Source organism: Klebsiella sp. A52 (assembly GCF_018388785.1).
GTDB classification, from domain to species: domain Bacteria; phylum Pseudomonadota; class Gammaproteobacteria; order Enterobacterales; family Enterobacteriaceae; genus Klebsiella; species Klebsiella aerogenes.
Genome location: NZ_CP074437.1, coordinates 3,274,153 through 3,331,823, shown reverse-complemented (window position 1 = coordinate 3,331,823; position 57,671 = coordinate 3,274,153). Strand labels below are relative to the sequence as shown.

At 54.8% G+C, this 57,671-nt stretch carries 51 protein-coding genes, 3 pseudogenes and 1 riboswitch (1 of these 55 running past the window's edge); of the genes and pseudogenes, 25 read left to right on the top strand and 29 right to left on the bottom strand.

Features of this window, described 5'->3' with window-relative positions; all coding sequences use genetic code 11:
• The 4 genes and pseudogenes from KGA69_RS15730 to KGA69_RS24345 all read right to left on the bottom strand — a co-directional run.
• Positions 1–246 carry the beginning of a FecCD family ABC transporter permease gene (locus KGA69_RS15730; protein WP_223683736.1) on the bottom strand. 750 nt of this gene lie to the left of the window's left edge, so 246 of the gene's 996 nt are visible here — the first part of the coding sequence; it begins with the start codon at positions 244–246; its stop codon lies beyond the left edge, outside the window.
• Positions 247–254: 8 nt separating this feature from the next.
• Positions 255–1,211, bottom strand: coding sequence for an ABC transporter substrate-binding protein (locus KGA69_RS15725; RefSeq protein ID WP_213292444.1), 957 nt, complete (start codon positions 1,209–1,211; stop codon positions 255–257).
• Positions 1,212–1,226: 15 nt separating this feature from the next.
• A pseudogene (locus tag KGA69_RS24350) lies at positions 1,227–1,550 on the bottom strand (ABC transporter ATP-binding protein); the annotation flags it as partial.
• A gap of 9 nt (positions 1,551–1,559) precedes the next feature.
• Positions 1,560–1,919 (bottom strand): annotated as a pseudogene (locus KGA69_RS24345) (ATP-binding cassette domain-containing protein); the annotation flags it as partial.
• Positions 1,920–2,202: 283 nt separating this feature from the next.
• Between KGA69_RS24345 and KGA69_RS15715 the strand changes: the two are divergent.
• Positions 2,203–2,889, top strand: coding sequence for an RluA family pseudouridine synthase (locus KGA69_RS15715; RefSeq protein ID WP_049060741.1), 687 nt, complete (start codon positions 2,203–2,205; stop codon positions 2,887–2,889).
• A 4-nt stretch (positions 2,890–2,893) separates the two neighbouring features.
• On the opposite strand, the gene tdcG is transcribed toward KGA69_RS15715, so the two are convergent.
• The 7 genes from tdcG to KGA69_RS15680 form a co-directional block, all read right to left on the bottom strand.
• Positions 2,894–4,258: an L-serine ammonia-lyase gene (tdcG, locus tag KGA69_RS15710; RefSeq protein ID WP_049060740.1), complete on the bottom strand. Its 1,365-nt coding sequence runs from the start codon at positions 4,256–4,258 to the stop codon at positions 2,894–2,896.
• A gap of 86 nt (positions 4,259–4,344) precedes the next feature.
• Positions 4,345–6,639 (bottom strand): formate C-acetyltransferase, encoded by a 2,295-nt coding sequence (gene pflB / locus KGA69_RS15705; protein WP_047050660.1) that lies wholly within the window; start codon positions 6,637–6,639, stop codon positions 4,345–4,347.
• 32 nt (positions 6,640–6,671) lie between these two features.
• The gene (gene tdcD / locus KGA69_RS15700; RefSeq protein ID WP_047050661.1) at positions 6,672–7,880 is read right to left on the bottom strand and encodes a propionate kinase; all 1,209 of its coding nucleotides are present in this window, start codon (positions 7,878–7,880) and stop codon (positions 6,672–6,674) included.
• A gap of 28 nt (positions 7,881–7,908) precedes the next feature.
• Entirely contained in the window at positions 7,909–9,240 is a 1,332-nt protein-coding gene (gene tdcC / locus KGA69_RS15695) for a threonine/serine transporter TdcC (protein WP_045390456.1), read from the bottom strand.
• Between the two features lie 21 nt (positions 9,241–9,261).
• Complete coding sequence (tdcB, locus tag KGA69_RS15690) at positions 9,262–10,251, bottom strand: bifunctional threonine ammonia-lyase/L-serine ammonia-lyase TdcB (protein ID WP_045376007.1); 990 nt, start codon at positions 10,249–10,251, stop codon at positions 9,262–9,264.
• Positions 10,252–10,346: 95 nt separating this feature from the next.
• Positions 10,347–11,285, bottom strand: a complete 939-nt coding sequence (gene tdcA / locus KGA69_RS15685) for a transcriptional regulator TdcA (protein ID WP_045390453.1) — start codon at positions 11,283–11,285, stop codon at positions 10,347–10,349.
• Positions 11,286–11,869: 584 nt separating this feature from the next.
• Positions 11,870–13,015, bottom strand: a complete 1,146-nt coding sequence (locus tag KGA69_RS15680; RefSeq protein ID WP_213292442.1) for an MFS transporter — start codon at positions 13,013–13,015, stop codon at positions 11,870–11,872.
• A 91-nt stretch (positions 13,016–13,106) separates the two neighbouring features.
• On the opposite strand from KGA69_RS15680, the gene KGA69_RS15675 reads away from it, so the two are divergent.
• From KGA69_RS15675 to KGA69_RS15655, 5 genes are all read left to right on the top strand, one after another.
• A complete protein-coding gene (locus KGA69_RS15675) occupies positions 13,107–13,877 on the top strand; it encodes an AraC family transcriptional regulator (protein ID WP_045390448.1) in 771 nt (256 codons plus the stop codon).
• A gap of 122 nt (positions 13,878–13,999) precedes the next feature.
• Positions 14,000–15,733 (top strand): alpha,alpha-trehalase, encoded by a 1,734-nt coding sequence (locus tag KGA69_RS15670; protein WP_213292441.1) that lies wholly within the window; start codon positions 14,000–14,002, stop codon positions 15,731–15,733.
• Positions 15,734–15,954: 221 nt separating this feature from the next.
• Positions 15,955–18,075, top strand: coding sequence for a TonB-dependent siderophore receptor (locus tag KGA69_RS15665; RefSeq protein ID WP_213292440.1), 2,121 nt, complete (start codon positions 15,955–15,957; stop codon positions 18,073–18,075).
• A 198-nt stretch (positions 18,076–18,273) separates the two neighbouring features.
• On the top strand, positions 18,274–19,125 hold the full coding sequence (locus KGA69_RS15660; protein WP_213292439.1) for a TIGR04222 domain-containing membrane protein: 852 nt from the start codon (positions 18,274–18,276) through the stop codon (positions 19,123–19,125).
• A gap of 15 nt (positions 19,126–19,140) precedes the next feature.
• Positions 19,141–19,962 carry a DUF2207 domain-containing protein gene (locus KGA69_RS15655; protein ID WP_213292438.1) on the top strand — a complete coding sequence of 274 codons (822 nt, stop codon included), beginning with the start codon at positions 19,141–19,143 and terminating at the stop codon, positions 19,960–19,962.
• Between the two features lie 57 nt (positions 19,963–20,019).
• Here KGA69_RS15655 and emtA read toward each other — a convergent pair whose 3' ends face one another.
• Positions 20,020–20,631, bottom strand: a complete 612-nt coding sequence (gene emtA / locus KGA69_RS15650) for a membrane-bound lytic murein transglycosylase EmtA (RefSeq protein WP_015366071.1) — start codon at positions 20,629–20,631, stop codon at positions 20,020–20,022.
• A gap of 95 nt (positions 20,632–20,726) precedes the next feature.
• Between emtA and ldcA the strand changes: the two genes are divergently transcribed.
• Both ldcA and KGA69_RS15640 read left to right on the top strand, forming a co-directional pair.
• Positions 20,727–21,641: a muramoyltetrapeptide carboxypeptidase gene (gene ldcA, locus KGA69_RS15645; RefSeq protein WP_045390435.1), complete on the top strand. Its 915-nt coding sequence runs from the start codon at positions 20,727–20,729 to the stop codon at positions 21,639–21,641.
• A 90-nt stretch (positions 21,642–21,731) separates the two neighbouring features.
• Positions 21,732–23,465 (top strand): potassium/proton antiporter, encoded by a 1,734-nt coding sequence (locus KGA69_RS15640; RefSeq protein ID WP_015366069.1) that lies wholly within the window; start codon positions 21,732–21,734, stop codon positions 23,463–23,465.
• Positions 23,466–23,481: 16 nt separating this feature from the next.
• On the opposite strand, the gene dadX is transcribed toward KGA69_RS15640, so the two are convergent.
• Positions 23,482–24,552: a catabolic alanine racemase DadX gene (gene dadX, locus KGA69_RS15635; RefSeq protein WP_047045256.1), complete on the bottom strand. Its 1,071-nt coding sequence runs from the start codon at positions 24,550–24,552 to the stop codon at positions 23,482–23,484.
• Between the two features lie 9 nt (positions 24,553–24,561).
• Complete coding sequence (locus KGA69_RS15630; protein WP_047050672.1) at positions 24,562–25,860, bottom strand: D-amino acid dehydrogenase; 1,299 nt, start codon at positions 25,858–25,860, stop codon at positions 24,562–24,564.
• Positions 25,861–26,181: 321 nt separating this feature from the next.
• Here KGA69_RS15630 and KGA69_RS15625 point away from each other — a divergent pair, with 321 nt between their 5' ends.
• On the top strand, positions 26,182–27,714 hold the full coding sequence (locus KGA69_RS15625) for a SpoVR family protein (RefSeq protein ID WP_015705842.1): 1,533 nt from the start codon (positions 26,182–26,184) through the stop codon (positions 27,712–27,714).
• Positions 27,715–27,781: 67 nt separating this feature from the next.
• Here the strand turns inward: KGA69_RS15625 and fadR are convergent, their stop codons facing one another.
• Entirely contained in the window at positions 27,782–28,501 is a 720-nt protein-coding gene (gene fadR, locus KGA69_RS15620; protein WP_045390428.1) for a fatty acid metabolism transcriptional regulator FadR, read from the bottom strand.
• A gap of 235 nt (positions 28,502–28,736) precedes the next feature.
• Between fadR and nhaB the strand changes: the two genes are divergently transcribed.
• The 3 genes from nhaB to KGA69_RS15605 all read left to right on the top strand — a co-directional run bounded on the left by nhaB (position 28,737) and on the right by KGA69_RS15605 (position 31,414).
• A complete protein-coding gene (gene nhaB, locus KGA69_RS15615) occupies positions 28,737–30,287 on the top strand; it encodes a sodium/proton antiporter NhaB (RefSeq protein ID WP_045390425.1) in 1,551 nt (516 codons plus the stop codon).
• A gap of 132 nt (positions 30,288–30,419) precedes the next feature.
• Positions 30,420–30,950 carry a disulfide bond formation protein DsbB gene (gene dsbB / locus KGA69_RS15610; RefSeq protein WP_015705844.1) on the top strand — a complete coding sequence of 177 codons (531 nt, stop codon included), beginning with the start codon at positions 30,420–30,422 and terminating at the stop codon, positions 30,948–30,950.
• Between the two features lie 119 nt (positions 30,951–31,069).
• Complete coding sequence (locus KGA69_RS15605; protein WP_045390422.1) at positions 31,070–31,414, top strand: TehB family protein; 345 nt, start codon at positions 31,070–31,072, stop codon at positions 31,412–31,414.
• A 521-nt stretch (positions 31,415–31,935) separates the two neighbouring features.
• On the opposite strand, the gene KGA69_RS15600 is transcribed toward KGA69_RS15605, so the two are convergent.
• The 3 genes from KGA69_RS15600 to KGA69_RS15590 form a co-directional block, all read right to left on the bottom strand.
• On the bottom strand, positions 31,936–32,382 hold the full coding sequence (locus KGA69_RS15600; RefSeq protein WP_045390420.1) for a YcgN family cysteine cluster protein: 447 nt from the start codon (positions 32,380–32,382) through the stop codon (positions 31,936–31,938).
• Between the two features lie 93 nt (positions 32,383–32,475).
• Entirely contained in the window at positions 32,476–33,135 is a 660-nt protein-coding gene (locus KGA69_RS15595; protein ID WP_045390418.1) for a fumarylacetoacetate hydrolase family protein, read from the bottom strand.
• A gap of 17 nt (positions 33,136–33,152) precedes the next feature.
• A complete protein-coding gene (locus KGA69_RS15590) occupies positions 33,153–33,434 on the bottom strand; it encodes a YcgL domain-containing protein (RefSeq protein WP_026612271.1) in 282 nt (93 codons plus the stop codon).
• A 126-nt stretch (positions 33,435–33,560) separates the two neighbouring features.
• On the opposite strand from KGA69_RS15590, the gene minC reads away from it, so the two are divergent.
• The 3 genes from minC to minE are packed head-to-tail and all read left to right on the top strand — an operon-like array spanning position 33,561 to position 35,371.
• Complete coding sequence (minC, locus tag KGA69_RS15585) at positions 33,561–34,262, top strand: septum site-determining protein MinC (protein WP_047045268.1); 702 nt, start codon at positions 33,561–33,563, stop codon at positions 34,260–34,262.
• 23 nt (positions 34,263–34,285) lie between these two features.
• Entirely contained in the window at positions 34,286–35,098 is an 813-nt protein-coding gene (gene minD, locus KGA69_RS15580; RefSeq protein ID WP_015366054.1) for a septum site-determining protein MinD, read from the top strand.
• Between the two features lie 3 nt (positions 35,099–35,101).
• Positions 35,102–35,371, top strand: a complete 270-nt coding sequence (gene minE, locus KGA69_RS15575) for a cell division topological specificity factor MinE (RefSeq protein ID WP_015366053.1) — start codon at positions 35,102–35,104, stop codon at positions 35,369–35,371.
• 96 nt (positions 35,372–35,467) lie between these two features.
• On the opposite strand, the gene rnd is transcribed toward minE, so the two are convergent.
• From rnd to KGA69_RS15550, 5 genes are all read right to left on the bottom strand, one after another.
• Positions 35,468–36,583 carry a ribonuclease D gene (gene rnd, locus KGA69_RS15570; protein WP_161801895.1) on the bottom strand — a complete coding sequence of 372 codons (1,116 nt, stop codon included), beginning with the start codon at positions 36,581–36,583 and terminating at the stop codon, positions 35,468–35,470.
• Positions 36,584–36,824: 241 nt separating this feature from the next.
• Positions 36,825–38,510: a long-chain-fatty-acid--CoA ligase FadD gene (gene fadD / locus KGA69_RS15565; RefSeq protein WP_015705923.1), complete on the bottom strand. Its 1,686-nt coding sequence runs from the start codon at positions 38,508–38,510 to the stop codon at positions 36,825–36,827.
• A 208-nt stretch (positions 38,511–38,718) separates the two neighbouring features.
• The gene (locus KGA69_RS15560) at positions 38,719–39,300 is read right to left on the bottom strand and encodes a Slp family lipoprotein (protein ID WP_045390409.1); all 582 of its coding nucleotides are present in this window, start codon (positions 39,298–39,300) and stop codon (positions 38,719–38,721) included.
• A gap of 38 nt (positions 39,301–39,338) precedes the next feature.
• Positions 39,339–40,034 carry a tRNA (adenosine(37)-N6)-threonylcarbamoyltransferase complex dimerization subunit type 1 TsaB gene (gene tsaB / locus KGA69_RS15555; protein WP_045390407.1) on the bottom strand — a complete coding sequence of 232 codons (696 nt, stop codon included), beginning with the start codon at positions 40,032–40,034 and terminating at the stop codon, positions 39,339–39,341.
• 145 nt (positions 40,035–40,179) lie between these two features.
• Entirely contained in the window at positions 40,180–42,090 is a 1,911-nt protein-coding gene (locus tag KGA69_RS15550) for an ATP-dependent DNA helicase (RefSeq protein WP_045390404.1), read from the bottom strand.
• A gap of 131 nt (positions 42,091–42,221) precedes the next feature.
• Between KGA69_RS15550 and KGA69_RS15545 the strand changes: the two genes are divergently transcribed.
• Entirely contained in the window at positions 42,222–42,566 is a 345-nt protein-coding gene (locus tag KGA69_RS15545; protein WP_015366047.1) for a RidA family protein, read from the top strand.
• Here KGA69_RS15545 and KGA69_RS15540 read toward each other — a convergent pair whose 3' ends face one another.
• Entirely contained in the window at positions 42,567–42,752 is a 186-nt protein-coding gene (locus KGA69_RS15540) for a YoaH family protein (RefSeq protein WP_015366046.1), read from the bottom strand.
• A gap of 85 nt (positions 42,753–42,837) precedes the next feature.
• Here KGA69_RS15540 and pabB point away from each other — a divergent pair, with 85 nt between their 5' ends.
• The 4 genes from pabB to KGA69_RS15520 all read left to right on the top strand — a co-directional run bounded on the left by pabB (position 42,838) and on the right by KGA69_RS15520 (position 48,029).
• A complete protein-coding gene (gene pabB / locus KGA69_RS15535; protein WP_045390401.1) occupies positions 42,838–44,193 on the top strand; it encodes an aminodeoxychorismate synthase component 1 in 1,356 nt (451 codons plus the stop codon).
• Positions 44,194–44,196: 3 nt separating this feature from the next.
• Positions 44,197–44,775, top strand: a complete 579-nt coding sequence (locus KGA69_RS15530) for a CoA pyrophosphatase (RefSeq protein WP_015705928.1) — start codon at positions 44,197–44,199, stop codon at positions 44,773–44,775.
• A 163-nt stretch (positions 44,776–44,938) separates the two neighbouring features.
• Positions 44,939–46,303, top strand: coding sequence for an L-serine ammonia-lyase (gene sdaA, locus KGA69_RS15525; protein ID WP_015705929.1), 1,365 nt, complete (start codon positions 44,939–44,941; stop codon positions 46,301–46,303).
• A 130-nt stretch (positions 46,304–46,433) separates the two neighbouring features.
• The gene (locus KGA69_RS15520) at positions 46,434–48,029 is read left to right on the top strand and encodes an EAL domain-containing protein (RefSeq protein WP_045390398.1); all 1,596 of its coding nucleotides are present in this window, start codon (positions 46,434–46,436) and stop codon (positions 48,027–48,029) included.
• A gap of 16 nt (positions 48,030–48,045) precedes the next feature.
• Here the strand turns inward: KGA69_RS15520 and yoaE are convergent, their stop codons facing one another.
• Entirely contained in the window at positions 48,046–49,605 is a 1,560-nt protein-coding gene (yoaE, locus tag KGA69_RS15515) for a CNNM family cation transport protein YoaE (RefSeq protein ID WP_045390395.1), read from the bottom strand.
• 445 nt (positions 49,606–50,050) lie between these two features.
• Between yoaE and manX the strand changes: the two genes are divergently transcribed.
• The 5 genes from manX to mntP all read left to right on the top strand — a co-directional run bounded on the left by manX (position 50,051) and on the right by mntP (position 54,267).
• Entirely contained in the window at positions 50,051–51,016 is a 966-nt protein-coding gene (manX, locus tag KGA69_RS15510) for a PTS mannose transporter subunit IIAB (protein ID WP_045390392.1), read from the top strand.
• Between the two features lie 55 nt (positions 51,017–51,071).
• The gene (locus KGA69_RS15505) at positions 51,072–51,872 is read left to right on the top strand and encodes a PTS mannose/fructose/sorbose transporter subunit IIC (protein ID WP_015366039.1); all 801 of its coding nucleotides are present in this window, start codon (positions 51,072–51,074) and stop codon (positions 51,870–51,872) included.
• 12 nt (positions 51,873–51,884) lie between these two features.
• Positions 51,885–52,736 carry a PTS mannose transporter subunit IID gene (locus KGA69_RS15500; RefSeq protein WP_015366038.1) on the top strand — a complete coding sequence of 284 codons (852 nt, stop codon included), beginning with the start codon at positions 51,885–51,887 and terminating at the stop codon, positions 52,734–52,736.
• Positions 52,737–52,831: 95 nt separating this feature from the next.
• Positions 52,832–53,290 (top strand): DUF986 family protein, encoded by a 459-nt coding sequence (locus tag KGA69_RS15495; RefSeq protein ID WP_045390389.1) that lies wholly within the window; start codon positions 52,832–52,834, stop codon positions 53,288–53,290.
• 199 nt (positions 53,291–53,489) lie between these two features.
• A riboswitch (yybP-ykoY riboswitch) is annotated at positions 53,490–53,638 on the top strand.
• Between the two features lie 62 nt (positions 53,639–53,700).
• Complete coding sequence (gene mntP, locus KGA69_RS15490) at positions 53,701–54,267, top strand: manganese efflux pump MntP (RefSeq protein ID WP_045390386.1); 567 nt, start codon at positions 53,701–53,703, stop codon at positions 54,265–54,267.
• Between the two features lie 3 nt (positions 54,268–54,270).
• Here mntP and rlmA read toward each other — a convergent pair whose 3' ends face one another.
• The 4 genes and pseudogenes from rlmA to KGA69_RS15470 all read right to left on the bottom strand — a co-directional run bounded on the left by rlmA (position 54,271) and on the right by KGA69_RS15470 (position 57,429).
• Positions 54,271–55,065 carry a 23S rRNA (guanine(745)-N(1))-methyltransferase gene (gene rlmA, locus KGA69_RS15485; RefSeq protein WP_045390384.1) on the bottom strand — a complete coding sequence of 265 codons (795 nt, stop codon included), beginning with the start codon at positions 55,063–55,065 and terminating at the stop codon, positions 54,271–54,273.
• A 61-nt stretch (positions 55,066–55,126) separates the two neighbouring features.
• On the bottom strand, positions 55,127–56,872 hold the full coding sequence (ftsI, locus tag KGA69_RS15480) for a peptidoglycan glycosyltransferase FtsI (RefSeq protein ID WP_045390382.1): 1,746 nt from the start codon (positions 56,870–56,872) through the stop codon (positions 55,127–55,129).
• Positions 56,873–57,062: 190 nt separating this feature from the next.
• Positions 57,063–57,272 (bottom strand): transcription antiterminator/RNA stability regulator CspE, encoded by a 210-nt coding sequence (gene cspE / locus KGA69_RS15475; RefSeq protein WP_001062678.1) that lies wholly within the window; start codon positions 57,270–57,272, stop codon positions 57,063–57,065.
• A 12-nt stretch (positions 57,273–57,284) separates the two neighbouring features.
• Positions 57,285–57,429: pseudogene (locus KGA69_RS15470) on the bottom strand (DUF2627 domain-containing protein).
• Positions 57,430–57,671: the final 242 nt, after the last annotated feature.

The following is a 57,671-nucleotide window of genomic DNA, read 5'->3' as shown; positions in this document are numbered from 1 at the left end:
CGTAGTCTGTAACAGCAAGCCGGCGATCGCCAGTCCTGCGCCGGTCAACGCCGCCAGCAGGCTCCGTGGTAGGCGTAAGTCAATGACGATAGTTTTCAAAATCCCGGGAATGGGAGCGGATGATAGCCCTAACGCTGATATCACCTGTCGCCATGAGAGCTCCACACTCCCCAACCGCAGGCTCGAAATCATCAAAGCGCATAAAACGACGGATGCCAGCGCCGTCCATAGAACAAAACGTTGCATTGACGGCTTCATTTCACGTCCGTGGCATATAAGAGATGCGCCAGCTTCTCAACTGCCGCAATATTCGCCGGCCCCGGAGTCAATTCAGCATACTGCAACTTTAGATAACGCTGCTGCCGGACAGCGGGGGTCTGTTTCATCAGGGGATGGGATTCCAGTACGCGCTGCAGCGCCTCGGTTCCCGTGCCGGTTTGGTAATCGAGCAGAATAATCACCTGTGGTTCGCTGGCCGCCACCGCCTCCCAGCTCGTCGTTGTCCAGTTCGCGTCCAGAGTATCCATCACGTTGCGTCCCCCGGCCGCCTCGATAATGGCCGTCGGCATCCCGTACTTGCCGCTGGTAAAAGGTTTATCTTCGCCGGAGTCATAGACAAAGACCCGCAGCGGCTGCGTATTCGCTGCCCTGGCGGGCAGATGCGCCAGGCGACGCTTCCACCCTTCCACCAGCGCTTCTGCCTGTTGTTGCTTGCCAAAAATCTTGCCCAACTTGAGTTCATCGTTGTACAGCAAACTCATATCAGCTTTCTTCCCGCGCCCGCCGGCCTGGACGCAGCTTTCACTGAGTACCAGCGTGTTAATCCCATATGGCGCCAGCGTCTGCGGCGTCACATCGCCGCCGATTTTCATGCCGTAGTTCCAGCCGGCGAAGAAAAAGTCCGGCCGAACCGCCAGCAGCGTTTCCAGCGCCGGATATTTAGGCGCCAGCTCGGGGATGACCCCCATCGCCGCTTTGAACTCCGGCGTAAGTTTGTACCAGCCGGTGATGCCGGTTAGCCCCACAATCCGCTGCTGGAGATCGAGCGCGAAGGCCATTTCCGCCATATTAAGATCGTTAATCACCGCGCGCTGTGGGGGTTGATTAAAGGTGATGGGCTTACCGCAGCTATCCACGGTGACGGGAAATTGATTAGCCAGCGCAAACGGGCTACTTAACAGCAGCAATAAAGTAGTTAAAAGTTTGTTCATATTTACTCGAGTTCATTAAGCGCGATGAGGAACTTCAAAAATGCGCAGCGCTTTACCGCTAACGGGATGCGCCACGCGAAAACTGGTCATGCCAAAAACCGGATAGCTCACGCTGGGGTGCAGCGCAGCTTCGGGTACGTCGCAAATCACCTGCTTGCCATGGTGGAGAACCAGCATCCGGTCGGCAAAGGCTTCAGCCGCGGCAAGGTCGTGTAACACCGCAATCACCGCAACCTCTGCGCGTTTTACCAGGGCAAGTAACTCGGTTCTCGCCAGCGGATCGAGGTGATTAGTCGGCTCATCCAGCAGTAATAATGTGGGCGATTGCGCCAGCGCGCGGGCGAGCGCGGCGCGCTGGCGCTGACCGCCGGAGAGGTCGCCCAACTGGCGATGGCGTAAAGGTTTCAGATCCGTATCACTAATAACGCTCTCCACGATGCGACGTCCCTGCGCCGAGGACGGTGATTCGCGATACGGTAAACGCCCCAATTGAACATACTCTTCCACCGTCAGACGCAAATCGGGGATATCGTTTTGCGACAGGAAGGCAATATTCCGCGCGCGCGCTTCCGGCGACAGTTGCCGTAGTGGACGCCCCTGCCAGTACAGCGTCCCTTTATCCGGACAGAGTTCGCCAATAATGGCTCTTAATAGGCTCGACTTACCGCTGCCGTTAGGTCCAATAACCGCCAGCTTTTCCCCGGCTCGGAGCGAGAAATGAATACCGTCAAGTATTACAGTCCCCTTTTTGACATTTAGACTCAGCCCCTTGATGCTAAGTATTTCAGGATCACTCTTAAGCATATTTACCGATATTTATATGTTATAACATAACATATACCTACCATACCCAGCTCGTCTCTGCAAAGGGGTTGCATACTTTGTTATCGTTATTCGCTAAAAAGTCTTCCGTTCCGGAGCGTAGATTCCGGGTCGCCTTCCAGACAGAGATTCGCTATCATCCGCCCTCACCCTTAAGCAGCGCCTGCCCATGTCTACCGTAATTGATACCTTCATCGCCCCACCTTGTTCCGCGCAGATTAAGATCCTCTACGAGGACGAACATTTGTTATTGATCGACAAACCCAGCGGTCTGCTCAGCCTATCGGGTAAGAACCCGCAGAACCTGGATTCGGTCCATCACCGCCTGGTGCAGAATTTTCCTGGGTGCTCGCTGGTTCATCGGCTCGATTTCGGGACTTCCGGCCTTATGGTGGTGGCGCGTAACAAAACGATCAACGCCGCGCTGTGTCAGCAGTTCAGCCAGCGGGCGGTAAGCAAGGTTTATCACGCCCTGTTGTGTGGGCATCCAGAGGAAGATGAAGGGGTGATAGACGCGCCGATTGCCAAAGATCCGGCGCTGTTTCCACGGATGGCGATTAGCGAGCGTAACGGTAAACCGGCGCGCTCGCGCTATCAGGTGCTATCACGGGAATGGTTGCCAACAGCCAGCGGTTCGCTGGCGGTAACTCGCGTACGATTGCTACCGGAAACCGGACGCACCCATCAGCTACGCATCCACTGCCAGCATCTCGGCTATCCGATTCTCGGCTGCGATCTCTACGGAGGGCTGGCGTCACATCAGGCCTCACGCCTGATGCTCCACGCCAGCGAACTGCATTTTCACCATCCGGTCAGCGGTGAAGCGATAGCGGCGCGCCAGCCCAGTCCTTTCTGATTCGTCAGTCGCAAATCACTTTTATCGCCAGCCCGCCGCGTGAGGTTTCGCGATATTTATCGTTCATGTCTTTACCGGTTTCATACATTGTCTCAATGACCTTGTCGAGACAAACCCGCGGCTCGCTGGTTCGGCGGAGCGCCATCCGCGCGGCGTTAACCGCCTTCACCGCATTGATGGCATTGCGTTCGATGCAGGGGATTTGCACCTGCCCGGCCACCGGATCGCAGGTCAGACCGAGGTTATGTTCCATGGCGATTTCCGCGGCGTTGCATACCTGCGCCGGGCTGCCGCCAAGGAGTTCCGTCAGCCCAGCCGCCGCCATAGAGCAGGCCACGCCAATTTCGCCCTGACAGCCAACTTCTGCGCCAGATATAGAGGCATTCATCTTATACAGTGAACCGATAGCCGCCGCAGCCAGCAGATAGCGGGCAATCGAGTTGGCATTGACCGGGCGGCGAAACTTGTCGTAATAGGCCAGAACCGCGGGAATAATCCCGCATGCGCCATTGGTAGGCGCGGTGACGACCCGACCACCGGCGGCATTTTCTTCGCTCACCGCCAGCGCAAACATATTGATCCAGTCGATGACGTTCATCGGATCGCGGGACAGACTATCGCTGGCCACCAGCTGTCGGCGCAGCGCCGCCGCCCGCCGCGGCACGTTGAGCGGCCCCGGCAGCACGCCCTCGGTATTCATTCCCCGCTCAATACCGTTACGCATCACCGCGTAAATGGCGGCGAAGCCAGCATCGATTTGCCCCTTATCGCGCAGCGCCAGCTCGTTTTGCATCATCAGGCCAGAGATGGAAAGGCCATTGTGTTCGCACAGCTGAAGCAGTTGATGGGCGGAACGGAAATCAAAGGGGACGGGCGTTGCGATATCGTGAGTCTGGCCAAAACGCGATTCCTCAACGATAAATCCGCCGCCAATTGAGTAATAGGTTTTGCTGAGTAGCGGCTGCTGATGATCCCAGGCGCTGATGCGCATACCGTTCTCATGGCGGGCCAGCGCGCTATCATGAAATACGATGCTCTCCGGCAACGGGAAATCAACCTGCCGACTCCCCTTCGCCACCGGCAGACGGCCGCTCGCGGTCACCTGCTGAATGAAAGCCGGGATGGCGTCAATATCGACATCCTGCGGACTATTTCCCGCCAGCCCCATGATAATGGCGACATCGGTCGCATGCCCTTTGCCGGTCAGCGATAGCGAACCGTACAGATCGACGACAATGCGCGTAGTCTGCGTCAGGTCGCCGCGGGTCGCCAGCTCGGTGATAAAACTTTTTCCTGCATTCATCGGCCCCACCGTATGAGAGCTCGAAGGACCAATACCAATTTTGAAAATATCGAAAGCGCTAATCATATCTACACCTCGGTTTACCGTGCAGTGAAGACCAGGTTTCACACCCATGATAAAAATGGGGCGACCATTATCGTCGCCCCGTTGCGTTACAGCGCCTGGGTGAAGGTTCGCGAAATGACATCCTGCTGCTGTTCGTGGGTTAGCGCATTAAAGCGCACCGCATAGCCAGAGACGCGGATGGTCAGGTTCGGATAATTTTCCGGATGAGCTATGGCGTCCAGCAGCATCTCGCGGTTCATCACGTTGACGTTCAGATGCTGGCCGCCCTCGATCCGTTCTTCGTGGTGGAAGTAGCCATCGAGCAGACCGACGAGGTTGGTTTGCCGGACGCTCGCCTCTTTACCTAACGCCGCCGGGACGATCGAGAAGGTATAAGAGATTCCATCCTTCGCGTAGGTGAACGGCAACTTAGCCACGGAAGTCAACGAAGCGACCGCCCCTTTGCGATCGCGGCCATGCATCGGGTTGGCCCCCGGCGCAAACGGCGTACCGGCGCGGCGGCCATCCGGGGTATTACCGGTTTTCTGGCCGTACACCACGTTTGAGGTAATCGTCAGGATCGACTGCGTGGGCACCGCGTTACGGTACGTCGGCAACACCTTAATTTTCTTCATAAAGCGTTCAACGAGATCGCAGGCAATACTATCGACGCGCTGATCGTTATTGCCGTACTGCGGATAATCGCCTTCAATCGCAAAATCGATCGCCAGGCCGCTGTCGTCGCGGATGGGTTTCACCTTCGCGTGCTTAATAGCCGAAAGCGAATCCGCCGCCACCGACAGCCCGGCAATCCCGCAGGCCATAGTGCGGTATACGTCGCGGTCGTGCAGCGCCATCAGCGAGGCTTCATAACTATATTTATCGTGCATGTAATGAATGATGTTCAGCGCGCTGATGTACTGCACCGCCAGCCAATCCATAAAATGATCGAGGCTGGCCATCACTTTGTCGTAATCCAGTACCTCATCCATCAGCGGCGCGGTTTTCGGCCCGACCTGGATTTTGAGTTTCTCATCCACCCCGCCATTGATTGCGTACAGCAGCGTTTTGGCGAGGTTGGCGCGCGCGCCGAAGAACTGCATCTGTTTGCCGATGACCATCGGGCTGACGCAGCAGGCAATAGCGTAATCATCACTGTTGAAATCGGCGCGCATCAGGTCATCGTTTTCATACTGCAGCGAGGAAGTGACGATCGAGACCTGGGCGGCATATTTCTTAAAGGCAATCGGCAGCGCTTCCGACCACAATACGGTAAGGTTGGGTTCCGGCGCTGGGCCCATGGTGTGCAGCGTATGCAGATAGCGGAAGGAGTTTTTAGTCACCAGCGTGCGGCCATCCAGCCCCATCCCGCCAATCACTTCGGTTGCCCAGATAGGATCGCCGGAGAACAGCGTGTCGAATTCCGGCGTACGCAGGAAACGCACCATGCGGATCTTCATAATGAAGTGGTCGATCAGTTCCTGGGCCTGTTGTTCATTGAGGATCCCGGCGTGGAAGTCGCGCTCGATATAGATATCGAGGAAAGAGGCGGTACGCCCCAGCGACATCGCACCGCCGTTTTGCGATTTCACCGCCGCCAGATAGGCGAAGTACAACCACTGTACCGCTTCCTGAGCGTTGCGCGCCGGGCGGGAGATATCGCAGCCGTATTTCGCCGCCATCTCCTGCATTTGCAGCAGCGCGCGGCGGTGTTCCGCCAGCTCTTCACGCAGACGAATAGTGGCTTCCAGATCCTGCCCGCGCTCCAGCGTTGCCTGCAGATCGGCAAACTGCAGTTCACGTTCACGCACCAGATAGCGGATGCCGTATAGCGCCACGCGGCGGTAGTCGCCAATGATACGCCCGCGGCCATAGCCATCCGGCAGACCGGTCAGTACGCCGGATTTACGGCAGCGCAGCATATCCGGCGAATAAGCGTCAAATACCCCCTGATTGTGGGTTTTACGCAGCTCGGTGAACAGATATTCAAACTGGCTATCCATTTCCCGGCCATAGGCATCAAACGAGCTTTTAATCATGTTAATGCCGCCAAACGGATGCAGCGCGCGCTTGAGCGGTTTATCCGTTTGCAAGCCGACTATTTTTTCCAGCGATTGCTCAATATAGCCGGCATCGTGAGCGGTAATGGTGGTGGCGATATTAGTATCAAAATCAACCGGCGCGTGGGTGGCGTTCTCTACGCGAATGCCGGCCATGACTTTTTCCCACAGCGCGGTCGTCGCCGGCGTCGCCTCAGCAAGGAATGATTCATCTCCGGTATACGGCGTATAGTTGTGCTGAATAAAATCACGGACATTAATTTCTTCTTTCCAGTCCGTACCTTTAAATCCGTGCCATGCTTCGGCGTACAGCATATCGCTGGTATCGATATTTACCTTCATGAAAATAATCTCTCTACAGGACCACAACGTAATTAAGCAAATTCCAGGGATGCATTAATTTTGCCTAAATGAATAGCATCGAGCGCAATCATCTTCTCTTCATTGGTGGGTATGACTGCAGATATCACTCGAGCCTCGCGGGAAGAAATAATGCGTTCACCGGCGGAGTTGGGTTGTTTATTTAGCGCCTCATTCAGGCTGACGCCGAATACCGCTAAATGCTCAATCACCAGTTGACGGATTAATACCGAATTTTCGCCGATACCGCCGGTAAAAATAATCGCGTCAAGGCGGCGTAGCGAGGCGGCATGGCCGGCAATGTGGCGGGCGATACGATGCACAAAGGTTTTAATCGCCAACCGCGCGCGTTCATGCCCCTCATGCCAGGCTTTTTCCAGCACCCGCAGATCGGATGACAATCCGGATATCCCCAGCAGGCCGGACTCCTTATTCACCACGCGCTCCAGATCGCTGAGCGTCTGGTTAGTTTCGCCGGCGATCCACGCCATCGCGCCAAAATCGACATCCCCGCTGCGGGTACCCATCATCAGGCCTTCCAACGGCGTCATGCCCATCGAGGTGTCCACGCTGCGGCCGTTGCGTACCGCGCAAATCGACGCGCCGTTGCCAAGATGAGCAATGACCAGCCCGCTATCCTGCTCGGGTAAATCAAGCAACGCCAGCGCGCGCTGAGAAACATAACGGTGCGAAGTACCGTGGAAACCGTAGCGACGCACGCCCAGTCGCTGGTAATAGTCCCACGGCAGACCGTAGAGAAATGCCTCTGGCGCCAGCGTCTGATGAAAGCTGGTATCAAAGACCGCTACCTGCTGTACGCCCGGGAATAACTGCTGAGCTGATTCAATACCGCTGAGATTGGCGTAATTATGCAGCGGCGCCAGCGGCGACACCTGGCGAATATTGTCGATAACTTCATCGGTAATTATCGCCGATTCGGTAAATATGCTGCCGCCGTGCGCGATACGGTGGCCAATTAACGCCACGCTATCCATTAAATCACGTTTTTCTAATTCAAATGCGATCGCCTTCAATGCGCCTTCATAGCTGCGGTGAGCCAGCTTAGCCGGCTCTCCCCCATTTATTGACAGGAACGCATCTTCAGAATTAATGCCATCTGCAATACCAGCCATTAATACTTCACAGCTGGCGGCATCAAGTACTGAAAATTTAATTGAAGACGAGCCGCAGTTAATGACCAGTACTACCGGATATTCATTCATGTCATCACTCCGCTCGTCCTGAGCTTAATTAAAACAGTTTGTAAACGATGTTCAGAATGGTCAGCAGACCGATTACCGTGACGAAGACGTTGTCCAGGCGGCCGCGATATTTCGCCAACGATGGCGCTTTACGGATGGCGTACATCGGCAGCAGGCACAGCAGCGAGGCAATAATCGGCGCGCCCATCGCTTCAATCAGGTCGAGAATGTTCGGGTTGGCGTAGGCGACAATCCACGTTGAGCCCATGATAAAAATCATGCTGATGGTGTTGAGCTTGCCGCTGGAAACGCGGGTTTTATCGCCTTTGTAACCAAACTTCAGCACCAGACCGTTCAGGCCTTCCAGCGTGCCGAGGTAGTGTCCGAAGAAGGATTTGAAAATCGCCACCAGCGCGATGATTGACGCGCCATATTCAAGCACCGTTGCAAAGGTGGATTTGGTGCCGGACAGCGAGGCGAAGTGGTTCGCCAGGTACGAGAGCACCGGGATATTCTGCGCTTTGGCATCTGCCATATTCTGCGGCGACAGCGTAAACAGGCAGCTGAAGGCGAAGAACATTACCACGGCCACCATCAGCATGCTGGCGCGAGAGATAATCTGTGAACATTTGCGCTCGGTGAACTCGCGACCAAAGTCTTTTTCATACTCTTCGCGCTTGGAAACCACGAATGAAGAGACAATAGGCGAGAAGTTAAACGAGAACACCATAATCGAAATACCCAACCAGACGGTAACCAGAATGCCATCGTGACCGGTTAGCGAAATCTCGCTTAAATTCACTTGATCGATGACCGCGGAGTTCCAGTAAGGGATCAGCGACAGCGAAATCAGCACCAGGCTGGCGATAAATGGCCATACCAGATAGCTCATCACTTTCACCATCAGGTCTTTACCGAACCAGATGACAAACGCCATTAGCAGCAGCAGGAACAGCGCGACAAAACCGCGGTTCAGCGCCGGCAACTGCAGCTGGTTTTCCCAGAAGGTCATAAAGGTATTAGTGATTGTCACGCCGTAAATCCACAGCAGCGGGCAAATCGCAAAGAAATAAAGGAAGGTAATCACCACCCCGCCGGTTTTACCAAAGTGCTCTTCTACCGTTTCGGTGATGTTGCCGGAAGGATTTGAGCCGGAAAGGCACAGCCGCGCCAGCGCCCGGTGGCAATAGAAGGCGATCGGGTAGGCCAGCACTAACATCAGTAAGATGGGGATCAGGCCGCCGAAACCGGCGCGGATCGGGAAGAATAATACCCCGGCGCCAATGGCGGTGCCGAATAAGCCCAGGGTCCAGGTGGTGTCCGATTTGCGCCAGGACGACTCTTTTGTCTGGCTGGATACAATGCTATCTGTAGTACTCATATCCTATCCTCATCAAAAAGATTAAGCGTCAACTAAACCAGTAATTTGCGATACGCGAGACAGGTCGATATTGCCGCCGGAAATAATGCTGACGGTTTTTCGGTTCTGAATATAGCTGTCCAGCTTACCGCTTAATAATGCGGCACAGGCTAACGCCCCGGCCCCTTCGGTAATCACTTTATTGCGTTGAATAAGTGCGACCATGCTGTTGCGAATTTCGTCTTCGCTGACCAGCACAATATCGTCAACTAATTCACGAACAATCTGATAAGTAATATTTCCCGGGCGAGAAACGTCGCAACCGTCGGCCAGGGTGGCATTATTGCGATGATTGGTGATTTCTCCGGCGTAATACGAGGCCGCCATGCCGTGAACGTTTTCAGACTGTACGCCAATAATCCGAATGGTCGGGTTGATCGATTTAATCGCCACCGCGATACCGGCAATTAAACCGCCGCCGCCAATCGGTACAATAACGTTATCGACATCATATAAATCCTCCATGATTTCCAGACCAATAGTCCCCTGGCCGGCTATCACTTTCGGATCGTCGTATGGTGGAATAAATATCCGCCCTTCCATTTCAACAATTTCGCTGACTTTGGCGATGGTGTCGTTAAAATTATCGCCATGTAGCACCACTTCCGCCGAATAGTCGCAGGTGGCGGCCACTTTTGATTTTGGCGCGCCTTTCGGCATCACCACTTTACCGTCGATGCCGAGCATAGCGCAGGAGAGCGAAACGCCCTGCGCATGGTTACCGGCGGAACACGCCACCACGCCTTTGCGCTTTTCCGCATCAGTCAGCGAACTGAGTTTATTAAACGCGCCGCGAATTTTAAAAGAACCGGTGCGCTGCATATTTTCAAACTTAAGGAAGATTTCGCCTTTGCATCGTTCGCTGAAATAATTCGAACGCGGCATCCCCGTTTTATATATTTTACCTGCCAATCTTTTTTTCGCTTCGAGGATATCTTCAATAGCAACTGGAAGATCGTATGTAATATGCATGAGAACCTCTTAACCTGGAATTAAACAAATAGCGTTAATGGGCAGCGACTGATAAATAAATCGCAGCTTAAGTTTCAATCAATATAAAAAGACAGTTAATCTACGGTGATTAATTGTCGTCGTCGGCAACCGCTATGGGCTGAATATTCTTTCGCTAATTCAACTAACGCCGAGGCCGCACTTTTAATGCGATAATTCTTCGACCATACCGCAGCATAATGCGCTACCGGTAATGCGTCCTCGACAGGAATAGTAATAAATTGATTAGAGCCAAATGGTGCGGTCATATCACACGGAATAACCGTCAGGAAATCAGCATTGAGAACAAGATTATAAATAGTAACGACAGAGTCTGTTTTAACGATGTTTTCATTGTTGATGCCGCTGCGTTGAAGCGTGGCGAGGAGTTCACTGTAGTAACCCATATTGGTTTGCGGCAATACCCACTGTTCGTGCTGTAACGATGCCAGCGTGGCACTGCCGCTCCGCGTTCGCGATTTGCTGGCCACCAGCACGAATTCCGATTCAAATAGCGGTTCGACATGTAGATCGTGCAGCTTCATTTCATCGCTCAGCGTGCCGATGGCGAAATCGAGACGACCATCGCGGATCGCCGGCAGGAACGAAGAAAGCTGCGCTTCATACATCGAGACCTGTGCTTTTGGATATAATTTTTTGAATTTATGGATCATATCCGACATAAAAGTGAAGCCGATTAGCGACGGGAAACCAAACGAGACGTCAACGACTGTGCTGCAGGTCATACTGTGCATTTCGTTAACCATATTTTTCATTTCACGGGTAATCGACTCCGACCAGGTCAACAGCACCTGCCCGGCTTCAGTCAAAGTTACACCGGTATTTTTACGGACGATGAGCTCGGTACCGAAATAGTCTTCAATATCATTAATTGTTTTACTGACTGCAGGTTGAGTTAATCCTAATTCTTTCGCTGCTGAACCAATCGAACCACTTCTGATCACCTCCTGGAATACAACCAGGTGCTGAGTTTTAGGGAGCGGAATAGTATTCATATTGGTTATCCACGTTAATGACTTTGTTGACGGCGGGAAGTGTATCAAATGATGATCTGGTGGTTGTGTGAGACCACTCACAAAGCCCTTTCACCTATAATCAACCTTATCCAAAAAACAAATTAAAACATTTAAAATCAATAAGTTAAAATCAAAAACATGAAATTAATCATGATTTTAGTCAAAGAAATATGAGGGGATAAAAAATATTTATGGGGATAAAAAAGGTTAATTTTTAAGCTAAAAATGAGCGAGCAAAGGGTAATTTTCAAGCAATAAAAGGAGGCATTTCACATTAATTTCTGTTTAAACCTCAGGTGTAAACAATCAAATAAAATGAGAAAACTGTATTTATTTCGATTCATTACGGGATGAGGTCACAATTTTTCACGTTATTTGTATGTAAAGATATATTTCATTAATTTAGCTGAAAACAAAAACAAACAATTGGTTATCATTATCAACATTATTTTAACCTAATTTTTAGGCTATTTTATAGCAGGTAATTCCTTGATTAAAATCAATATCGATTTTTCATCCAGTCACAAACCTGCCAAGCAGTGATTTGTGCTAATCATCACAAATCAGGAAAACTCATCATCCATGTGCCGCAGATAACGCCAACCGGTAAGCGCACTCACCGCCGCACAGATCGCTAACGTGATACCCAAGGATTCCCCCCAACCCACAATTGCCAGCCCCAAGCCGATAATCAAATAATAGGCCAGGCCAAGCAGCGCCCCGGCACTACCGCGGCAATCGCCGTAATCGCTAAGCGCCGTACCCAGCACCACGGGGATCGCCATGGCATAGGCTGTCGCTACCCCCATCATCGGCAGCAAAAAGAGCCATGAATGTGTTAACAGGCCAACGCCTGCGCTGGCGAGCAATAACAGAAGACCGGCACAAATAAATATGTGCTGCTGCCCCGCTCCACGTCGTAGCAACAGACGATTCCCCTGCGCGCCGGCTAACGCTCCCGCGGCCAGCGCCATACCGCTGTAGCCAAAAGCCCGCGCATCCAGCCCCAGGCGTGCAAAAAGGAACGGCCCCTGGCTGTAGTAGCTGAACAAACCGATATTCAATGCCGCCACCAGCGCCACCGCTAAACGGATTTTTGTATCCACCATCATGCGCAGTAATAGCGGCCAGAGCGCCTGATTTGCCGTTCGCGACGGCCGGGTTTCCGGCATTACCGCCGCGCACAGCAGCAATAGCGTCGCCGCCAGCAACGCCAGGGCGCTAAACACGCCATACATCCCCCACCACCCCGCCAACACGCCGCCAGAATAGACGCCAATTGCTGGGCTGATAGCCAGCGCCATGCCCACGAAGGAAAAAATCGCCGCCAACTGCCGACCTTCAAACGCATCGCGCAACACCGTTTGCCCAACCACCGACCCGATAGCCGCGCCGAAAGCCGCCACGATGCGAGCCGCCAGCAATACGCCAAAATTTGGCGCCGCCAGCGCCAGCATGCAGCCTGCGGTATACACCGCCAGACCGAGCAATAACGCCGGCCGCCGTCCACGCCGGTCGCTGAACCAGCCCCAGAACAGCACGCCGATGGCAAAGCCAATGAAATAGACCGCCAGCGTCTGCGCCGCATCGCCGGCGCTAACGGAAAAATGGGCGCTGATATCAATTAGCGCCGGGCTATAGATAGTTTCCGCGATTTGCGGAAACATGAGTAATGCGGTAACCAGCGCCATCGCCGAACGACTTAACATATCAATCTCCCTCATCAGAGGCGCCATTGTAGGGAGCGGCAAAATCGGCGATTATAAATATAATGACACTTAACATCGAGAATCAGACATTATGGCCTGGCTCAGCGCGGATGCATCCTTTGACCCTGATATATTCAATGCGCCGCTGATTGGCGTGCAAGCGACCCTAAACGGCGATCATGACGATGGTCTGCATCAACATCAAATGGGACAGATGCTATTTACCCGTCAGGGCTGCATCCGGCTGACGCTGAACGACGGCGCGCTATTGTGTATGTTGCCGCCGACCCGCGCGGCGTGGATCCCCGCAGGCGTCACCCACCGCGCCGAAATGCAGCACATCGTTGATTACCGTTCGGTATGGTTCGCCAATGACTCATACCCGCAGTTGCCCCGTCAGCCTGCGATCCTCAACGTTACGCCGCTGCTGCGCGAGCTACTGGAACGCATTAGCGCCAGCCCCTGGGATACCGACTGGCGACAGGGCCCGGCCCTGCACCTGGCGGCGCTTTGCGTGGCGGAAATCGGCGCGGCAAAACACGAACCGATGATGCTAACGCTGCCGCAGGATAAACGTCTACGTCATCTCAACGGCCATGAGCAACCGCCGCTACTTCAACAACTGGCGGCGCAATGCGGCGCCGGAGAAAAGACCATCAGCCGCCTGTTTCAGCGCGAAACCGGCATGTCATATCAGCAGTGGCGCCAGCAGTGGCGGCTGATGAAAGCCGTAGAATTGCTGTCCTGCGGCCAGCGCATCACGGATGTCGCCCAGGCGCTGGAGTTTGCCAGCGATAGCGCCTTCATCTACTTCTTCCGTACTCAGACCGGCAAAACGCCGGGACAATATGTCGCCAGGTAAATACTCTGTTTTCGGCCAAAATGTTAACTCCAGCACGCGAGGCGGCCGATATTCGGCTAAGGTTTTCTGATGGCCGTTCGCAGTGGCGCGAAGTCAGCAAAACGTAAAATGGAGAATTATCGATGACGAGATCGGTTCTACGTCGCCCGGAAACCCTGACCCACCTTATTCAACTGGCGCTGGGAGGCGCAATGTTAAGCCTGGCGACATTCGCCGCGCAGGCAGATGACAACACCTCCCCGGTGCCGCAATCGCCTGATGAACTTTTAGGCCCGCTATTTAACGACGTGCAAAGCGCGAAACTCTTCCCTGACCAAAAAACCTTCGCTGATGCGGTCCCGAATAGCGATCCGCTAATGATCCTTGCCGACTATCGGATGCAAAAAGGTCAGGCCAGCTTCGATCTGCGCCATTTCGTCGAGATCAACTTCACCCTGCCGCGGGATAACAATCAATACGTGCCGCCGAAAGGGCAAACCCTGCGTCAACACATTGATGGGCTATGGCCGGTGCTAACCCGCAGCACCGTCGAGGTCGAGAAGTGGGATTCGCTGCTGCCGCTACCGAAACCTTATGTGGTGCCCGGTGGACGCTTCCGCGAAGTCTATTATTGGGATAGCTATTTCACCATGCTGGGCCTCGCCGAAAGCGGGCACTGGGATAAAGTGGAAGACATGGTGGCCAATTTTGCCGCCGAGATTGACCGCTGGGGGCATATTCCAAACGGCAACCGCAGTTACTATCTGAGCCGTTCGCAACCGCCGTTCTTTTCCTTTATGGTTGAGCTGCTGGCCAGCCACGATGGCGATCGGGCGCTAAAGACCTGGCTGCCGCAGATGGAAAAAGAGTATCGCTACTGGATGGAAGGCGCCGATGCGCTGACGCCCGGCAACGCGAATAAACGCGTGGTACGTCTGGAAGATGGCGCGCTGCTTAACCGCTACTGGGATGATAACGATACGCCTCGCCCGGAGTCCTGGCTTGACGACGTGACTACCGCCAAAAACAATCCTAACCGCCCGGCCACCGAAATCTATCGTGACCTACGTTCCGCCGCGGCCTCCGGATGGGACTTCAGTTCTCGCTGGATGGATAATCCGCAGCAGCTGGGGACTATCCGCACCACCAGCATCATTCCGGTCGATCTCAATGCGCTGATGTTCCACATGGAGAAAACCATTGCCCGCGCCAGTAAAGCCGCAGGTGACAGCGCTAAAGCCGGACAGTACGACGCGCTGGCGAATGCCCGCCAGAAGGCGCTGGAAAAATATCTGTGGAACGATAAAGAGGGCTGGTATGCCGATTACGATCTGAAGAGCCATAAAGTTCGCAATCAGCTGACCGCCGCGGCGCTGTTCCCGCTGTACGTCAAAGCGGCCTCCAGCGAACGTGCCGCGAAGGTAGCCGCCGCCGCCGAAAGCCGCCTGCTGAAGCCCGGCGGGCTTACCACCACCACGGTCAATAGCGGCCAACAGTGGGATGCGCCAAACGGCTGGGCGCCGCTGCAGTGGGTGGCGGTGGAAGGTCTGCAGAACTATGGTCAGAAAAAGGTGGCCATGGACGTCACCTGGCGCTTCCTCAGCAACGTCCAGCACACCTATGACAGCAAGCAGAAGCTGGTTGAGAAATATGACGTGAGTTCGACGGGTACCGGCGGCGGCGGCGGAGAGTATCCTCTGCAGGACGGCTTTGGCTGGACCAACGGCGTGACGTTAAAGATGCTCGACCTGGTTTGCCCGCAAGATAAACCGTGCGATGCGCTGCCGGCAACCCGCCCGGCGCAGGCAGAAATCACCGCTGGCAAGCAGCCCGCCGCGAACGATGCCGTGGCGGCTGCGGAGAAAAAAGCCCAGTAATCCCCTGCGCGCGGCGATATCTTCGCCGCGCTTTTTCCATCGACGTAACCCCATCATCCGCCGACAGCCAGCAAAATGTCTTCTTGCTCTGAGGAGGACTATTTTGCTTGATCATGCAAAAGCAAACGATAATAATTCGCATTATTTTTAACGAAAAAGCATTTCGTTTATTTCCGCGGCGGCGCACAGGAGTGCCAGACCGCGCTATTCAGGATTATGGCATGATCTCCTCTGTTAATTTTAAGCGCTCCGCGCTGGTGTGCGCCCTCGCGGCCGCTTTCCCTCTCGCCGCTCAGGCGCAAGATACCCTGATCGTGACCGCGCAACCTGACGACTCCGCCAGCGCGCAAACTCAAGGCTATAGCGCCAAAACGTCAACCGGCGCCACAAAAACCGACCAGCCGTTGATTACTACCGCCCAGTCGGTATCGGTGATCACCCGCCAGCAGATCGCCGATCAGGGCGCCAATACCGTAAGCCAGGCCCTACAGTATACGCCGGGGGTTTATTCCAGTTTTGGCGGCGGCGCGACGCGCTTTGATACCATCTCGCTGCGCGGCTACCACGGCGGCGACGTTGATAACCTGTTCCTTGACGGCATGCGCCTGATGAGCGACGGCGGCAGCCATAACGTACTGCAGATCGACCCATGGTTTATTGAACGCGTCGACGTCATCCGCGGCCCCTCTTCCGCCCTTTATGGCCAAAGCGTGCCGGGCGGGGTGGTCAATTTGACCTCCAAACGGCCGCAGTTCAGCCAGCAGGGGCACTTTCGCCTGACCGGCGGCACGCAAAATACTAAGGGCGCGGCCTTCGACTATACCGATGCCATTAATGACCAATGGGCCTGGCGGCTCATCGGCATGACCCGCAGCAGCGATACGCAGTATGATCATACCCGCGAAGAGCGCTATGCGATTTCGCCTTCCTTGCTGTGGCAGCCGGATAGCGATACTTCGCTGCTGTTGCGCGCCTACCTGCAAAAAGATCCCTCCGGCGGCTACCACGGCTCTCTGCCGCTGGATGGTACCCGTTATGCGCACAACGGCCGTAAGCTCTCACCCAGCACCAATGAAGGCGATCCGGGCGATGGCTACCAGCGCCGCGAGCAAATCTACAGCTATGAATTCAACCACCAGTTCAGCGATGTCTGGTCGGCTTACTCCGCGGGCAGCTATACCCATACGAATGTCTCGCTGGATCAGGTTTATCAGGTTGGCTGGGTGGGTGACAGCGACCTGCTTTCCCGCGGCTACAGCGGTTCCCGCGGGTCGCTGGACGGCTGGTCAACCGATAACCGCCTGCGCGCCGATTTCGCGACCGGTGAAGTGGCGCATACGTTAATCCTCGGCGCTGAGTATCATCGCTTCCGCAACGATTTATGGACCGGAGCCGGCGGCGCGGCGCCGCTTAACCCCTTTACCGGCTATACGCCGCAAACCGGGCATACCATCACCTACAGCGATAAAAATAATCGCCGTTATTACCAGACCGGGCTTTATCTGCAGGATGAAATGGTGTGGAATCGTTGGCACTTTGACGTTTCCGGACGCTACGACCGCATCGTTTCACAACAGGTTAGCGACACTTCAGGCACGTCAAACCGCCGCTCCGACGATCGCATCAGCGGCCGCGCCTCGCTGCTGTACGCGCTCGATAATGGCCTTTCGCCCTACTTAAGCTACAGCCAGGCGATTACCCCGGCGATGCTGCCGGGCGCCGATGGTACGTTATTAAAACCCACCACCGCCGAACAGGTGGAGGCCGGCTTGAAATTCCAGCCGCCGGGCAGCAGCGATTTGTATAGCATCGCGATTTACGATTTGATGCAAAAAGATGTCGCCACCCGCGATCCGAACATCGCCACCGCCACCTATATTCCCGCCGGGAAAGTGCATTCACAGGGCGTAGAGCTGGAAGCGCATAACCAGATTACGCCGCAATTGAGCACGATTGCCTCTTATACCTGGAATCGCCTGCGCTTTCAGGACACGAAAGACGGCACCGATAATAATACCCCTCAGCTGACGCCAGATCAGATGGCCTCATTCTGGGCGCGCTATCAATTGCCGGCGGGTATCACCCTTGGCGCGGGTGTGCGCTATATCGGTAAGCAGTGGGCCGATGACGCCAATACCGAGCGTTTACCGTCAGTCACCCTGATAGATGCGATGGCGCGCGCCGACCTCGGGGCATGGTCAACGGCGATGAAAGGCGCCTATATTCAGGTTAATGCGAATAATATCGGCGATCGCGAGTATATTTCCGGCTGCTACGGTACCGGCAACTGTTACTGGGGGGCTGAGCGTAGCGTCACGGCAACCGTGGGCTACGATTTTTAATTTACCTCGTAAACATAAGCCTCCTGAAATAAGTCGGAGGCTTAATTTCATAAACCACACAAATATCTGATCAGTGCTTTTTAATGAAAGCCGCCAGACAAACTAAATTTATTGTTTAACCAGAACCACCCTATTAAACTAGCTACTATTCTGGTAAAAATTCACGCGCAAGGTTGCGGTTATCACAAGGAGTGTGAAGTGAACAATTTAATCAGTTTCATCTCTGATTTATCCCCATTGTCCTTTATGGGTTACCATATATTATCAACCACGGTGATATATATTCTAGTGATGATTATTATCTCAAAGACTCGTCCTTCTGAGAAAAACACGCCGATACCACCACCTTACTCCATATCTCCGTCGTTTCTTGCCTGGCTACGGGGCAGAGCCACCGTCGTTATTCAATTAGCCATTTTCAGGCTATTAAGAAAAAACTACGTAATCATTATTCATTGCGCTGAGAATATCGAACTTTGCGCCAACCAGCAGTATGCAGAGTGCAAGATGACTCGTGTAGAAAAAATACTCTTTGACCATTTTTCTACACCAAAACCCAGCGCCCAGAATTTACCCCTTTCTCTTTACGTCGCCGATAAAAACCATTGGTCAGACGATCCCCAGTGTAGGGGCCTGATGCTCAGTCCGGCGCAACATACGTGGAATATGATCCTGATCGTCGTTCCTTCATTAATTTTAATCGGTACATATCTGTGGAAAACGTTTTTCGATAGTAGCACGCTTATCCACTCCGGCGTATTAAGCTGGCTCATGATGCTTATCGTTACCGGGCTTTGGTTGTTACTTTGGCTCATCATTACCTTAAATGCCACCCGGATGGACCGTGAGGGGATCTCAATTAACATTGTTCATAATTATGTAAATAGATTAAAGGATACTCTCATGGCTGAGGCCGAAACAACAACGGATGAAACAGCTGATTATTACGTCGCCATCGGTAAAACTTCCCTGCTACCCGAGAAATATCGTGAATTTATAACGATCATCAAGCCAATAAATTATGCATTTTCTGTTGAACGGCTTGAGTAGTCTGAGGGCGACATCATGTGGACTCTTATTATGCATATGCATCCTTTACTGTTTCTCGGCTGTATTATCGTTGTCGTCCCGGCTATTTATCTTTCTATCGGAATCATTATCGCCCTGACGCGGCCTGCGGCTAAAGCCCAGCAGTTAACGACCGGGATCGACCCATGGCTTCTTGCCTGGATTGACGGCGGCGGCACGCGGGTCATTCAGTTAGCAATGTTCAGTTTGTTACATAAAGGATATCTGTGGATCCCCGAGCCCGGGCAGATGTTGGCTAACGGACGTTATGCAAGCAATGAAATGAACGTCATTGAAAGAATTTTATTTGACCATTTTGAGGTACGAAAACCATGTCATGAAGATCTGCCTACTAGCCTGCATATCACCAACCTTAACATCTGGCAGGATCAGCAAAAAAGCCCAGAGCTGGCCTTAAGTATGCTACGCCGCCGATGCAATTTTCTGTTGTTCAGTATCCCCTCACTCATCTTAGCCGTAATATTAGCTTGTCGAATATTTATCTACGTCGATGTCGCTGAAAACACTTTTTGTTGGATATTGATGGTTACAGGAAGCCTGTTGTGGTTCACTGCATGGGGTTGCAACGTATGGGATCATAATCGTCTGGATTTGAATGGGGTCTCACATAATAATTCTCAGGCGCTTATCGGATTATTACGCGAAAAATTAGCCCAGACTAGCGATGAAATGGATGAGGCCACGGCTATGCTGGTGGTGGCGGTTAATGGAATCGAGTCCCTTCCTGAAAGTTACCGGGATTACAAAGAGTTGATTGGTCCCGTCAGCTACATCAGTTCAATTAGCCACGAAAGTTAGGATTATCTGAAAGGCACCCCGCAAGGCGAATCCTGCCTGACGGGGTGAGAGATGACGCTACATCGCGTCCAGCGCTTTCTGCAGTTTCCAGATATAGCGCGGGGCCTGCGGGGCAGGATGCTTTTTCGCCACGTGTTCAAAGAACTCATCGGCATCAAGATCGTTAATCTCGTCGATGGCGTCCTGGCGATTCGACGAGAAGGTGCGCAGCAGCGCGCCTGCGCCGTTGGCATAAGAGACCACCACCGCATAGCGCATCACCTGCGGGTCCTTAATCCCCGCCAGCGGGCCGTTTTCCAGAATGCTCAGATAAGCGGCGCCCATCGAAATATTGCGTTCCGGGTTTTTCAGCTCGCTGACCGAAGGCTGGCCACGCCAGCCCATCCGTTGATAGACATCGCGCCCGGAGGTCGACGGCTTCAACTGCATCAGTCCTACCGCACCGGATTTACTGACCACCGAGGGATTACCGCCGGACTCAATCGCGATGATCGCCGTTATCAGCTGCGGGTCAACCCCCCACGCGGCACCGGCTTTTTCACTGATCGGCATCCACTGCATCGACCGCTTCACCGGGACTTCCGGGTTCCACGGCGGATTGGTGTAATCGTGCTTCGAGCTACAACCGGCCAACAATACAAATAAAAAAACAAACCATCTCAATTTCACACATCTATCCTTATTGGCTGAAGTTTGCCGCACGGAGATGACAATAAACGTTCCAGGCGGCATGATAACCCTTTCATTCTTTGCAAGGAATTGCCATGTCTCAGTTTTATCTGGTCGCCCCTTCCGGTTACTGTATCAATCAACAGGCTGCGGCCCTTGGCGTGGCCCGTCTTCAGGAGGCCGGTCATCAGGTACTGAACCAACAGGCGATCCCCCGTCGACAGCAGCGTTTCGCCGGCAGCGACAGCGAACGTCTGGCCGATATTAACCAACTTGCATCCCTTGAGGGAAAAAACCACATCGTGCTGGCGGTGCGCGGCGGCTATGGCGCCACCCGGTTACTACCGCATATCGACTGGCAGGCATTATCGAAACGCCAACAGCGGGAACCGCTGCTTATCTGCGGCCACAGCGATTTCACCGCCATCCAGATGGGACTGCTGGCTAAAGCCAACGCTATCAGCTTCAGCGGGCCGATGTTAGCGGGCAATTTCGGCGCCGAAACCCTGAATGCGTTTACTGAACATCACTTCTGGCAGGCGCTACGCGAACCAGAATTTACCCTCGAATGGCAAAGCGACGGCCCAACCTGCCGCGTCGAAGGGACCCTGTGGGGCGGCAATCTGGCGATGGTCACGTCGCTCATCGGCACGCCGTGGCTCCCGCAGATTGACGACGGTATTCTGGTGCTTGAGGATATCAACGAGCATCCGTTCCGCGTTGAACGAATGCTGCTGCAGTTACTCAACAGCGGGATCCTTGCCCGCCAGCGGGCTATCGTGCTCGGCAGTTTTACCGGCGCGCAACCCAACGACTACGACGACGGTTATGATCTTCCCACCGTCTACGCCTGGCTACGTCAGCAACTCACCATCCCGCTGCTGACCGGCCTCGAGTTCGGTCATGAACAGCGCACCGTTACCCTGCCTCTCGGCGCGCGGGCGCGGCTGGTCAACAACGCCTCAGCCGCAACCTTAACGATAAGCGGCCATCCGGTGCTGGCGGAATAAAAATTCCTCTGCGCGAGTATCCTGCAAACGCGCGGATTGTTAAAATGGTGTAATTTTCACCCCTTCACGCTGACAAGGAGTACGTGAACATTGGACGCCGCTGCGGTCATTAGTCTGTTTATCCTGGGTTCTGTTTTAGTAACCTGCAGTATTTTATTGAGTTCTTTCTCCTCACGCCTCGGCATCCCGATTCTGGTTATCTTCCTCGCCATCGGTATGCTGGCAGGCGTAGACGGTATCGGCGGCATTCCTTTCGATAACTATCCTTTCGCCTATATGGTGAGTAACCTCGCGCTGGCGGTGATCCTACTGGACGGCGGAATGCGCACCCAAGCCAGTTCGTTTCGCGTGGCGCTCTGGCCAGCGCTGTCGCTGGCGACGGTCGGCGTGCTGATAACCTCCGCCCTCACCGGGATGATGGCGGCATGGCTGTTCAAGCTCGATTTAATCGAAGGGCTACTAATTGGCGCCATCGTCGGCTCCACCGATGCGGCGGCGGTGTTCTCGCTGCTCGGCGGTAAAGGGCTTAACGAGCGCGTCGGCTCGACCCTCGAAATTGAATCCGGCAGCAACGACCCGATGGCGGTGTTCCTCACCATTACCCTGATTGAAATGATCCAGCAGCATGAAGCCGGACTGAGCTGGATGTTTGTGGTGCATATCATTCAACAGTTTGGCCTGGGCATCGCTATTGGACTCGGCGGCGGTTATCTGCTGCTGCAGATGATTAACCGCATCGTCCTGCCTACCGGGCTCTATCCGCTGCTGGCGCTAAGCGGCGGGATCATGATTTTCGCCGTCACCACCTCACTGAACGGGAGCGGTATCCTCGCGGTCTATCTCTGCGGTTTCCTGCTCGGTAATAAACCCATTCGCAACCGCCACGGCATTCTGCAAAACTTTGACGGCCTGGCGTGGCTGGCGCAAATCGCCATGTTCCTCGTCCTCGGCCTGCTGGTCACACCGTCCGACCTGTGGCCGATCGCGATTCCGGCGCTACTGCTGTCAATGTGGATGATCTTCATCGCGCGTCCGCTGTCGGTATTTGCTGGCCTGCTGCCGTTCCGCGGTTTTAATCTGCGCGAGCGGGTGTTTATCAGCTGGGTCGGTTTGCGCGGCGCGGTGCCGATTATCCTCGCCGTTTTCCCGATGATGGCCGGGCTTGAGAACGCGCGGTTGTTCTTTAACGTCGCCTTTTTCGTGGTGCTGATTTCACTGCTGCTTCAGGGCACCTCGCTCTCCTGGGCGGCGAAAAAAGCGAAGGTCGTGGTACCGCCGGTCGGCTGGCCTATCTCACGCGTCGGGCTGGATATCCATCCGGAAAATCCGTGGGAACAGTTTGTCTACCAGTTGGGTGATGATAAATGGTGCGTTGGCGCAGCGTTGCGCGACCTCCACATGCCGCCGGAGACGCGTATCGCCGCACTCTTCCGCGACAACGTACTGCTGCATCCTACCGGCAGCACGCGGCTGATGGATGGCGATATTCTTTGCGTTATCGGCCGCGAGCGCGACCTGCCGGCGCTGGGTAAAATGTTCAGCCAGTCGCCGCCGGTCTCGCTCGATCAGCGGTTCTTTGGCGACTTTATCCTCGATGCGGAAGCTAAATTCGCCGATGTGGCGCAGATTTATGGCCTCGACGGCGGTGAAGAATTTCGCGAACATCAGCAGTCGCTGGGCGATGTGATTCAGCAACTGTTGGGCGCCGCGCCGGTCGTCGGCGATCAGGTGGAGTTTGCCGGTATGGTGTGGACGGTCGCCGAAAAAGAGGACGACCACGTACTGAAGGTGGGTGTGCGGGTTGCGGAAGATGAGGCGGAGTGATCCGCCTCACACAAAGTTACACTGTCACCACCGGTACGCGCGGCGCCAGAGCGCACATTAATTCATAACCGACGGTGCCGCTGGCCGCAGCGACATCGTCAATCTTAATCTCCTGCCCCCACAACTCAACCGGCGCGCCAATACCCGCATGCGGACAAGGTGTCAGATCTACCGCCAACATATCCATCGAAATACGCCCGACGGTGGTGGTGCGTACGCCGTCGACCAGCACCGGCGTGCCGCTCGGGGCGACGCGTGGATAGCCGTCGGCATAACCGCAGGCGACAATGCCGATGCGCTGCTCGCCGGATGCCTGATACAGCCCACCATAGCCCACCCGTTCGCCGCTTTTCAGCGTCTGTACGGCAATCACTTCACTGCTGAGGGTCATCGCCGGTTTCAAGCCGCTATTGGCAATATCCCGCCACTGACCCGACGGCGATGCGCCGTACAGCACAATTCCCGGGCGCACCCAATCAAAGTGCGCTTCCGGATGCCACAACGTGGCCGCTGAGTTCGACAACGAACGCGGGCAGTCCAGCCCCTCCGCCGCCTGCTCGATACGGCGCAAGGGCTCCACGATGCCATCCGGGTTTTCCGCATCAGCGAAATGCGACATCAGCGTCATTTCACCGACGTTGGCGAGCGATCGCAGCTGTTGCCAGACGGTATGCACTCGTTCTGGCATAAAGCCCAGCCGGTTCATACCGCTATTTACTTTGAGATAGATATCCAGCGGCGCATGCAGTTTAGCCTGCTGCAGCGCTTTAATTTGCCAGTTGCTGTGTACGCTGGTGGTCAGGCGATACTTATCCAGCAGCGCCAGTTCATCGGCGTGAAAGAATCCTTCCAGCAGCAGAATCGGCCCTTTCCAGCCCTTTTCCCGCAGTAGGATCGCCTCTTCGAGATTCAGCAATGCGTAGCCATCTGCGGCGTTCAGCGCCTGCCACATCCGCGCCAGGCCATGGCCATAGGCATTGGCCTTCACCACCGCCCAAACGCGCGCCCCAGGGGCAGCGCGGCGAACAATCTGTAAATTCTGACGTAAAGCCGACAGGTCAATGCTGGCTTTTACCGGACGAGACATGGAGGCTCCTTAGTTATGCACGCCGTGCAGATGCTGAGCGCGAGCCGGCGTAAAGCCCGGGCTGTAACGTGCCACGGCCAGATCATCATAAGGGATCGCCGGCGTACGCCCGGAGATCAGATCGCTCAGAAGCTGCCCGGACCCGCAGGCCATGGTCCAGCCCAGCGTACCGTGCCCGGTGTTCAGCCACAGATTTTTGTACGGCGTGCGGCCAACCACCGGCGTACCGTCCGGCGTCATCGGTCGCAGGCCGGTCCAGAAGGTCGCCTGCTCAACGTAGCCGCCGCGCGGGAACAGATCGCGAACCACCATCTCCAGCGTCTCGCGGCGCGGCTTCAGCAGCTCTTTATTAAAGCCGACAATTTCCGCCATCCCGCCAACGCGAATACGCTGATCGAAACGGGTAATCGCGATTTTGTAAGTCTCATCAAGGATAGTCGATACCGGCGCGCCGCTCTCTTCGGCAATCGGAATAGTTAACGAGTAGCCTTTCAGAGGATAGACCGGGATGTCCACCAGCCCTTTAAGCATCGCGGTGGAGTAAGAACCAAACGCCATCACGTAGGCGTCGCCCTTAATAATTTCGTCGCCGCATTTCACACCGGCGATTTGATCGCCTTCGTAAAGCAGCGCATCGACGGAGGTATTAAAGCGGAAAGTCACCCCTGCCGCCTCGGCCATCGCCGCCAGACGGGTAGTGAAGAGCTGGCAATCGCCGGTTTCATCATTTGGCAGGCGCAGGCCGCCGGTCAGTTTATGGCTGACTTCCGCCAGCGCCGGTTCGACTTCGAGCAGGCGGTTGGCTTCCAGCAGTTGATACGGTACGCCAGCCTCTTCCAGCACGGCGATATCACGAGTGGCGTTCTCATACTGTTTTTCGGTGCGGAAGAGCTGCAGGGTGCCGCCCTGGCGGCCTTCATACTGGATACCGGTGGTTTCACGCAGCGCTTTCAGGCAATCACGGCTATATTCCGCCAGGCGCACCATACGCCCTTTGTTTTCCATATAGTGGCGGGTATCGCAGTTACGTAGCATCTGCCACATCCACTTGAGCTGGAACTGCGTGCCGTCAAGGCCAATCGCCAATGGCGCATGGCGCTGGAACATCCATTTAATCGCCTTCAGCGGCACGCCCGGCGCCGCCCACGGCGCCGCGTAGCCGGGAGAGATCTGCCCGGCGTTGGCGGCGCTGGTTTCTTCAGCGGGCCCTGGCTGACGGTCGATAACCGTCACCTCATGTCCCGCCTGGCTTAAATACCAGGCGCTCGCTACCCCAACCACCCCACTTCCCAGTATGACGACTCGCATAGCCACTCCGTAATAGTTAAAGAACAATCATCTAATTACAAATTGATAACCCAGATGAAAATATTATTCAACATACGCTTTATTTATGGTGACTTATCTCACACCAAACCGCACCAGCACTGACACCAGAGATTTACGATCTCGTGCTGCGCTTTATTTTTCCTAAGCATAAAATGCTAAGTAAATGTTAAATTAAGGCCTTTGGGATTGTGATATCGCGAAGAAAAGAAATTACCCGCAGACGCAGTTTGTTATGGCGTGTTCTATGCTTGATAAGAGGTTCTCCACAAAGAGAGAACCACCAACAACGAGGGCGCGCTAATGGCTACGATTGATTCCATGAACAGGGACACCACCCGGTTAAGCGATGGACCCGACTGGACTTTTGAACTGCTGGAAACCTATCTTGCCGAGGTCGACCGGGTGGCGAAGCTGTATCGTCTCGATACCTATCCGCATCAAATCGAGGTGATCACCTCCGAACAGATGATGGACGCCTACTCCAGCGTCGGGATGCCGATCAACTATCCGCACTGGTCGTTCGGCAAAAAATTTATCGAAACCGAACAGGCGTATAAACACGGCCAGCAAGGTCTGGCCTATGAGATAGTCATTAACTCCAACCCGTGTATCGCTTATTTAATGGAGGAGAACACGATTACCATGCAGGCGCTGGTAATGGCGCACGCCTGCTATGGGCACAACTCCTTCTTTAAAAATAACTATCTGTTCCGCAGTTGGACCGATGCCAGCTCAATCATCGACTATCTGATCTTTGCGCGTAAATACATTACCGAATGTGAAGAGCGTTACGGCGTCGATGAAGTTGAAAAATTGCTCGACTCCTGCCATGCGCTGATGAACTACGGCGTCGACCGCTACAAACGCCCGCAGAAAATATCGCTGCAGGAGGAGAAGGCGCGGCAGAAAAGCCGCGAAGAGTATCTGCAAAGCCAGGTGAACATGCTATGGCGTACTCTGCCAAAACGGGAAGAGGAAAAAGCCATCGAGGCAAGCCGCCGCTATCCTTCCGAACCGCAGGAGAATCTGCTGTACTTTATGGAGAAGAACGCGCCGCTGCTTGAGTCCTGGCAGCGCGAGATCCTGCGTATCGTTCGTAAGGTCAGCCAGTATTTTTATCCGCAGAAGCAGACTCAGGTCATGAACGAGGGCTGGGCGACATTCTGGCACTACACCATCCTCAATCATCTGTATGACGAAGGTAAAGTGACCGAGCGCTTTATGCTGGAGTTTCTGCACAGCCACACCAACGTGGTGTTCCAGCCGCCCTACAACAGCCCGTGGTACAGCGGGATCAACCCCTACGCGCTGGGTTTCGCTATGTTCCAGGATATTAAACGTATCTGCCAGTCGCCAACGGAAGAAGACCGCTACTGGTTCCCGGATATCGCCGGCTCCGATTGGCTGGAGACGCTGCATTTCGCCATGCGCGATTTTAAAGATGAGAGCTTTATTAGCCAGTTCCTGTCGCCGAAGGTGATGCGAGACTTCCGCTTATTCACGGTACTCGATGACGACCATAATAATTACCTGGAGATTTCCGCCATTCATAATGAGGAAGGCTATCGGGAAATTCGTTCTAAGCTGTCGGCGCAGTATAACCTCAGCAATCTTGAGCCGAATATTCAGGTCTGGAACGTTGACCTGCGCGGCGACCGTTCGCTGACGCTGCGCTATGTGCCGCACAACCGCGTGCCGCTGGATAAGAGCCGTCGCGAAGTGCTTAAACACGTTCACCGCCTGTGGGGCTTTGACGTGATCCTTGAGCAGCAGAATGCCGACGGCAGCGTTGAGCTGTTGGATCGCACCCCGCCGCGGCAGAACGCGTTGTAAATCGGATCAAGTGTCAAAAAGCGAAATGCCCGGATTATCCGGGCATTTTTTATAGGGTGGTCCGTACTTAGCGCATATTGATGGCTAAATCGCCGGGCAGCGTTTTTTGCATCCGATGCCAAATCTCGCCGCTGTTGTGGCCATAGGCGCGGACGATTTCGTACACTTTATCGTGCTGACTCTCTTCGCACACTTTCGCCAACTGGTGGTAGAAACCCAGCGCCAGGCTACGCGCTTCCGGATTAGCAAAATAGTGACGACCAATGCGGGTATACAGCCCCTTCATGCCGTTGAGGATCAGACCGTAGATCGGGTTGCCGGAGGCAAACGCCAGACCGCGGAAGATGTTGTAGTCCAGTTCGGCGAAAGCATCGGCATGATCTTCAACTTCACGCGCGGTAGCCAGGACCTCCAGCGCTTTGTCCGGGTGCTGGCGGAAAGCGGTACGAATAAAAATCGTTGAGATATTGGTTCGCACCGACAGCAAGTTATCAATCAGCTGCGGCACGCTATCGTGGTCGAGACGCGCCAGCGTTTCAAGGATATTCAGTCCGGAGGTTTCCCAGAAGTTGTTCACTTTCGTCGGTTTACCATGCTGGATAGTCAACCAGCCATCACGGGCCAGACGTTGCAACACTTCGCGCAGAGTGGTTCGGGTCACACCAATCAGTTCAGAAAGTTCACGTTCAGCAGGGAGAATGGATCCAGGCGGGAAACGATTATTCCAGATACTTTCAATGATGTACTCTTCCGCGAAACCCGCAGGGCTTTGCGCCTTAATGACCATAATAAGATTTCCATTACACAGCGTTGCAAATTGCACTCATCATACCAGAGCAGCCATACGCCAGATAGCATCTGAAAGTAATTAAAAGGGGATCGCCGTTTCATTTTCAGCTTTTGCTTAACGCCTTCCATTACCTGTAATGCGCCGCGAAGAAAGTTGCTTCCCTTTTTACTCAACTGGTAATCTTGCAATAGTTACGCATAAAATCATGTTGTTTGACGGAAGGACCTCTGTCGTGGAAATGTCTTATGGCCGCGCCCTGTGGCGCAATTTTCTTGGCCAGTCGCCAGACTGGTACAAGCTTCTCCTGATTATCTTCCTGGTGGTTAACCCGCTGGCGTTTTATCTTCAACCGTTTGTCGCCGGTTGGCTGTTAGTGGTGGAGTTTATCTTCACCCTGGCGATGGCGCTCAAATGCTACCCGCTGCTGCCTGGCGGCCTGCTGGCGATAGAAGCGGTGCTGATCGGTATGACCAGCCCCGAACATATTCGCGAAGAAATAGCCAATAATCTCGAAGTCCTGCTGCTGCTGATGTTCATGGTGGCCGGGATCTACTTCATGAAGCAGCTATTGCTGTTTATTTTTACTCGGCTGCTCCTCGGGATCCGCAGCAAGATGCTGCTGTCGCTGGCCTTCTGCCTGGCAGCGGCTTTTCTCTCCGCCTTCCTTGACGCGCTAACTGTTGTTGCGGTGGTCATTAGCGTAGCGGTCGGCTTTTACGGTATTTATCATCGCGTCGCCTCCGCGCGGCCTGATGATAACGACATGCTTGATGACAGCCATATCGATCAACACTACCGCGACGTGCTCGAACAGTTCCGCAGCTTTTTACGCAGCCTGATGATGCACGCCGGCGTCGGTACCGCGCTCGGCGGCGTGATGACCATGGTCGGCGAACCGCAGAACCTGATTATCGCCAAAGCCGCCGGCTGGCACTTCGGCGAATTCTTCATCCGTATGTCGCCGGTAACCCTGCCGGTAATCGTATGCGGCCTGATAACCTGCCTGTTGCTGGAAAAATTCCGCCTGTTTGGCTATGGCGAGCCGCTGCCAGTCCCGGTGCGCAAAGTCCTGCAGGATTTCGACGACCGTAGCCGCCAGAGCCGCAGCCGCCAGGATCGGATGCGCCTTATCGCTCAAGGGATCATCGGCGTGTGGCTGATTGCCGCCCTCGCCCTGCATCTGGCGGAAGTTGGCCTGATTGGCCTCTCCGTCATCGTGCTGGCGACCACCTTTTCCGGCGTGACCGACGAACACGCCATCGGTAAAGCCTTTACCGAAGCGCTGCCGTTTACCGCCCTGCTGACGGTCTTTTTCGCCATTGTGGCGGTGATTATCGATCAGCATCTGTTTGCCCCGGTGATTGAGTTCGTCCTGCAGGCTTCACCGCACGCTCAGCTATCGCTGTTCTATTTGTTTAATGGCCTGCTGTCGTCCATCTCCGATAACGTCTTTGTCGGTACGGTGTATATCAACGAAGCAAAAGCGGCGCTGGAACACGGCGTTATCAGCCTGCAGCAGTTTGAAATGCTGGCGGTCGCCATTAATACCGGCACTAACCTGCCTTCCGTCGCGACCCCCAACGGCCAGGCCGCGTTCCTGTTCCTGTTGACCTCGGCGCTGGCGCCGCTGATCCGCCTCTCTTATGGCAGAATGGTGTGGATGGCGCTTCCCTATACCATCGTGCTCACGCTGGTCGGCCTGCTGTGCGTCGAAACCCTGTTGATGCCGGCCACCCAGTGGATGCTCAGCCACGGCTGGTTGACCACCCCAGTACTGCCCTAATTGCGCAGCCCGTTACCCGGGTTCCCCCCGGGTAACGAATATTCATTTACGTAATATTTTCCGACTAGCGGATGGCGTCGCGGTAGTTTTCGTTTACACTGCCATGATTTAGCATGTTCCAGGGAAATGATTATGTTGCAATACTTAAACCAGTGCTCAAGGGGACGCGGCGCCTGGCTCTTGATGGCGTTAACCGCTTTTATACTTGAATTAGTGGCGCTGTGGTTCCAGCACGTGATGCTGCTGCAGCCCTGCGTGTTGTGTATTTACGAACGCTGCGCTCTGTTTGGCATTATGGGCGCCGGTCTGGTGGGCGCTATCGCGCCGAAAACCCCGCTGCGCTATGTCGCGTTGCTCATCTGGCTATACAGCGCACTGCGCGGTCTGCAGTTAGCCTGGGAGCACACCATGATTCAGCTACACCCTTCTCCGTTCCAGACCTGCGATTTCGCCGCTCGTTTCCCGACGTGGCTGCCGCTGGATAAATGGCTACCGCAGGTATTCGTTGCCACCGGCGACTGTTCCGTGCGCCAGTGGGAATTCCTGACTCTGGAAATGCCGCAGTGGCTGGTAGGCATCTTTGCCGCTTATCTGGTCATCGGCCTGCTGGTACTGATCGCTCAGCCATTTAAAGCCAAAAAGCGCGATCTGTTCGGCCGTTAAGCTATCCTGCCAGATGGTAAACGCTCCTTCGGGGGCGTTTTTTGTGCCTGTAAGTTGACGACGCCCCTTTAAAGTTGCATATTAAATACATCTTATTTGCATCCACTAAGGAGCTCACTATGTCTCACCTGCGTATCCCGGCTAACTGGAAAGTCAAACGCTCCACTCCGTTCTTCACTAAAGAAAATGTTCCGCCAGCGCTGCTCACCCATCACAATACTGCCGCTAACGTTTTCGGTCAGCTGTGCGTAATGGAAGGCACAGTAACTTATTACGGTTTTCATGATGAGCAGGCTAGCGAACCGGAGATGAAAGTCGTCATTAATGCCGGGCAGTTCGCCACCAGCCCGCCGCAATACTGGCATCGTATCGAGCTCAGCGATGATGCCCAATTCAATATTAACTTCTGGGTTGAAGATGAAAGCCACGGCGAAGACGGCCTGTTCCACGCCAGGAAAAGCTAAGCCCCTCACGTGCTTGCGGTTGAAAATCGACATCCGGATGTTTAAAGTCGTTACCCGATAGGCTCGTCTTTCTTGAGTCTGAAATGGGATAAGTCACCATGAGCATAGTCTGGTATATGACGCTAATCTGCATTGTCGTCGCGTATTTGATGATGAGTTTCCTGCCCATCTGATCGCCGCAAGCAGTCATCGCGCCGGGGAGACCTGGCAGCTCGTCAACTCCCTCTCAGCCCGGCCACCGCGCCGGGTCTATTTTTATCTACATCTGCTTTACAAATATTCCTAAAGTTCCCCGCCCCCGCGCCGATGATGAAATGCCAAACGCACCTGGTGATGATGACTTAAATGTGGGGTTTCCGATGAGTAGAAACGGCTGGCGTTCTCTTAGTGTTGTTATTTTTCCATGCGCTTTATTGTGGGCGGGAATTATCTGGCTGGCATTAAGAATGATGGGATATTGATGCGTACAAAGAACCGGGCCGCGCAGGCAGGGAATGCCCGGTTCTAATATTTCAACGAGCTTACTGCGCCCAGTCTGGTTTGTTTAAGATATGGTCCTGCCAGTCGACGACGGTGGACTCTTTCACCGCTATATGGCGCACGGAAATACGTTCGCCGTGCATCGCCACTTTTGAGCCGGTCAGCAGCGGATGCCAGTGCGGCAGCGGTTTACCTTCCGCCAGCAGGCGATAGGCGCAGGTGTGCGGCAGCCATTCGAAGGTCGGCAGATTCTCACGCGTGAGTTTGATGCAGTCCGGTTCGTACTCGAAGCGACGCTCGTAGTTGCGGCACTGGCAGGTTTTAATGTTGAGCTGACGGCAGGCGACGTTAGTAAAGTAAATCTCGTCGGTATCTTCATCCATTAGCTTATGCAGGCAGCACTGTCCGCAGCCGTCGCACAGTGATTCCCACTCCGCGTCGGTCATTTCATCCAGTGTTTTTTGTTGCCAGAAAGGTTGTTCGCTCATTGGGATGTCCGTCATTGCAATTCAGGGTGCACCTTATAACCAGTCTGGCACGCCGATGCAAGTTTTGCCGCCCCAAAAGGCGGCAAGCGGACTTTACAGCACGCGGGTAGACAACGTCAAACCATTGAAGCCGACTTCCAGCTCGTCGCCGCTGGCCAGCGGCCCGACACCGTCCGGGGTCCCGGTCAGGATGATATCGCCCGCTTTTAGCGTAAAGAAGCGCGACATATAGGCAATTAGCGGTACGATCTTATGAATCATATCCGCAGTCGTCCCCTGCTGGCGGACTTCACCATTAATCTTCAGGCTTAGCGGCGTATTTTGCGGATCGCCGTTGAACTCGGCGGCAGGAATAAAACCGGAGATCGGACAGGCGTTATCAAACCCCTTAGCTTTCTCCCACGGTTGCCCGGCCTTTTTCATCTTGCCCTGAATATCACGCAGGGTGAGATCCAGCGCTACGCCATAACCGGCAATCGCCTTGCGTACGTGGTCTTCGCTGGCCTGTCGCAGGGTACTGCCAATCAGCACCGCCAGTTCAACCTCATGATGCACCGAGCCCAATCCTTCAGGCAGTACCAACGGCTGGCGGATATCGCATAGCGCCGTTTCAGGTTTAATAAACAACACCGGTTCTTCCGGCATCGCGCTGCCCATCTCCTTAATATGTTTTGCGTAATTACTGCCAACGCAAACCACTTTGCTCACTGGATAATCCAGTAACTCACCCTGCCAGTTATGATGTTGGTACATTATTTTCCCTCAATGGGTTAATCGGATTTATTCCCCTGTTCCGCGAGGTGTTTCTTAAGTAGATTCTCAGGAGGGGGAGGAAGTTGAAGGTAATAGCCCTGATCGACGAGCGCTTGTTTTACTTTTTCGAGGTCAGCGTTAGCCAGCGTCTTGCGCCCGTCGAGCGGCAGCAGCATGGTCATCTGCGGGGTGCCGAAGCTTGCCATCAGTTCCGGCGGGACGCGCGAGAAATCGTCCTTTTTTTCGACATATAAATAGGTTTGTTCACGTTTAGTACTTCGATAGATCACACAAAACATAGTTTTACTCGGAATTAGACCCGTGGTCACTTGCCTCAATATATGAGTGACTATAACATGCCTTTTAGTCTTCGGAATATCACCGCACTTCGGCGGATGATAAACAGCAAATTGAGTAAGGCCAGGATGTCAAATACGCCAATCGAACTTAAGGGCAGTAGCTTCACTTTATCTGTCGTTCATTTGCACGATGCAAATCCCGAGGTTATTCGTCAGGCGTTAGAAGACAAAATCGCCCAGGCTCCCGCTTTTTTACGTCATGCACCGGTCGTGGTCAACATCAGCAGTATTGAAGAGAGCGTCGACTGGCGCCCGATGCATGAAGCTATCGTCGCCACCGGGTTGCGCATCATGGGGGTGAGCGGTTGTAAAATTTCCCGCCTGAAAACGGAAATCGACCGTGCCGGGATCCCGCTACTGACGGAAGGAAAAGAGAAAATCGTTCGTCAGGCGCCGCCGCCGGAACCCGTTGAACCACCACCAGTTGCTACGCCGATCACAAAAACGCGTTTGATTGATCTGCCGGTACGTTCCGGTCAGCGCATTTATGCGCCACACTGTGATCTAATTGTTACAAACCATGTGAGTGCCGGAGCGGAACTTATCGCTGATGGTAACATCCATGTGTATGGCATGATGCGGGGACGTGCGCTGGCTGGCGCAAGCGGCGACAGAGATGCCCAAATATTTTGTACTAACCTCGCGGCGGAACTGGTGTCCATCGCAGGGGAATATTGGCTGAGCGATAACATCCCAGCTGAATTTTATGGCAAAGCGGCGCGTCTGCGTTTAGGCGACGGCGCTTTGACAATTCAACCGTTCAATTAATCCCTTTTTAACAAGGAATTTCTATGGCACGCATTATTGTTGTGACTTCGGGTAAAGGGGGCGTTGGTAAGACCACCTCCAGCGCGGCCATCGCTACTGGTTTGGCCCAGAAGGGAAAGAAAACTGTCGTTATCGACTTCGATATCGGCCTGCGTAACCTCGACCTGATTATGGGATGCGAGCGTCGGGTGGTTTATGACTTCGTCAACGTTATCCAGGGCGATGCCACTCTCAATCAGGCGCTAATCAAAGATAAGCGTACTGAAAATCTCTATATCCTTCCGGCTTCTCAGACCCGTGATAAAGACGCGCTGACCCGCGAAGGCGTAGATAAGGTTCTTGAAGAACTGAAAAAGATGGACTTCGATTTTATTGTCTGCGACTCCCCGGCAGGCATCGAAACCGGCGCGCTGATGGCGCTGTACTTCGCTGACGAAGCCATCATCACCACTAACCCGGAAGTCTCCTCCGTGCGCGACTCCGACCGTATCCTTGGCATTCTGGCCTCCAAATCCCGCCGCGCGGAAAATGGCGACGAGCCGATCAAAGAGCACCTGCTGCTGACGCGCTACAACCCAGGTCGCGTGAACAAAGGCGACATGCTGAGCATGGAAGACGTGCTGGAAATTCTGCGCATCAATCTGGTGGGCGTGATTCCGGAAGATCAGTCCGTGCTGCGCGCATCGAACCAGGGCGAGCCGGTCATTCTGGATACCGTTTCAGATGCGGGTAAAGCCTATGCGGATACTGTGGATCGTCTGCTCGGAGAAGAACGTCCTTTCCGCTTCATCGAAGAAGAGAAGAAAGGTTTCCTCAAACGCCTGTTCGGAGGATAAATTATGGCATTACTCGACTTTTTTCTCTCGCGAAAAAAGAACACGGCTAACATTGCGAAAGAACGCCTGCAAATCATCGTCGCGGAGCGCCGCCGCGGCGACGCGGAACCGCATTACCTGCCGCAGCTGCGCAAAGATATCCTGGAGGTCATCTGTAAATACGTGCAGATAGACCCAGAGATGGTCAGCGTACAGCTGGAACAGCGCGATGGTGATATTTCGATTCTCGAGCTGAACGTGACCCTGCCAGAAGCTGAAGAGTCGAAACCCTGACCCTGTTGTCTTGTTAACGGCATTTCGCCGTAGCCTTAAAAAAAACCGGCCACGCAACGCGCGGCCGGTTTTTTATGGCCTGAATCGCGCCGGGCGCTAGCGAGGATAGTCGTTGAGCAGCGCTTTAAGACGATCGGCCATCAATTCCCCGCGCCAGCCGGAAACCAGTTCTGGCTCACCATTTTTATTTTTAAGCTGCCAGTGCCAGTTCAGCAGTTGGTTTATCTGACGGCGCGACGCCAACAGCTCGGCGCTCACGCCCTTCTCCGCGCTCACTTCCTGCACCAGCGCTTTAATATCTTTAAAGGCCTTGCGATACCCCGGCATATCGATCAGGTTTTGCAGCGGCTCCGGCAGCGCCGATTCCGGCAAGGCCTGCGCTTTTTCAACCAGGCTAATCAGCGTTTTGCCGTGGAAGCGAATTTCGCTGCCGGATAAACCGAGGCTATCGAGCTCGCCGAGGCTGGTCGGCATATAGCGCGCCACGCTCCACAGATGCTCTTCGCGTACGACAAAGTTCACCGCCAGGTTACGCTCGCGCGCTTTGCGCAGACGCCACTCCGCCAGCAACTGCAGGCAGCCCAGCTGGCGCGTTCGCAGTTGCCAGGCATTGCCGATTTCCCGCCACGCATCCGCCGGGTCAAGGATTTCCTGACGGCGCTGCTGCATCAGGTGGCACTCGTTCAACGCTGCCGGCAGCCAGCCCGCATGGTCGGTTTCCGCCATTAATTTGCTGGCGATCGGTAACAGGTACCAGACGTCGGCGGCCGCATATTCGCACTGACGCTCGGTCAGCGGGCGGGCCAGCCAGTCGGTGCGTGATTCGCTTTTGTCCAGCGCGACGCCGGAATACTCTTCCACCATTGAAGCAAAGCCCCACGACATCGGGCGCCCGCAGAAGGCGGCCAGAATCTGGGTGTCGATCAGCGGCTGCGGCATCAGGTTGAACGCGTTGAGGAAGACTTCTAAATCTTCGCTACCCGCATGCAGGTATTTGGTGACATCCTGGTTGAGCAGCAGCTCGCGCATCGGCGCCCAGTCGTTGATGGTCAACGGATCGATCAGAGAGACCTGTTTGCCGTCGAACAGCTGCAGCAAACCAAGCTGCGGATAGTAGGTACGGGTGCGAACAAACTCGGTATCCAGCGCAACTGCGGGTGCCGAAGTTGCCGCTTCACAGATAGCGCGCAGGCCATCGTCGGTGGTGATCATCTGATAGTTCAAATCATACTCTCTTAACTTGCGCCCATAAAAAACGCCGGCTTAGCCGGCGCGAGATTAATCACAAACCTCATGCAATCGTTGGGCTTGCAGATTGCACCAGACAAATAACAAGGAAAATCAATTGATTGATTTTCGGCCGATCGCCACAAAGAAGGAAAAACCACGCTTTTTCCTTCTTTGTCAGTAATCTGGACGCCGGCTAGCCGGCGCCTGGCGACTCACTCGTTGCTTAGCCTTTATTGTCTACTTTAGCACGGGCTTCGTCACGCAGTTCTCGACGTAAAATTTTGCCGACGTTGGATTTCGGCAGTTCATCACGAAACTCAACCAGCTTCGGCACCTTGTAGCCGGTCAAATGGCGACGGCAGAAAGTAATCAGCGCTTCTTCGGTTAACGCAGCATCTTTCTTCACCACGAAGATCTTCACCGCTTCACCGCTGCTGCCGGACGGTACGCCGACGGCGGCCACTTCCTGCACGCCGGAATGCTGCATGACCACATCCTCAATTTCATTCGGATAGACGTTAAAACCGGAGACCAGAATCATATCTTTTTTGCGATCGACGATGCGCAGGAAGCCTTCATCATCCATCACCGCAATATCGCCGGTATGCAGCCAGCCATCTTTAATGATTTCATCGGTGGCATCCGGACGCTGCCAGTAGCCCAGCATCACCTGCGGCCCTTTGATGCAGAGCTCACCCGGCTCGCCCGGCGCGACTTCATTATCATCGTCATCGACCAGCTTGGCTTCGGTCGACGGCACCGGCAGGCCGATGCTGCCGCTGTGGTAGTCGATATCATGCGGGTTGACGCTCACCAGCGGCGAGCACTCAGTCAGGCCATAGCCCTCCAGCAGATACTGGCCGGTCAGTTTCACCCAGCGCTCCGCAACCACCTGCTGCACCGGCATGCCGCCGCCGGCGGAAAGATGCAACGAAGAGAAATCAAGCTGCTGGAACTCTTTATTGTTCAATAGCGCGTTAAACAAGGTATTCACCCCGGTCATCGCGGTGAACGGATATTTTGCCAGCTCTTTTACCAGGCCCGGAATATCGCGCGGATTGGTAATCAACAGGTTCTGCCCGCCGAGTTCAATAAACAGCAGGCAGTTCATGGTCAAGGCGAAGATGTGGTACAGCGGCAGCGCGGTCACCACCAGCTCTTTACCACGGTGCAGTAGCGGACCGTAGGTCGCATTCACCTGTTCGAGGTTAGCCAGCATATTGCGGTGAGTCAGCATCGCCCCTTTCGCCACGCCGGTGGTACCGCCGGTGTACTGCAGGAAGGCCAGATCGTCCGCGACGATTTCCGGCTTCACGTACTGCATACGGTAGCCATGCTGCAGGGCGCTACGAAATGAGATGGCGTCCGGCAGATGATATTTTGGCACCAGCCGCTTAATGTACTTCACCACGAAGTTGACCAACGTTCCTTTAGCGGTGGAGAGCTGATCGCCCATCCGCGTCAGGATGACGTGTTTTACCTGGGTTTTATCGACTACTTTCTCCAGGGTATGTGCGAAGTTGGAAACGATCACAATCGCCGCCGCGCCGCTGTCATTGAGCTGGTGCTCCAGTTCGCGCGGGGTATACAGCGGGTTAACGTTGACGGCAATCATTCCGGCACGCAGGATCCCAAACAGCGCCACCGGGTATTGCAGCAGGTTAGGCATCATCAGCGCGACGCGATCGCCCTTCTGTAGCCCTAATCCTTGCTGGAGATAAGCGGCGAAAGCACGGCTGCGCTCTTCCAGCTTACGGTAGGTCATCACCTCGCCCATGTTGATAAATGCCGGCTGATCGGCATAACGGGTGGTGGCGTGTTCAAACAATTCAACCAGGGATTGATAGCGGTCAGGATTTATCTCCGCCGGGACATCGGCGGGATAACGGTTTAGCCAAACCTTTTTCACTGCTTCACCTCTGAAATAGTTATTCGTCGTCATCACAGCCCCTGATCAACAAACATTTTGTTAACATTATATTAACTCAGCGTACCAGTTTATTAATTAGGCGTTTTTCAGGTTGCGAAGCGCGTCACTATTTATTTTTCTTATGAGACTATAAAACACGAAACAGCGGGCTAGCCGCTGTTTCTATTCCATTATAAAAACAACAAAATCATTCCGTTACGACATTTCTGACCTCAGCCGGTCCCGGGTTATACCAACCCCAACCGCCGTATCCGTAGCCCCAGGGGCGTGGGCCGAGCATCCACGGGTCGATGGGCTGCGGCGGCATCACCACCTGCTGCACCACGTTCCAGCGCTTATAGCCGGTGGCGTTCATCAACATGAATTTATAGGGGGTGGCGCCAACTTTTCCGTCGACGACGCCGCTAATCGGCCCAACCACGGTCACCAGCTGGCCGCGGAAATCGACCGGGTCGAGGAAACCGCTCACGTCGGCGAGGATACGGCCGCGTGAAGGTTCCCCCAGTTCCGGCCGCGCGCCGCTATCCAGCGGTACGGTGGCAATCTCTAAGCGGGTTTTCCCCTGCTGATTCTGCACGTTGACGACCTTACCGCCAAAACGCGCTTCCTGGCCGATATACAGCTGCGGCGCGTTCATCACCCGTACTAAATCCTGCTGCGGCGTAGGGCTGGTGCCTTTAATAACATCCGGCACCGACACGCAACCGCTTAGCGCAACGGCGACCGCCGCGGCTAACAGCCAACGAACGCCCTGTTTTTGACCCGCCATGATGCGACTCCTTCTCTCAGTCTTCTCTCTACTGAGATTCACTCGCGGCCAGGAAGTTTCTTCCACGCCACTTCGTTTCGCAAATAAACTGGTTCCGCATGCTCAACGGCCACGGTTTTTCCCGCCGCAAGCAGTTGGATGGCCAGCGGCAGCATATCTTCTGCCGCCGGCAGTTCAATCTCGCCGCTGCTTAAAATCAGCCCGCTCTCTTTCGCCAGATCCGGCCACGCCTGCCAGCCGGTGCCGACGGTAGCCCATTCGCCGGAGAGCCGCGCCAGGCGTTCGGCAACCGCAGCCGGTTTGAGAACCGCTTCAGTTTCTTCACCGTGCCAGACGCCATCTTCGTCGCGCTGATACTCGGCCCAGTAGACTTCGCCCATACGCGCGTCGATGGCCGCCAGCACGCGAGTAGCGCCGGTTTTGCGCCACGCGCCCTGCGCCATCGTCGCCAGCGTAGAGACGCCAATCATTGGCAGCTCCGCGCCCAGCGCCAGGCCTTGGGCAATGCCGATACCAATACGTACGCCGGTAAAACTGCCCGGCCCGCGGCCAAAGGCCAACGCGTCAAGTTCATTCAGCGTAGTGCCGCTTTCAGTGAGGACCTCCTGCACCAGCGGCAGGATACGTTGGGTGTGTTCGCGAGGACAAATTTCAAAATGGGCGCTCAGGGCGCCATCATTCCACAGCGCCGCGGAGCACGCCTCCGTGGCGGTATCGATAGCCAAAATTCGCATGGGTGGTCACGCTCTCGTTACATATTCCAGGTTTTAGGGCGGTACATTTATCGGCGCGCGGACTTACCGCCGCCGTACCATCCTAAATCCATTGGGGATAGCTGATTAACAAAATGGCGCGCAGCTTATCATATTTTACTGCGGATTACCTTGCCGGCGGCACGGCGAGGAAGCGCACCGCCCGGCGGATATCGCGGGTCCGCGGCGCGGGTGGCAGGCTGGCCAAGAACACGGCGCCGTAGGGGCGCATCACCAGCCGGTTGTCGCAGATAACCAGAACGCCGCGATCGTCAATATCGCGGATCAGGCGCCCCACGCCCTGTTTGAGGGTAATGACGGCATCCGGCAGCTGAACTTCATCAAACGGATCGCCGCCGCGCAGTCGGCAGTCTTCCATTCGCGCTTTGAGCAGCGGATCGTCCGGTGAGGTAAAGGGCAGCTTATCGATAATCACCAGCGACAGCGCGTCGCCGCGCACGTCAACCCCTTCCCAGAAGCTACTGGTCGCCACTAATAGCGCATTGCCGGCGCTAACAAACTGCTGCAGCAGCTGGCCTTTGCTGGTCTCTCCTTGTAGCAGTACCGGCAGCGTCATGGTGGCGCGAAACTGCTCCGCCAGATCGCGCATCATGGCATGCGAGGTGCAGAGCATGAAGCAGCGTCCATCATTGGCCTCAATCAAGGGTTTCAACATGGCCGCCAGATGACGGGCAGCACCGGGCTGGTTCGGCAGAGGTAGGTTACGCGGTACGCAGAGCAGCGCCTGATGCTGATAATCAAATGGGCTGGGCAACAGCAGCGTCTGCGCGTCATCAATGCCGAGACGAGCGGTAAAGTGGTGGAGATCGTCGTTCACCGACAGCGTCGCCGAGGTAAAGATCCAGCTCCCCGATTTTTGCGCCATCACCTCTTTAAACTTCTCGGCCACCGTTAACGGCGTCAAGGCGAGGGTAAAATGACGCGACGTGCATTCATACCAGTAGCTATAGCCAGGCTGATTGATCTCTTTGAGCCGCTTCAGGCGCCCGCGATAGAGCGTCGCGCGCTCAAAGGCCGCGTCGAGCAGCGCCGAGCGGCCAAGGGAGAGTTTAGCGACGTCGTAACACAGTTCAAGCGCGTCATCGAGCAGCAGCAGCGCGCGCTGAATGTGGCTATCCGCCAGCAGTTCGCGCAGGTTGCCGCGATAGCCCGGATCGCCCAACTGCAAACGGAAATCCTGCGCGCTTTGCGCCAGACGATCGGCGCATTTTTGCAGCTGTTGGGTATCTTTTAGTTCGGTACGGTAGGCAATGGTGATGTCTTTGGCCAAATCCAGTAGCTGGCGGCTGGAGAGCGACTGGCCAAAATACTGGCTGGCGATATCCGGCAACTGATGGGCTTCATCGAATATCATTACTTCCGCTTCGGGGATCAGTTCGGCAAAGCCGCTCTCCTTCACCACCATATCGGCAAGGAACAGGTGATGGTTGACCACCACTACATCCGCATCCATCGCCTTCTTACGCGCTTTCACCACAAAACAATCTTTGTATAACGGGCAGTCGCTGCCGAGACAGTTATCGTTGGTGCTGGTCACCAGCGGCCAGGCCTGAGAATCTTCGGCGACGCTGGCGCAGGTGCTGATATCGCCATCCTGCGTCTGATTAGACCAGGAGCGCAGAAGAATAACGTCACTTAACGTTTGTACCGGCAGATCGCCGCCCGCCAGCGCCTGCTGCTCAAGGCGTTCAAGGCACAGGTAGTTTGAGCGCCCCTTTAATAGCGCCAGTTTACCGGTGAATTTCAGCGCTTTGGCGACGGTCGGCAGATCGCGGCTATAGAGCTGATCCTGCAGCGCTTTCGAACCCGTGGAGATGATCACCTTTTTCTTCGCGCGCAGCGCGGGCGCCAGATAGGCGTAGGTTTTACCGGTGCCAGTCCCTGCTTCCACCACCAGCGGCCGGGAGGCTTCAATAGCTTCACTCACCGCTATCGCCATCTGGCGCTGCGGTTCGCGCGGCTTAAATCCCGGTATCGCCATGGCCAGCTGGCCGTCTGCTGCAAAATCGTCGATCACGTTGCCCCCTGGTTATTTGGACAGTGATTATGTCAGGGAGGACGGCGTTTCGCCAGCCCGGGTAGTGACGCGGGCGGAACATTGTGGCAGTCTTGCCGCAGCCAAATGGATAGAACAAAGAGGAAAGATAAATGACAATTACGCGTATTGATGCCGAAGCCCGCTGGTCTGATGTGGTGATTCACAACCAGACTATCTACTACACCGGGGTGCCGGAAAACCTCGACGCCGACGCGTTTGAGCAGACCGCCAACACCCTGGCGCAAATTGACGCGGTGCTGGAAAAACAGGGCAGCAATAAGTCACGTATTCTTGATGCCACCATTTTCCTGGCCAACAAAGATGATTTTGCGGCGATGAATAAAGCCTGGGACGCCTGGGTGGTTGCCGGTCACGCGCCGGTGCGCTGCACCGTACAGGCAACCCTGATGAAGCCGCAGTATAAAGTTGAGATCAAAATCATCGCCGCGGCGTAATTACTCGTCTTCGTCGTCATCTTCGAAGCGCGCTACGATCCGGTCGCCGGTATGCGTGGCGCGCAGTTCATCGGCCACCAGGGCGATTGCCTGGCCGCTGCTCATCCCCTGCGCCATCAATTCCTGAATACGTTCGACCGCTTTTTGCTGTTGCTCATGGCTCAGCGAAGGTAAACCTGCAAACATCACTCACTCCTGCTACATTGTGGGGCGTAATTATTTCACGCCGTCCGCCATTTCGCCAGTGGGCGGCACATTAGGATCGAGGTTAATGTTGTCCCCCGCTATTATTACCCTGCCCTGGCGCCCGGATGCCGCCGAACGCTATTTCGCGCCGTTAAGCGCCACGCCGTGGGCGATGCTGCTGCACTCCGGCTTCGCCGACCATCCGTATAGCCGTTTCGATATTATCGTCGCCGAACCGCGCGCGACGCTGGTTACCCGCGGCGAGCAAACCTGTGTCTGCAACGGTGAAGGCGAATTTGTCTCGCAGGACGATCCGCTGCAGCTGCTGCAACAGCAGTTGGATCGCTGTCAGTTAACGCCGCAGGCCGATGAAAACCTGCCGTTTCTCGGCGGCGCGCTGGGGTTATTCGGCTACGATCTTGGCCGTCGCTTTGAACGTCTGCCGACGCAAGCGCAGGCTGATATCGCCCTGCCGGAGATGGCGATCGGCATTTATGACTGGGCGCTGATCGTCGATCATCAACGCCAGCAGGTGTCGCTGCTCAGTTACGACGATCCGCAACAGCGCCTGCAGTGGCTGGAGTCGCAAACAGGTGAGCCGGGTGAAGCATTCGCCCTGACCTCCTGCTGGCAATCGAATATGAGCCGCCAGCAGTACGGCGAAAAGTTCCGCCAGGTGCAGGCGTATCTGCGCAGCGGCGACTGTTATCAGGTCAACCTGGCGCAGCGTTTCCAGGCTCGCTACCGCGGCGACGAATGGCAGGCATTCTGTAAGCTTAATGCCGCCAACCGCGCGCCGTTCAGCGCTTTTATTCGCCTGCCGGAAGGGGCGATTTTAAGCCTGTCTCCGGAACGTTTTATTCAATTGCATCAGCATGACATCCAGACGCGCCCCATTAAAGGCACGCTGCCGCGACTCGATTCCCCGCAGGAGGACGCACGCCAGGCGGCGACGCTCGCCAACTCGCCGAAAGACCGCGCCGAGAATTTAATGATTGTCGATCTGATGCGCAATGATATCGGCCGCGTCGCCGTGCCGGGCAGCGTTCGCGTACCGGAACTGTTTGTGGTCGAACCGTTCCCGGCGGTGCATCACCTGGTGAGCACCATCACCGCACGATTGCCTGCTACGCTTGATGCCAGCGATCTGCTGCGCGCGGCCTTCCCTGGCGGCTCCATTACCGGCGCCCCGAAAGTTCGCGCCATGGAGATTATCGATGAACTTGAACCGCAGCGACGCAACGCATGGTGCGGCAGCATTGGATATCTCAGCTTGTGCGGCAATATGGATACCAGCATTACTATCCGTACGATCACCGCCTGGCAGGGCCAACTGTACTGCTCAGCGGGCGGCGGTATCGTGGCGGACAGCGAAGAAGCCGCGGAATATCAGGAAACTTTTGATAAAGTTAACCGTATCCTGCATCAACTGGAGAGCTAGAACATGGCGGCTAACGCCCTCGATCTGGACGACTTTCTTTCCCGTTTTCAACTGCTGCGCCCGCAGCCCTCGCCGCAGTCGCTGAACCAGCGCCAGGCGGCGGTACTGGTGCCGATTGTCCGGCGCCCGCAGCCGGGGCTGCTATTGACCCAGCGTTCGCCGCTGCTGCGCAAGCACGCGGGCCAGGTCGCCTTCCCCGGCGGCGCAGTTGATAACACCGACGCTACATTGATCGCCGCCGCGCTGCGCGAGGCGCAGGAAGAAGTGGCGATCCCGCCGGAAGCCGTTGAAGTGATCGGCGTGCTGCCGCCGGTCGACAGCGTCACCGGCTTTCAGGTGACGCCGGTGGTCGGCATAATCCCCCCGGACCTGCACTATCATGCCAGTCAGGACGAGGTGTCTGCGGTGTTTGAAATGCCGCTGGAAGAGGCGCTGCGCCTGGGTCGCTACCACCCGCTGGACATCCATCGGCGCGGTAATTCTCATCGCGTCTGGCTATCGTGGTACCAACATTATTTTGTCTGGGGAATGACCGCCGGCATTATTCGCGAGCTGGCGCTGCAAATCGGCACTCGCCCTTAGCTATAATAAGTAATGCGAAGCCGCTCGCACTATTAGTAAAACCAAGGTTATCCATTAGTTTAATTCATGTGAATAGTTAAGCTGACAACCCGGTTCCCTCTTACACTATGCGCAGTTATTACATCGTTACCGCAACCGCGGTAACCCTGTCAGGAGTGTTATCGTGATTAGTATATTCGACATGTTCAAGGTGGGGATTGGTCCCTCATCTTCCCATACTGTAGGGCCGATGAAGGCCGGTAAACAGTTCGTCGATGACCTGGTCGAAAAGGGATTGCTTAATGAAGTGACGCGCGTCGCCGTTGACGTTTATGGGTCGCTTTCATTAACCGGCAAAGGCCACCACACGGACATCGCCATTATCATGGGGCTGGCGGGCAATCTGCCTGCAACGGTCGATATTGACGCGATCCCGGCATTTATCCGCGACGTTGAAACTCGCGGCCGTCTGCTGCTGGCAAACGGGCAACACGAAGTCGACTTCCCGGCGGATGACGGCATGCGTTTTCGTAGCGACAACCTGCCGCTGCACGAAAACGGCATGACTATCCATGCCTGGGCCGGCGAGAAAGAAATCTACAGCAAAACTTACTATTCAATCGGCGGCGGTTTTATCGTCGACGAAGAGCATTTCGGCAAAGAAGACGCGAGCGAACTGCAGGTTCCGTATCCGTTTAAATCGGCGCAGGAAATGCTGGGCTATTGCAAAGAAACCGGTCTGTCGCTCTCCGGCATGGTGATGCAAAACGAACTGGCGCTGCACAGCAAGCAAGAGATCGAAGCCTATTTCGAAAACGTCTGGCAAACCATGCGCGCCTGTATCGATCGCGGCATGAACACCGAAGGCGTGCTGCCGGGGCCGCTGCGCGTGCCGCGTCGTGCTTCGGCGCTGCGTCGCCTGCTGGTCGCCAGCGATAAACTGTCTAACGACCCGATGAACGTTGTCGATTGGGTGAACATGTTCGCGCTGGCGGTCAACGAAGAGAACGCCGCCGGCGGCCGCGTCGTTACCGCGCCGACCAACGGCGCCTGTGGTATCGTTCCGGCGGTGCTCGCCTATTACGATCACTTTATCGAGTCCGTCAGCCCGGATATCTATATTCGCTACTTTATGGCGTCCGGCGCGATTGGCGCACTGTATAAGATGAACGCGTCCATTTCCGGCGCTGAAGTCGGCTGTCAGGGCGAAGTCGGCGTCGCCTGTTCAATGGCGGCGGCGGGCCTGGCTGAACTGCTCGGCGCCAGCCCGGAGCAGGTTTGCGTGGCGGCGGAGATCGGCATGGAACATAACCTCGGCCTGACCTGCGACCCGGTCGCCGGACAGGTTCAGGTGCCGTGCATCGAGCGTAACGCTATCGCCTCCGTGAAGGCGATTAACGCCGCGCGTATGGCGATGCGCCGCACCAGCGAACCGCGCGTCTCTCTCGATAAAGTTATCGAGACCATGTACGAAACGGGTAAAGACATGAACGCCAAATATCGCGAAACCTCTCGCGGCGGCCTGGCGATCAAAGTCCAGTGTGACTAAAACGCGTCTGTGAAATGCGCCCTTTCCGGGCGCATTTTTCTTTTTCTCCCACCAACTTATCTTACCCACTACACTTGCTTTAAGCCGGCTGTTACTCTTATTCCTCTATTTAGCCGACAGGGCGCCGCGCATGCAAAATGCACAGAAGGTCATTTCGACATATCGCCGCAAGCGCATTCTGGTGTGCCTGGCCGTTGCATTTCTGACGCTTGCCGTCACCCTGACAATCCGATTTATTTCACAGCGTAGCCAAAATCAGCAGCGTATCCAGACGGTGACCCGCAATATGGTGATCGCGATGGACAATATCCTGCAACCGCTGGCGGCAAAACACGCTACCCTGCTAAGTATGGTCGGCAAACCCTGTCAGGATGTACATCTTGAACTGCGTAAAACCGCAGCCACGCTACAGACCGTGCGCTCAATCATCCTTGTTCAGTCCGGGATGGCCTACTGCTCCAGCATTTTTGGCCCGCGCCATGTGGCCATTCATCAGCTACAGCCCACACTGCCGACGGTAAAGCCGCTGCTGGCCTTTTCAACCGACAACTCACTGCTCAAAGGCACGCCGGTACTGATCCAGTGGTATCCCTCCTCCGTGAGCGGCGCCGACGGCGCGTTGTTAATTATTAATATCGAGCTGCTTGGCGAATTGATTCTCAAAGAAAAATCATCGCTCATAAGCGACATCAGCCTCACGGTAGGCAACAAGAGCTTTCTCAGCGATGTCGGCGTCGTCGAAAGTCATCAGTTGCCGGGTCTGCCGATAATTTACCGGCAAAGTTCCAGCCAGTTCCCCTTTACCATCAACATCAGCGGCCCGGGAGCCTCCGCGGTGGCCTTAGAAGAGCTGCCCGCTGAATTACCGCTGGCGCTGATGTTCAGCCTGTTGATGACCGGTATCGCCTGGCTGACGACCGCAGGACGAATGACTTTCTCGCGCGAAATAACCCTGGGTATCGCCGCCCACGAGTTCGAGGTATGGTGCCAGCCGCTGCAGGATTTACGCACCCAGCAGTGCTGCGGCGTGGAAATTTTGCTGCGCTGGAACAATCCGCGCCGCGGCAATATCTCACCGGATGTTTTTATTCCTATTGCTGAAGGCTACAACCTGATAGTCCCCCTGACCCGCTACGTCATCGCCGAAACCGCCCGCCGGCTACATTATTTCCCGCAGGATGCCAATTTTCATATTGGTATTAACGTGGCGGCGCGTCATTTCAGTAATGGCGAACTGCTGCGCGACCTGCACACCTATTGGTTCAGCGCTAATCCGGTACAGCAGCTGGTAGTCGAGCTGACTGAACGCGATGTCCTGCGTGAGGGAGATCACCACATGGCGGAGCACCTGCATTTTAAAGGCGTCCAGCTGGCCATTGATGACTTCGGCACCGGCAACAGTTCTTTGTCCTGGCTGGAAAAACTCCGCCCGGATGTACTGAAGATTGATAAGTCTTATACCGGCGCCATTGGCATTGATGGCGTCAACGCGACGGTGACCGATATGATTATCGCCCTGGCGCACCGGCTCAAAATCGTCACCATTGCCGAAGGGGTCGAAACTCAGGAACAGAAGATTTACATGCGCAGCCACGGCGTGGATTTACTACAGGGATATTATTATGCCCGCCCGTTACCGGTAGAGGATTTTCCGCGCTGGCTGGCGGAGGAGAAACACCGTCTGGCGGCGACTGGGGGTAAAAAACAACCCGCCGGGCAAGTTTAGCCCGGCGGGTTCGACATTACTCTTCTTCGTCGTTATCGTGTACGGTTTTAATAACCCGTACCAGATCGACGCGGTAATCGTTCGCTTCAACAATGGTAAACTGCAGCGGCGGCAGTTCCACAACATCGCCTACCCGCGGGATATGGCCGTTCGCGGAGATAACCAGCCCGGCAACGGTAGCGATATCATCGTCTTCGTTGACCAGGTCGTCCAGCCCCAGCGCCTGCTGCAGCGCGTGGAGGTCGGTTGAGCCTTTGATTAACCACCCCTCGCCATCCAGCACAATTTCCGGCGTTTCATCCGCATCCGGGAACTCACCGGCAATCGCTTCCAGGACGTCCAGCGGCGTCACCAGCCCCTGCACCACGCCAAATTCGTTGGTGACGATGACAAAGCTACCGCGCGCCCGGCGCAGCACGCCCAGCAGGTTGATCGGGTCCAGCGTTTCCGGCACCACAATCGCCGGAGAAGCGGAAGCCATTGCGGCAACGTTCTCCCCCGCTTCCAGCGCCACCAGCATCTCTTTGGCGCGTACAATACCGATGATTTCATCAAGCTCGCCGCGGCAAACCGGGAACATGCTGTGTGGAGACGAAAGCAGCTGGCGACGAATTTCTTCTTCGCTCTGTTCAGCATCCACCCAGCTAATTTCGCCTCGCGGGGTCATGATGCTGCGCAATGAACGCTGCGCCAGGGTCAGCACGCCGTTAATCATATAGCGTTCTTCTTCAGCAAACGCGCCTTCCGGCACCGGCACTGCCGCCGGGCTATCGCTATCGTGCGCGACGGCCGCCTGTTTGCGACCGCCCATCAGGCGCAGAATCGCATCAGCGGTACGCGCGCGCAGCGGCAACGTCGACTGGTGGCGGATAAAGTTACGCCGCGCCACCTGGTTAAAGAACTCAATGGTTATCGAGAAGCCAATCGCCGCGTACAAATAGCCCTTAGGAATATGGAAGCCAAAGCCTTCAGCCACCAGACTCAGACCAATCATCAGCAGGAAGCTAAGACACAGCACGACAACCGTCGGGTGCTGGTTCACGAAGCGGGTTAACGGCTTCGAAGCCAACAGCATCAGGATCATCGCAATAACGACCGCAGCCATCATCACCGGCAAATGGTTCACCATGCCGACGGCGGTAATCACCGCATCAAGTGAGAAGACGGCATCCAGCACCACAATTTGTAGCACTACCACCCAGAAGCTGGCATAGCCTTTGCCGTGGCCGGCATCATGCTGGCGGTTCTCCAGTCGTTCATGCAACTCTGTCGTCGCCTTGAATAGCAGGAAGATACCGCCGACCAGCATGATCAGATCGCGCCCGGAGAACGAAAAATCGCCTATGCTTATCAAAGGCTTGGTCAAGGTGACCATCCACGAGATAACCGAGAGCAGCCCCAGACGCATAATCAGCGCCAGCGACAGGCCGATGATACGTGCCTTATCACGCTGTTTTGGCGGCAGTTTATCGGCAAGGATGGCGATAAAGACCAGGTTATCGATACCCAGAACAATTTCGAGGACCACCAGCGTCAGCAGGCCAGCCCAAATGGTGGGATCCATTAAGAATTCCATGAGCGGCTCCCGTTAACGACAGCGGTAGTCATCGCGATGTCATGCACCGGCGAAACAATAGTTGCTGGTAAAAAAGCGTGTGAGGTAGAGGCGGCAGACGAGTGCCTGAGGGTGAAAAGACGTCGATGACGGTCCATACGGCGGGCTATGCCCTATACTCCTGAGTAATTAAACGGAAGCTAAACATAGCAAAATATAGCGCAGAATTGGCAAAAATTTACCTGTCTTTGCAATAGCTAAGGCTATTTTTTGCGCTGCGAAATTATTGATTATCGAAGCGTAATTTACGGAGCTCCATCACATTAATTATTTTTTCACTATCTAAAATAATTCGCGGTAGTAATTAAATTAGATCTTACACCCTTACTGAATCGATTTTTCCACAAGAGTGATTCAGGATGTATCAGACCAGATGATGCATTCACCATAATAACGGAGGTAGCAAGTGACGATTGCTATTGTAATAGGCACACATGGTTGGGCTGCAGAACAACTGCTGAAAACCGCAGAAATGCTGTTGGGCGAGCAGGAAAACGTTGGCTGGATCGATTTCGTTCCCGGTGAAAACGCCGAAACGCTGATCGAAAAGTACAATGCACAGCTGGCAAAACTGGATACCACAAAAGGCGTGCTGTTCCTCGTCGATACGTGGGGCGGTAGTCCATTCAACGCGGCAAGCCGCATTGTTGTTGATAAAGAAAACTATGAAGTGATCGCTGGCGTCAACGTCCCGATGCTGGTCGAAACCTTCATGGCCCGCGACGACGATCCGTCGTTTGATGAGCTGGTGGCGCTGGCGGTGGAAACCGGTAGCGAAGGCGTGAAAGCGCTGAAAGCCAAACCGGTTGAAAAAGCGGCACCGGTGCAGGCGGCCGCGCCAAAAGCGGCGACACCCGCTAAACCGATGGGTCCAAATGATTACATGGTGATTGGCCTGGCGCGTATCGATGACCGTCTTATCCACGGCCAGGTTGCGACCCGCTGGACCAAAGAGACCAACGTCACCCGCATTATCGTGGTCAGCGATGAAGTCGCCGCCGATACGGTGCGTAAAACGCTGCTGACCCAGGTGGCTCCTCCGGGCGTGACCGCTCACGTTGTTGATGTCGCGAAGATGATTCGCGTTTACAACAACCCGAAATACGCCGGCGAACGCGTCATGCTGTTATTTACTAACCCAACGGACGTTGAACGTATTGTTGAAGGCGGCGTGAAAATTACCAGCGTCAACATCGGCGGTATGGCTTTCCGTCAGGGTAAAACGCAGGTGAATAACGCGATTTCGGTCGATGAAACCGATATCGAAGCATTCAAAAAACTGAATGCCCGCGGTATTGAACTGGAAGCGCGCAAAGTTTCCACCGACCAGAAACTGAAAATGATGGATTTGATCGCCAAGGTGGATAAATAACCCGGCGCTCGCGAGCCAATTTTCACTTTAAGACTTAATCAACAGGAGAAGTACAATGGAGATTACCCTTCTTCAGATTGTGCTGGTGTTCATCGTCGCGTGTATTGCGGGTATGGAGTCGGTACTTGATGAATTTCAGTTCCACCGTCCTCTGGTCGCCTGTACCTTAATCGGCGCCGTTCTCGGCGACATGAAAACCGGTATCATCATCGGCGGTACGCTGGAAATGATCGCCCTGGGCTGGATGAACATCGGTGCGGCGGTTGCGCCTGATGCCGCGCTGGCGTCCATTATTTCTACCGTACTGGTTATTGCCGGCCACCAAAGCATCGGCGCCGGTATCGCGCTGGCTATCCCGCTGGCGGCGGCAGGCCAGGTTCTGACCATTATCGTGCGTACCATCACCGTTGCCTTCCAGCACGCGGCGGATAAAGCCGCTGAAAACGGTAACCTGACGGCCATCTCCTGGCTGCACGTTTCCTCGCTGTTCCTGCAGGCGATGCGTATCGCCATCCCGGCGGTTATCGTAGCCATCTCTGTCGGCACCAGCGAAGTTCAGGGTCTGCTGAACGCTATTCCGGAAGTGGTAACTGGCGGTCTGAACATCGCGGGCGGTATGATCGTCGTCGTCGGTTACGCGATGGTCATCAACATGATGCGCGCGGGCTACCTGATGCCGTTCTTCTACCTCGGTTTCGTCACCGCGGCCTTCACCAATTTCAACCTGGTTGCGCTGGGGGTGATTGGTGCCGTCATGGCCATTCTCTACATTCAGCTGAGCCCGAAATATAACCGCGTAGCGGGTGCCCCGGCTCAGGCGGCTGGTAACAACGATCTCGATAACGAACTGGACTAACAGGTGAGCGAAATGGTTGATATGACTAAAAATACCACCGAGAAAAAACTCACTCAGAGTGATATTCGTGGCGTGTTCATTCGTTCTAACCTGTTCCAGGGTTCATGGAACTTCGAACGTATGCAGGCGCTGGGCTTCTGCTTCTCTATGGTTCCGGCAATCCGTCGCCTGTACCCTGAGAACAACGATGCGCGTAAGCAGGCTATTAAGCGTCACCTTGAGTTCTTCAACACCCATCCGTACGTCGCGGCGCCGGTACTCGGCGTAACTCTGGCGATGGAAGAGCAGCGTGCTAACGGCGCGGAAATCGACGATGGCGCAATCAACGGTATCAAAGTTGGCCTGATGGGGCCGCTGGCAGGCGTCGGCGACCCGATCTTCTGGGGTACCGTACGCCCTGTATTCGCCGCACTCGGCGCCGGTATCGCGATGAGCGGTAGCCTGCTCGGTCCGCTGTTGTTCTTTATCCTGTTCAATGCCGTGCGTCTGCTGACCCGCTACTACGGCGTAGCATACGGCTATCGTAAAGGCGTGGACATCGTTAAGGATATGGGCGGCGGCTTCCTGCAGAAACTGACTGAGGGGGCGTCAATCCTCGGCCTGTTTGTCATGGGAGCTCTGGTCAACAAATGGACGCACGTTAATATCCCGCTGGTGGTTTCCACTATCACCGGTCAGGATGGCCAGACTCGTGTGACCACCGTGCAGACCATCCTTGACCAGTTGATGCCGGGACTGGTGCCGCTGCTGCTGACCTTCGCCTGTATGTGGCTGCTGCGTAAGAAAGTCAACCCGCTGTGGATCATCGTTGGCTTCTTCGTCATCGGTATCGCCGGCTACGCGGTCGGCCTGCTGGGTCAATAATCGTCACGTTGTAGGCCGGGGACAGCTTTGTCCCCGGCTTTTTTTTAGCGTTAAAACGTGCGCCTGTGCGAAGGCCCACGCAGCCTGGAGGATCAATGGCAATCACGGAGCTGGTGCTCATTCTGTTTATCGTCGCCCTGGTGGCTTTCGCTATCTACGACCAATTCATCATGCCGCGCCGCCATGGCCCCACCCTGCTATCAATCCCCCTGCTGCGTCGTGGACGGGTCGACGGGATGATTTTCGTCGGCCTGACGGCAATTCTCATCTACAACAATATCGCCAGCCACGGTGAAATAATCACCACCTGGTTATTATCTGCGCTGGCATTAATGGGGCTATATCTGTTCTGGATCCGTACGCCGCGAATTTTGTTCAAAAAGAACGGCTTTTTCTTTGCCAACGTGTGGATTGAATATCCACGCATTAAAGCGATGAATTTGTCGGAAGACGGCGTACTGGTGATGCAATTAGAGCAGCGGCGCCTGCTTATTCGCGTACGAAATATCGACGACCTGGAAAAAATATACAAACTACTTGTTACCAGTCAATAAGTTACAGATATAGCCTGCGCTATATTTTCGCCATTCATTGATGCCGGAATATATAGCCATGGCTATATTTACTCACCTATCCTCGTTATATTATTTAACCAATCCCTCACTTAATATTTTAAATGAAAATCGTTATCATTTATTGTTGCTAATATTATTTTTCTGTGATTGTTTTATCTTCTAAAAATATGTTAAGGTTGCGCCCGTCGTTGGGGAGTAGCCGATTTTCCGCAGGTGGAAAATGTACGTGTCAACATACTCGTTGCAAAACGTGGCACGTACGGGTTGAGCGGTCGTTCAATCAGGCGAGACCATAGATACATCACTGCTGTACGTTATGCTCAAGCTCCGCGTATGTTTACTGGGGGCAGCGATGTGTCATATGGATATTCCCCGGTCAGGACACGCTCATGAACATATCTGCCACTATTCTTCTTGCCTTCGGCATGTCGATGGATGCGTTTGCCGCTTCTATCGGTAAAGGCGCCACCCTGCATAAACCTAAGTTCTCCGAAGCGCTGCGTACCGGTCTTATATTCGGCGCGATCGAAACCCTGACGCCGCTGGTCGGCTGGGGCCTGGGCATGTTGGCGAGCCAGTTTGTGCTGGAGTGGAATCACTGGATCGCGTTCGTACTGCTGGTGTTTCTCGGCGGGCGAATGGTCATTGAAGGTTTTCGCGGCGGTGATGACGAGGAGTGTGAAGCGCCGCGCCGCCACGGCTTCTGGCTGCTGGTGACCACCGCATTCGCTACCAGTCTTGATGCGATGGCGGTCGGCGTGGGTCTTGCTTTCCTGCAGGTCAATATTATCGCCACCGCGCTGGCTATCGGCTGCGCCACCTTTACCATGTCGACGCTGGGAATTATGGTTGGCCGCTTTATCGGCCCGCTGCTCGGCAAACGGGCCGAAATTCTCGGCGGTATTGTGCTAATCGGTATCGGCGCACAGATTCTGTGGAGCCATTTCGCCCCTTAGCGCTTACGCTTCGCGCTGCCAGCAGTGGATCATGAAATCGGTCTGGCAGCTAAAAGTTTCCTGCTCGCGCAGTGACTCACGAACTTCCGGTTTCGCTCGCCAGGCAAACGGCGTCATCTGTAGTAATGCTTCCGCCTGCGCGCCGCTCAACTGCATCGGATACGCTAACTGCTGCTCATGACGCAGCGTAAAGCCCGGCATTGCCTCCCGGTTCTGTTCATGCAGACGAACTTCATCGTAGATCAGCCCTTTCAGCTCCATCAAATGGCGCGGCCCCGGCGTGGCGGTTATCACCCAACCGCCGGCTTTCACTACACGCGCTAATTCGTCCGCGTTACAGGGCGCATAAATACGCACGACGGCATCCAGAGAGCGATCGGCAAAAGGCAACCGTTGGCTGGAAGCCACGCAGAATTCGACCTGCGGGTAACGTTTAGCGGCCGCGCGGATCGCCGATTTTGAGACGTCGAGGCCGAAACTGCGTGCGGCAATGGCGGCGAAAGCATGCGTGTAGTATCCCTCGCCGCAGCCGATATCCAGCAGCTCGCCCGGCGCGAAAGTCCGCAGATAGCCGCAAATCGCCTCGCGCAAGGGTTGATAATATCCGCCATCGAGGAAGGCGCGACGCGCCTGCATCATCTCAGCGCTATCGCCCGGGTCACGTGAACGTTTGAACTGCACCGGCAGTAAATTGACATACCCTTCCTTTGCCAGATCGAACTGGTGCCGCTGCGGGCAAATATAGCTATTTGCGCTGCGGCTAAGCGGCGCGTGGCATAGTGGGCAGGTATAAGACATGATAACTCCGGTGGCGCTGAAAGGGCGAAAGTGTAGCGCTATTCGCCCTCGCAGACCACTGTTACAACGCGGGAGCCAGATCCTCGCGGTTATGCATGACGATAAGATTCTCAGAGCCTTGCGGCATACCGTCTGGCATCACGTTTTCCAGACGTAACACATCGCCCATGATCTGGCTGAACACCGGCGCGGATACCGCCCCACCGTAGTATTTACCGTTGCTGGGGTCGTTTATCACCACCACCAGCGCAAACTTCGGCTGACTGGCCGGCGCCACGCCGGCGGTGTAGGCGACATATTTATCGATATATTTTCCGTCAGGGCCAATTTTCTTCGCCGTGCCGGTTTTCACCGCTATCCGATAATCACGTACCGCCGCTTTTGTACCGCCGCCGCCCGGCAGCGCCACGCTCTCCATCATATGTTCAACTTCATGCACGATCTCTTGCGGCATGACTCGCGTACCGATGACAGGCGGGTCGATACGGGTTATCGACAGCGGGCGCTCAATACCGTAACCGCCGATCGTTGCATAGACATGCGCCAGCTGCAGCGGAGTTACCATCAGTCCATAGCCAAAAGCGAAGGTGGCGCGATCCAGCTCGCCCCAATAACGGCGATGCGGCATTAACCCGGAGCTTTCGCCGGTCAAGCCAAGCCCGGTCGGGTCGCCAAAGCCAAAGGCCTTATAAGTGTCGATCAAGTGTTGCACCGGCATTGCCAGTGAGAGGTGCGAAACTCCTGTATCACTCGATTTTTGCAGGATACCGGTGAGCGTCAGCTCGGGATAATAACCCACGTCGCGGATGCGATGACCATCAAGCGTAAAGGGATGGGTATCGACGACGCTATCCGGCTGCACGATACCCTGCTGTAACGCGGTCATAATCACCAGCGGTTTGACCGTTGAACCCGGCTCAAAGGTATCGCTGATAGCGCGATTTCGAAAATCATCGAGCTGGGCGCTGTCGCGGTTATTAGGGTTAAAATCCGGGTAGCTGGCCATCGACAGGATTTCGCCGGTATCAATCTTGATCAACACCGCCGCGCCTGATTCCGCCTTATTCCAACGCACGGCATTATCCAGCGCATCCTCCGTGACCGTTTGCAGCCGCTCGTCGATACTAAGTTGCAGGTTATGTGCCGGAACGGGGGCCTGCTCGGTAATATTTTCTATCACATGACCGTGGCGGTCTTTGCGCACCAGCCGACGCCCAGGCGTGCCCATGAGCTGTTTGTTAAAACTTTTCTCAACTCCCTCAATCCCCTGATTATCTACGTTGGTAAAGCCCAGCAGGTTGGCGGCGACGTGTCCGGCCGGATAAAAACGGCGGGACTCATCGCGCAAATAAACGCCCGGGAGGTGCAATTTATCGATCCAGTCGGCCTGTTCCGGATTAACCTGGCGCGCCAGATAGAGGAATCGGGCATGGGGATGCGACTGCACCCGATGAGAGAGCTCAATAAGATCGAGATGCAATGCTTCCGCCATAGCCTGCCAGCGCGGGCCATAGCCGACGCCGCCCTTCTCCAGCATGGTCTGTGGATCTATCCAGATTGCGCTTACCGGCACGCTCACCGCCAGCGGGCGTCCTTCACGATCGCTGATAGTTCCGCGCATTACGGCAATGGGTTCTTCGCGCAGCGAACGCATATCCTCTTGTTTAACCAGATTATCCGGAGAGACGATTTGCAGCCAACCTACCCTCGCCAGCAGAAATCCAAGACATCCCAAAATCGCCACACACAGCAACCCAAAACGGATAGGGAGAAAATTTGTGGCGGACTTACTTTTATTCTTTTGCACCGTAGCTCCAGCATTATTTTGCAACCACCTGATTTAACAGAAAATTGGCAAAACAGACTGCTAAACAGTGCTAATAAGGGTGATGTTTTGCAACAAAGCGCGTCGGAGGGGAAATATTGGAAATACTTTGCAACAGATGCTAAAAAGCCCCGCAGTAGCGAGGCTTTCTTACAAGATGAGTGGTCTTGAATCAGATAGCAGTTACGTTAACTGCAGCCGGACCTTTCTGGCCGTCCTGAATTTCGAACTCAACGTTCTGGCCTTCAGCCAGAGTTTTGAAGCCGTTACCCTGGATTGCAGAGAAGTGTACGAACACGTCTTTGCTGCCATCAGCCGGAGTAATGAAGCCAAAACCTTTAGACTCGTTGAACCACTTAACTTGACCTTTAATCTTTGCCATTTGCAAAATTCCTTAAACTGTTTTCTTCACCCGCAGGTGCTTACATAGATAAAACTGACACATAACTGCATGAGGCACTAATATAAGGTTCGGCAGAGAAGCGGTATTCAACGACAACGTGTTTACTCAGGACTTCTTTACTGAAAATGCCACACATAAACAGAACTGTACCTCGTTTAACCCGAAACGTGTTATCACACACAACGTAAATAATGGCAAGCCATTTTTAAACGTGTCACGATCGTTCGCACAAATTATCAGGAAATCATTTGATCGCCTGCACATTTATGCGTCTTTGCCGCGCCTGGCTTATCTTTGCATTGTTACCAAACAAACAATAACGTATGCCTGATAAATGCAACTTTTTTACCATAGCTCAACAACTTCTGTTCGTCCAGG

What these genes read in the sequence shown, in the direction of transcription:
- KGA69_RS15725 (WP_213292444.1), bottom strand. Translation starts at nt 1,211, where the DNA reads ATGAACAAACTTTTAACTACTTTATTGCTGCTGTTAAGTAGCCCGTTT.
- KGA69_RS15715 (WP_049060741.1), top strand. Translation starts at nt 2,203, where the DNA reads ATGTCTACCGTAATTGATACCTTCATCGCCCCACCTTGTTCCGCGCAG.
- tdcG (WP_049060740.1), bottom strand. Translation starts at nt 4,258, where the DNA reads ATGATTAGCGCTTTCGATATTTTCAAAATTGGTATTGGTCCTTCGAGC.
- pflB (WP_047050660.1), bottom strand. Translation starts at nt 6,639, where the DNA reads ATGAAGGTAAATATCGATACCAGCGATATGCTGTACGCCGAAGCATGG.
- tdcD (WP_047050661.1), bottom strand. Translation starts at nt 7,880, where the DNA reads ATGAATGAATATCCGGTAGTACTGGTCATTAACTGCGGCTCGTCTTCA.
- tdcC (WP_045390456.1), bottom strand. Translation starts at nt 9,240, where the DNA reads ATGAGTACTACAGATAGCATTGTATCCAGCCAGACAAAAGAGTCGTCC.
- tdcB (WP_045376007.1), bottom strand. Translation starts at nt 10,251, where the DNA reads ATGCATATTACATACGATCTTCCAGTTGCTATTGAAGATATCCTCGAA.
- tdcA (WP_045390453.1), bottom strand. Translation starts at nt 11,285, where the DNA reads ATGAATACTATTCCGCTCCCTAAAACTCAGCACCTGGTTGTATTCCAG.
- KGA69_RS15680 (WP_213292442.1), bottom strand. Translation starts at nt 13,015, where the DNA reads ATGTTAAGTCGTTCGGCGATGGCGCTGGTTACCGCATTACTCATGTTT.
- KGA69_RS15675 (WP_045390448.1), top strand. Translation starts at nt 13,107, where the DNA reads ATGGCCTGGCTCAGCGCGGATGCATCCTTTGACCCTGATATATTCAAT.
- KGA69_RS15670 (WP_213292441.1), top strand. Translation starts at nt 14,000, where the DNA reads ATGACGAGATCGGTTCTACGTCGCCCGGAAACCCTGACCCACCTTATT.
- KGA69_RS15665 (WP_213292440.1), top strand. Translation starts at nt 15,955, where the DNA reads ATGATCTCCTCTGTTAATTTTAAGCGCTCCGCGCTGGTGTGCGCCCTC.
- KGA69_RS15655 (WP_213292438.1), top strand. Translation starts at nt 19,141, where the DNA reads ATGTGGACTCTTATTATGCATATGCATCCTTTACTGTTTCTCGGCTGT.
- ldcA (WP_045390435.1), top strand. Translation starts at nt 20,727, where the DNA reads ATGTCTCAGTTTTATCTGGTCGCCCCTTCCGGTTACTGTATCAATCAA.
- dadX (WP_047045256.1), bottom strand. Translation starts at nt 24,552, where the DNA reads ATGTCTCGTCCGGTAAAAGCCAGCATTGACCTGTCGGCTTTACGTCAG.
- KGA69_RS15630 (WP_047050672.1), bottom strand. Translation starts at nt 25,860, where the DNA reads ATGCGAGTCGTCATACTGGGAAGTGGGGTGGTTGGGGTAGCGAGCGCC.
- KGA69_RS15625 (WP_015705842.1), top strand. Translation starts at nt 26,182, where the DNA reads ATGGCTACGATTGATTCCATGAACAGGGACACCACCCGGTTAAGCGAT.
- fadR (WP_045390428.1), bottom strand. Translation starts at nt 28,501, where the DNA reads ATGGTCATTAAGGCGCAAAGCCCTGCGGGTTTCGCGGAAGAGTACATC.
- dsbB (WP_015705844.1), top strand. Translation starts at nt 30,420, where the DNA reads ATGTTGCAATACTTAAACCAGTGCTCAAGGGGACGCGGCGCCTGGCTC.
- KGA69_RS15605 (WP_045390422.1), top strand. Translation starts at nt 31,070, where the DNA reads ATGTCTCACCTGCGTATCCCGGCTAACTGGAAAGTCAAACGCTCCACT.
- KGA69_RS15600 (WP_045390420.1), bottom strand. Translation starts at nt 32,382, where the DNA reads ATGAGCGAACAACCTTTCTGGCAACAAAAAACACTGGATGAAATGACC.
- KGA69_RS15595 (WP_045390418.1), bottom strand. Translation starts at nt 33,135, where the DNA reads ATGTACCAACATCATAACTGGCAGGGTGAGTTACTGGATTATCCAGTG.
- KGA69_RS15590 (WP_026612271.1), bottom strand. Translation starts at nt 33,434, where the DNA reads ATGTTTTGTGTGATCTATCGAAGTACTAAACGTGAACAAACCTATTTA.
- minC (WP_047045268.1), top strand. Translation starts at nt 33,561, where the DNA reads ATGTCAAATACGCCAATCGAACTTAAGGGCAGTAGCTTCACTTTATCT.
- minD (WP_015366054.1), top strand. Translation starts at nt 34,286, where the DNA reads ATGGCACGCATTATTGTTGTGACTTCGGGTAAAGGGGGCGTTGGTAAG.
- minE (WP_015366053.1), top strand. Translation starts at nt 35,102, where the DNA reads ATGGCATTACTCGACTTTTTTCTCTCGCGAAAAAAGAACACGGCTAAC.
- rnd (WP_161801895.1), bottom strand. Translation starts at nt 36,583, where the DNA reads ATGATCACCACCGACGATGGCCTGCGCGCTATCTGTGAAGCGGCAACT.
- KGA69_RS15560 (WP_045390409.1), bottom strand. Translation starts at nt 39,300, where the DNA reads ATGGCGGGTCAAAAACAGGGCGTTCGTTGGCTGTTAGCCGCGGCGGTC.
- tsaB (WP_045390407.1), bottom strand. Translation starts at nt 40,034, where the DNA reads ATGCGAATTTTGGCTATCGATACCGCCACGGAGGCGTGCTCCGCGGCG.
- KGA69_RS15545 (WP_015366047.1), top strand. Translation starts at nt 42,222, where the DNA reads ATGACAATTACGCGTATTGATGCCGAAGCCCGCTGGTCTGATGTGGTG.
- KGA69_RS15540 (WP_015366046.1), bottom strand. Translation starts at nt 42,752, where the DNA reads ATGTTTGCAGGTTTACCTTCGCTGAGCCATGAGCAACAGCAAAAAGCG.
- pabB (WP_045390401.1), top strand. Translation starts at nt 42,838, where the DNA reads ATGTTGTCCCCCGCTATTATTACCCTGCCCTGGCGCCCGGATGCCGCC.
- KGA69_RS15530 (WP_015705928.1), top strand. Translation starts at nt 44,197, where the DNA reads ATGGCGGCTAACGCCCTCGATCTGGACGACTTTCTTTCCCGTTTTCAA.
- KGA69_RS15520 (WP_045390398.1), top strand. Translation starts at nt 46,434, where the DNA reads ATGCAAAATGCACAGAAGGTCATTTCGACATATCGCCGCAAGCGCATT.
- yoaE (WP_045390395.1), bottom strand. Translation starts at nt 49,605, where the DNA reads ATGGAATTCTTAATGGATCCCACCATTTGGGCTGGCCTGCTGACGCTG.
- KGA69_RS15505 (WP_015366039.1), top strand. Translation starts at nt 51,072, where the DNA reads ATGGAGATTACCCTTCTTCAGATTGTGCTGGTGTTCATCGTCGCGTGT.
- KGA69_RS15500 (WP_015366038.1), top strand. Translation starts at nt 51,885, where the DNA reads ATGGTTGATATGACTAAAAATACCACCGAGAAAAAACTCACTCAGAGT.
- KGA69_RS15495 (WP_045390389.1), top strand. Translation starts at nt 52,832, where the DNA reads ATGGCAATCACGGAGCTGGTGCTCATTCTGTTTATCGTCGCCCTGGTG.
- mntP (WP_045390386.1), top strand. Translation starts at nt 53,701, where the DNA reads ATGAACATATCTGCCACTATTCTTCTTGCCTTCGGCATGTCGATGGAT.
- rlmA (WP_045390384.1), bottom strand. Translation starts at nt 55,065, where the DNA reads ATGTCTTATACCTGCCCACTATGCCACGCGCCGCTTAGCCGCAGCGCA.
- cspE (WP_001062678.1), bottom strand. Translation starts at nt 57,272, where the DNA reads ATGGCAAAGATTAAAGGTCAAGTTAAGTGGTTCAACGAGTCTAAAGGT.